39 protein-coding genes and 2 pseudogenes are annotated in these 43,873 nt (G+C 71.3%); 19 read left to right on the top strand and 22 right to left on the bottom strand.

Going from position 1 to position 43,873, the window contains the following annotated elements; genetic code table 11:
- A partial coding sequence (locus ACFP1Z_RS32175; RefSeq protein WP_390321325.1) for a multifunctional oxoglutarate decarboxylase/oxoglutarate dehydrogenase thiamine pyrophosphate-binding subunit/dihydrolipoyllysine-residue succinyltransferase subunit occupies positions 1–3,528 on the top strand: 3,528 nt, incomplete at its 5' end.
- 71 nt (positions 3,529–3,599) lie between these two features.
- Here the strand turns inward: ACFP1Z_RS32175 and fxsT are convergent.
- From fxsT to ACFP1Z_RS32130, 9 genes are all read right to left on the bottom strand, one after another.
- A complete protein-coding gene (gene fxsT, locus ACFP1Z_RS32170) occupies positions 3,600–6,659 on the bottom strand; it encodes an FxSxx-COOH system tetratricopeptide repeat protein (protein ID WP_390321323.1) in 3,060 nt (1,019 codons plus the stop codon).
- A gap of 13 nt (positions 6,660–6,672) precedes the next feature.
- Positions 6,673–7,944, bottom strand: a complete 1,272-nt coding sequence (locus ACFP1Z_RS32165; protein WP_390321321.1) for an aKG-HExxH-type peptide beta-hydroxylase — start codon at positions 7,942–7,944, stop codon at positions 6,673–6,675.
- Between the two features lie 125 nt (positions 7,945–8,069).
- On the bottom strand, positions 8,070–8,282 hold the full coding sequence (locus ACFP1Z_RS32160; protein WP_390321319.1) for a hypothetical protein: 213 nt from the start codon (positions 8,280–8,282) through the stop codon (positions 8,070–8,072).
- Positions 8,283–8,403: 121 nt separating this feature from the next.
- Positions 8,404–11,463 carry an SAV_2336 N-terminal domain-related protein gene (locus ACFP1Z_RS32155; RefSeq protein ID WP_390321317.1) on the bottom strand — a complete coding sequence of 1,020 codons (3,060 nt, stop codon included), beginning with the start codon at positions 11,461–11,463 and terminating at the stop codon, positions 8,404–8,406.
- A gap of 7 nt (positions 11,464–11,470) precedes the next feature.
- Positions 11,471–12,490 (bottom strand): AAA family ATPase, encoded by a 1,020-nt coding sequence (locus tag ACFP1Z_RS32150; RefSeq protein ID WP_390321314.1) that lies wholly within the window; start codon positions 12,488–12,490, stop codon positions 11,471–11,473.
- Positions 12,491–12,640: 150 nt separating this feature from the next.
- The gene (locus ACFP1Z_RS32145; protein ID WP_390321311.1) at positions 12,641–14,713 is read right to left on the bottom strand and encodes a VMAP-C domain-containing protein; all 2,073 of its coding nucleotides are present in this window, start codon (positions 14,711–14,713) and stop codon (positions 12,641–12,643) included.
- Positions 14,710–15,147 carry a CU044_2847 family protein gene (locus ACFP1Z_RS32140; protein ID WP_390321309.1) on the bottom strand — a complete coding sequence of 146 codons (438 nt, stop codon included), beginning with the start codon at positions 15,145–15,147 and terminating at the stop codon, positions 14,710–14,712. The genes ACFP1Z_RS32145 and ACFP1Z_RS32140 overlap by 4 nt, the downstream gene beginning before the upstream one ends.
- Positions 15,148–15,277: 130 nt before the next feature.
- Positions 15,278–15,457, bottom strand: coding sequence for a DUF6104 family protein (locus ACFP1Z_RS32135; protein WP_390321306.1), 180 nt, complete (start codon positions 15,455–15,457; stop codon positions 15,278–15,280).
- Between the two features lie 106 nt (positions 15,458–15,563).
- Positions 15,564–16,403, bottom strand: coding sequence for a hypothetical protein (locus tag ACFP1Z_RS32130; protein WP_390321304.1), 840 nt, complete (start codon positions 16,401–16,403; stop codon positions 15,564–15,566).
- Positions 16,404–16,511: 108 nt separating this feature from the next.
- Between ACFP1Z_RS32130 and ACFP1Z_RS32125 the strand changes: the two genes are divergently transcribed.
- Entirely contained in the window at positions 16,512–17,402 is an 891-nt protein-coding gene (locus tag ACFP1Z_RS32125; RefSeq protein ID WP_390321302.1) for a DUF4097 family beta strand repeat-containing protein, read from the top strand.
- Positions 17,403–18,314, top strand: coding sequence for a PadR family transcriptional regulator (locus tag ACFP1Z_RS32120; protein WP_390321300.1), 912 nt, complete (start codon positions 17,403–17,405; stop codon positions 18,312–18,314).
- 203 nt (positions 18,315–18,517) lie between these two features.
- Here ACFP1Z_RS32120 and ACFP1Z_RS32115 read toward each other — a convergent pair whose 3' ends face one another.
- Both ACFP1Z_RS32115 and ACFP1Z_RS32110 read right to left on the bottom strand, forming a co-directional pair.
- Complete coding sequence (locus ACFP1Z_RS32115; RefSeq protein WP_390321298.1) at positions 18,518–19,480, bottom strand: zinc-binding dehydrogenase; 963 nt, start codon at positions 19,478–19,480, stop codon at positions 18,518–18,520.
- Between the two features lie 160 nt (positions 19,481–19,640).
- On the bottom strand, positions 19,641–20,870 hold the full coding sequence (locus ACFP1Z_RS32110) for an NAD(P)-dependent malic enzyme (protein ID WP_390321297.1): 1,230 nt from the start codon (positions 20,868–20,870) through the stop codon (positions 19,641–19,643).
- A gap of 490 nt (positions 20,871–21,360) precedes the next feature.
- Here ACFP1Z_RS32110 and ACFP1Z_RS32105 point away from each other — a divergent pair, with 490 nt between their 5' ends.
- The 3 genes from ACFP1Z_RS32105 (at position 21,361) to ACFP1Z_RS32095 (ending at position 24,114) form a co-directional block, all read left to right on the top strand.
- On the top strand, positions 21,361–22,317 hold the full coding sequence (locus ACFP1Z_RS32105) for an ABC transporter substrate-binding protein (RefSeq protein ID WP_390321296.1): 957 nt from the start codon (positions 21,361–21,363) through the stop codon (positions 22,315–22,317).
- A 61-nt stretch (positions 22,318–22,378) separates the two neighbouring features.
- Positions 22,379–23,326, top strand: a complete 948-nt coding sequence (locus ACFP1Z_RS32100; RefSeq protein WP_390321295.1) for an amino acid ABC transporter permease — start codon at positions 22,379–22,381, stop codon at positions 23,324–23,326.
- Positions 23,327–23,361: 35 nt separating this feature from the next.
- On the top strand, positions 23,362–24,114 hold the full coding sequence (locus ACFP1Z_RS32095; RefSeq protein ID WP_390321330.1) for an amino acid ABC transporter ATP-binding protein: 753 nt from the start codon (positions 23,362–23,364) through the stop codon (positions 24,112–24,114).
- Here the strand turns inward: ACFP1Z_RS32095 and ACFP1Z_RS32090 are convergent.
- Positions 24,111–24,713, bottom strand: a complete 603-nt coding sequence (locus ACFP1Z_RS32090; protein ID WP_390321294.1) for a hypothetical protein — start codon at positions 24,711–24,713, stop codon at positions 24,111–24,113. The genes ACFP1Z_RS32095 and ACFP1Z_RS32090 overlap by 4 nt on opposite strands.
- A 180-nt stretch (positions 24,714–24,893) precedes the next feature.
- Between ACFP1Z_RS32090 and ACFP1Z_RS32085 the strand changes: the two genes are divergently transcribed.
- Entirely contained in the window at positions 24,894–25,541 is a 648-nt protein-coding gene (locus ACFP1Z_RS32085; protein ID WP_390321293.1) for a CGNR zinc finger domain-containing protein, read from the top strand.
- On the opposite strand, the gene sodX is transcribed toward ACFP1Z_RS32085, so the two are convergent.
- The gene (sodX, locus tag ACFP1Z_RS32080) at positions 25,427–25,897 is read right to left on the bottom strand and encodes a nickel-type superoxide dismutase maturation protease (protein ID WP_390321292.1); all 471 of its coding nucleotides are present in this window, start codon (positions 25,895–25,897) and stop codon (positions 25,427–25,429) included. The genes ACFP1Z_RS32085 and sodX overlap by 115 nt on opposite strands.
- Before the next feature lie 144 nt (positions 25,898–26,041).
- Between sodX and sodN the strand changes: the two genes are divergently transcribed.
- Positions 26,042–26,437 (top strand): superoxide dismutase, Ni, encoded by a 396-nt coding sequence (sodN, locus tag ACFP1Z_RS32075; protein WP_390321291.1) that lies wholly within the window; start codon positions 26,042–26,044, stop codon positions 26,435–26,437.
- Between the two features lie 136 nt (positions 26,438–26,573).
- On the opposite strand, the gene ACFP1Z_RS32070 is transcribed toward sodN, so the two are convergent.
- From ACFP1Z_RS32070 to ACFP1Z_RS32055, 4 genes and pseudogenes are all read right to left on the bottom strand, one after another.
- Entirely contained in the window at positions 26,574–28,121 is a 1,548-nt protein-coding gene (locus tag ACFP1Z_RS32070) for an RICIN domain-containing protein (protein WP_390321290.1), read from the bottom strand.
- Between the two features lie 361 nt (positions 28,122–28,482).
- A pseudogene (locus ACFP1Z_RS32065) lies at positions 28,483–28,733 on the bottom strand (hypothetical protein); the annotation flags it as partial.
- Between the two features lie 21 nt (positions 28,734–28,754).
- Entirely contained in the window at positions 28,755–30,002 is a 1,248-nt protein-coding gene (locus ACFP1Z_RS32060; protein WP_390321289.1) for a helix-turn-helix domain-containing protein, read from the bottom strand.
- On the bottom strand, positions 29,999–30,319 hold the full coding sequence (locus ACFP1Z_RS32055) for a putative quinol monooxygenase (protein ID WP_390321288.1): 321 nt from the start codon (positions 30,317–30,319) through the stop codon (positions 29,999–30,001). The genes ACFP1Z_RS32060 and ACFP1Z_RS32055 overlap by 4 nt, the downstream gene beginning before the upstream one ends.
- 387 nt (positions 30,320–30,706) lie before the next feature.
- Here ACFP1Z_RS32055 and ACFP1Z_RS32050 point away from each other — a divergent pair, with 387 nt between their 5' ends.
- The 4 genes from ACFP1Z_RS32050 to ACFP1Z_RS32035 are packed head-to-tail and all read left to right on the top strand — an operon-like array spanning position 30,707 to position 34,455.
- Positions 30,707–31,609, top strand: a complete 903-nt coding sequence (locus ACFP1Z_RS32050; RefSeq protein ID WP_390321286.1) for a phosphotransferase — start codon at positions 30,707–30,709, stop codon at positions 31,607–31,609.
- A gap of 34 nt (positions 31,610–31,643) precedes the next feature.
- Positions 31,644–32,639 carry a nucleotidyltransferase domain-containing protein gene (locus ACFP1Z_RS32045; RefSeq protein WP_390321285.1) on the top strand — a complete coding sequence of 332 codons (996 nt, stop codon included), beginning with the start codon at positions 31,644–31,646 and terminating at the stop codon, positions 32,637–32,639.
- A gap of 9 nt (positions 32,640–32,648) precedes the next feature.
- Complete coding sequence (locus ACFP1Z_RS32040) at positions 32,649–33,323, top strand: histidine phosphatase family protein (protein ID WP_390321284.1); 675 nt, start codon at positions 32,649–32,651, stop codon at positions 33,321–33,323.
- 10 nt (positions 33,324–33,333) lie between these two features.
- Positions 33,334–34,455, top strand: coding sequence for a hypothetical protein (locus ACFP1Z_RS32035; protein ID WP_390321282.1), 1,122 nt, complete (start codon positions 33,334–33,336; stop codon positions 34,453–34,455).
- 95 nt (positions 34,456–34,550) lie between these two features.
- On the opposite strand, the gene ACFP1Z_RS32030 is transcribed toward ACFP1Z_RS32035, so the two are convergent.
- Entirely contained in the window at positions 34,551–34,757 is a 207-nt protein-coding gene (locus ACFP1Z_RS32030) for a type II toxin-antitoxin system HicB family antitoxin (RefSeq protein WP_390321281.1), read from the bottom strand.
- Between the two features lie 414 nt (positions 34,758–35,171).
- Here ACFP1Z_RS32030 and ACFP1Z_RS32025 point away from each other — a divergent pair, with 414 nt between their 5' ends.
- The gene (locus tag ACFP1Z_RS32025; RefSeq protein ID WP_390321280.1) at positions 35,172–35,975 is read left to right on the top strand and encodes a hypothetical protein; all 804 of its coding nucleotides are present in this window, start codon (positions 35,172–35,174) and stop codon (positions 35,973–35,975) included.
- 62 nt (positions 35,976–36,037) lie between these two features.
- Here the strand turns inward: ACFP1Z_RS32025 and ACFP1Z_RS32020 are convergent, their stop codons facing one another.
- Positions 36,038–36,256, bottom strand: a complete 219-nt coding sequence (locus ACFP1Z_RS32020; RefSeq protein WP_390321279.1) for a DUF397 domain-containing protein — start codon at positions 36,254–36,256, stop codon at positions 36,038–36,040.
- Complete coding sequence (locus ACFP1Z_RS32015; protein WP_390321278.1) at positions 36,243–37,025, bottom strand: helix-turn-helix domain-containing protein; 783 nt, start codon at positions 37,023–37,025, stop codon at positions 36,243–36,245. Before ACFP1Z_RS32015 ends, ACFP1Z_RS32020 begins: the two co-directional genes overlap by 14 nt.
- Positions 37,026–37,265: 240 nt before the next feature.
- Here ACFP1Z_RS32015 and ACFP1Z_RS32010 point away from each other — a divergent pair, with 240 nt between their 5' ends.
- Positions 37,266–38,204 (top strand): DUF6415 family natural product biosynthesis protein, encoded by a 939-nt coding sequence (locus ACFP1Z_RS32010; protein ID WP_390321277.1) that lies wholly within the window; start codon positions 37,266–37,268, stop codon positions 38,202–38,204.
- A 20-nt stretch (positions 38,205–38,224) separates the two neighbouring features.
- Here ACFP1Z_RS32010 and ACFP1Z_RS32005 read toward each other — a convergent pair whose 3' ends face one another.
- Positions 38,225–39,124 (bottom strand): LysR family transcriptional regulator, encoded by a 900-nt coding sequence (locus ACFP1Z_RS32005; protein ID WP_390321276.1) that lies wholly within the window; start codon positions 39,122–39,124, stop codon positions 38,225–38,227.
- 95 nt (positions 39,125–39,219) lie between these two features.
- Here ACFP1Z_RS32005 and ACFP1Z_RS32000 point away from each other — a divergent pair, with 95 nt between their 5' ends.
- The 3 genes from ACFP1Z_RS32000 to ACFP1Z_RS31990 all read left to right on the top strand — a co-directional run bounded on the left by ACFP1Z_RS32000 (position 39,220) and on the right by ACFP1Z_RS31990 (position 41,287).
- The gene (locus tag ACFP1Z_RS32000; protein WP_390321274.1) at positions 39,220–40,395 is read left to right on the top strand and encodes an MFS transporter; all 1,176 of its coding nucleotides are present in this window, start codon (positions 39,220–39,222) and stop codon (positions 40,393–40,395) included.
- Between the two features lie 201 nt (positions 40,396–40,596).
- Positions 40,597–40,809, top strand: coding sequence for a DUF5133 domain-containing protein (locus tag ACFP1Z_RS31995; RefSeq protein WP_390321273.1), 213 nt, complete (start codon positions 40,597–40,599; stop codon positions 40,807–40,809).
- A gap of 70 nt (positions 40,810–40,879) precedes the next feature.
- On the top strand, positions 40,880–41,287 hold the full coding sequence (locus tag ACFP1Z_RS31990; RefSeq protein WP_390321271.1) for an ATP-binding protein: 408 nt from the start codon (positions 40,880–40,882) through the stop codon (positions 41,285–41,287).
- 266 nt (positions 41,288–41,553) lie between these two features.
- Here ACFP1Z_RS31990 and ACFP1Z_RS31985 read toward each other — a convergent pair whose 3' ends face one another.
- A complete protein-coding gene (locus ACFP1Z_RS31985; protein ID WP_390321327.1) occupies positions 41,554–42,411 on the bottom strand; it encodes an RNA polymerase sigma factor SigF in 858 nt (285 codons plus the stop codon).
- Positions 42,412–42,667: 256 nt separating this feature from the next.
- Between ACFP1Z_RS31985 and ACFP1Z_RS31980 the strand changes: the two are divergent.
- A pseudogene (locus ACFP1Z_RS31980) lies at positions 42,668–43,039 on the top strand (ArsR/SmtB family transcription factor); the annotation flags it as partial.
- A 115-nt stretch (positions 43,040–43,154) separates the two neighbouring features.
- A partial coding sequence (locus ACFP1Z_RS31975) for a P-type ATPase actuator domain-containing protein (RefSeq protein WP_390321269.1) occupies positions 43,155–43,873 on the top strand: 719 nt, incomplete at its 3' end.

Below are 43,873 nucleotides of genomic sequence, written 5' to 3'. Positions count from 1 at the left end.
GCCGCGCAGGCCCGCGCTGCCGCGCCCGCCGCTCCGGCGGCCCCCGCCGCGGCCAAGCCGGCGCCCGCCGCCCCGGCGAAGCCGGCCGCCGCCAAGCCCGCCGCAGGCGCGCCCGCCAAGCCGGCGGCTGCTGCCGGCAAGGCAGCTGAGCCGGCCGTCGGACCCGAGCTCGTCACCTTGCGCGGCCCGTCCGCCGCCGTCGCGAAGAACATGAACGCCTCGCTGGAGATGCCGACGGCCACGTCCGTCCGCGCCGTCCCGGTGAAGCTGCTCTTCGACAACCGCATCGTCATCAACAACCACCTCAAGCGCGCCCGGGGCGGGAAGGTCTCCTTCACCCACCTCATCGGCTTCGCCATGGTGCAGGCGATGAAGCTGATGCCGGCGATGAACCACTCCTTCACCGAGAAGGACGGCAAGCCGACCCTCGTCAAGCCCGAGCACGTCAACCTCGGCCTGGCGATCGACCTGGTCAAGCCGAACGGTGAGCGCCAGCTCGTGGTCGCGGGCATCAAGAAGGCCGAGACCATGAACTTCTTCGAGTTCTGGCAGGCCTACGAGGACATCGTCCGCCGCGCCCGCAACAACAAGCTCACGATGGACGACTTCACCGGGGTGACCTGCTCGCTCACCAACCCCGGCGGCATCGGCACCGTGCACTCCGTGCCGCGGCTGATGCCCGGCCAGAGCGTCATCATCGGCGTGGGCGCCATGGAGTACCCGGCCGAGTTCCAGGGCACCTCGCAGGACGCCCTGAACAAGCTGGGCATCTCCAAGGTCATGACCCTGACCTCCACCTACGACCACCGGGTGATCCAGGGCGCGGCCTCGGGCGAGTTCCTGCGCATCATGAGCCAGCTGCTGCTCGGCGAGAACGGCTTCTACGACGACATCTTCGAGGCGCTGCGCATCCCCTACGAGCCGGTGCGCTGGCTCAAGGACATCGACGCCTCGCACGACGACGACGTCACCAAGGCCGCCCGGGTCTTCGAGCTGATCCACTCCTACCGGGTGCGCGGCCATGTCATGGCCGACACCGACCCGCTGGAGTACCGCCAGCGCAAGCACCCCGACCTCGACATCACCGAGCACGGGCTGACGCTGTGGGACCTGGAGCGCGAGTTCGCGGTCGGCGGCTTCTCCGGCAAGTCGATGATGAGGCTGCGCGACATCCTGGGCGTGCTGCGCGACTCGTACTGCCGCACCACCGGCATCGAGTTCATGCACATCCAGGACCCCAAGCAGCGCAAGTGGATCCAGGACCGGGTCGAGCGCCCGCACGCCAAGCCGGAGCGCGAGGAGCAGCTGCGGATCCTGCGCCGGCTCAACGCGGCCGAGGCGTTCGAGACCTTCCTGCAGACCAAGTACGTGGGCCAGAAGCGGTTCTCGCTGGAGGGCGGCGAGTCCGTCATCCCGCTGCTGGACGCGGTGCTGGACGCGGCCGCCGAGGCCCGCCTCGACGAGTGCGTGATCGGCATGGCCCACCGCGGCCGGCTCAATGTGCTCGCCAACATCGTCGGCAAGTCCTACGCGCAGATCTTCCGCGAGTTCGAGGGCAACCTCGACCCGAAGTCGATGCACGGCTCCGGCGATGTGAAGTACCACCTGGGCGCCGAGGGCACCTTCACCGGTCTGGACGGCGAGCAGATCAAGGTCTCGCTGGCCGCGAACCCCTCGCACCTGGAGACCGTCGACCCGGTCGTCGAGGGCATCGCCCGCGCCAAGCAGGACATCATCGGCAAGGCGGGCACGGACTTCACCGTCCTGCCGGTCCAGCTGCACGGCGACGCGGCCTTCGCGGGCCAGGGCGTCGTGGCCGAGACCCTCAACATGTCGCAGTTGCGCGGCTACCGCACCGGCGGCACCGTGCACATCGTCATCAACAACCAGGTCGGCTTCACCGCGCCGCCGGAGTCCTCCCGCTCGTCGATGTACTGCACCGACGTCGCGCGGATGATCGAGGCGCCGATCTTCCATGTGAACGGTGACGACCCGGAGGCCGTGGTCCGTGTCGCGCGGCTCGCCTTCGAGTTCCGCCAGGCGTTCAACAAGGACGTCGTCATCGACCTGATCTGCTACCGCCGCCGGGGCCACAACGAGTCGGACAACCCCTCGTTCACCCAGCCGCTGATGTACGACCTGATCGACAAGAAGCGTTCGGTGCGCAAGCTGTACACCGAGTCGCTGATCGGCCGGGGCGACATCACGCTGGAGGAGGCCGAGCAGGCGCTGCAGGACTACCAGGGCCAGCTGGAGAAGGTCTTCGTCGAGGTCCGCGACGCCGACGCGGCCGCCCCCGCGGCCGAGACGGCCCCGCCCCGGGAGGACGACTTCCCGGTGACGGTGCCGACCGCGATCTCCCAGGAGGTCCTCAAGCGGATCGCCGAGTCGCAGGTCTCCGTCCCCGACCACGTCACGGTGCACCCGCGTCTGGTGCCGCAGTTGCAGCGCCGCGCCGCCAGCATCGAGGACGGCACCATCGACTGGGGCATGGGCGAGACCCTCGCCTTCGGCTCGCTGCTGATGGAGGGCACCCCGGTCCGGCTCGCCGGCCAGGACTCCCGCCGCGGCACCTTCGGCCAGCGGCACGCGGTGCTCGTCGACCGGGAGAGCGGCGAGGACTACACCCCGCTGCTGTACCTGTCCGACAACCAGGCGCGCTTCACCGTCTACGACTCGCTGCTGAGCGAGTACGCGGCGATGGGCTTCGAGTACGGCTACTCGCTGGCCCGCCCGGACGCGCTGGTGATGTGGGAGGCGCAGTTCGGCGACTTCGCCAACGGCGCGCAGAACATCGTCGACGAGTTCATCTCCTCGTCCGAGCAGAAGTGGGGCCAGACCTCCGGCGTCACGCTGCTGCTGCCGCACGGCTACGAGGGCCAGGGCCCGGACCACTCCTCGGCCCGTATCGAGCGCTACCTCCAGCTGTGCGCGCAGAACAACATGACGGTCGCGATGCCGACGCTGCCGTCGAACTACTTCCACCTGCTGCGCTGGCAGGTCCACAACCCGCACCACAAGCCGCTGATCGTCTTCACCCCGAAGTCGATGCTGCGGCTGAAGGCAGCGGCGTCGAAGGCGGAGGAGTTCACCTCGGGCGCCTTCCGTCCGGTCATCGGTGACGACACCGTGGACGCGGCCGCCGTGCGCAAGGTGGTCTTCTGCTCCGGCAAGGTCTACTACGACCTGGAGGCCGAGCGGCGGAAGCGGGGCGCCCTCGACACCGCCCTGGTCCGTATCGAGCGGCTGTACCCGCTGCCGGGTGCGGAACTCCAGGCGGAGATCGCGAAGTTCCCGAACGCCGAGAAGTACATCTGGGCGCAGGAGGAGCCGGCGAACCAGGGTGCGTGGCCGTTCATCGCGCTGAACCTGATCGACCACCTCGACCTGGCGGTCGGCGCGGACGTCCCGGCGCGGGAGCGGCTGCGGCGGGTGTCCCGTTCGCACTCGTCGTCGCCGGCGGTGGGGTCCGCGAAGCGGCATCAGGCGGAGCAGGCGGCGCTGGTCGCCGAGGTGTTCGACGCGTAGTCCGGAGCGCAGTTCGCCGAAGGGCCGGGCCCGTACCGCAGTTGCGGTACGGGCCCGGCCCTTCGGCGTGCTTACCCCAGATACGGCTCGAAGTCCCAGTACGGGCGGACGCGTTGGCGGGCGGAGAGGGTGTGGGGGTGCTGGGCGCCGAGGGTGCGGGTGAGGCGTTGGAGGGCGTCCTGTTCCACCTTGCCCGCCTCCTCGTCCTCGCGCTGGGCGCGCAGGTCCGCCGCGAGGGCCACCTCGCAGGAGAGGGTGAGGGGGTGGTCGGCGCCCAGGGCCCGGCGGGCACGGGTGAGGTTGTCGCGGCTGAGGGCGAGCGCGGAGTCGAGGCGGCCGGTGAAGTTCCGGCCGGTGGCGGCGTTGAGGGCGCAGCCGAGCACCGAGGGGTGGTCGGGGCCGAGGGTCGCGGCCAGGCCCGCGTACGCGGACTCGAACATGGTGAGGGCCTCGGCGCGTTCGCCGGCGGTCTGCAGGACGAGGCCCATGTTGGTGAGCATGCCGATGGTCAGCGGATGGGCCGGGCCGAGCAGCTTGCGGAAACCGGCCTCGCCCTCGGCGATCAGGTCCCTGGCGTGGCCGAGGTCGCCGTGTTCGCGGGCGTGGTTGCCGTAGTCGACGAGGATGCCGAGGGTCGCGTGGTGGCCGCGCCCGTGGACCTGTTCCATGTGCTCCAGCAGTCCGGCCATGACGGCGCCGATGTCCTGGGGGACGCCGGCCCGGCGTTCGCACAGGACGAGGTTGTGGCGGGCGCGCAGGGTCTGCGGGTGCTGGGGTCCGAGGACCTGTACGTGCAGGCGCGCGCAGAGTTCCTGGCGGGCGAGGGCGTCCTGGTAGCGGCCCATCAGCCGCAGGTCGCGGGCGCAGGAGATGCCGGAGACGAGGGTCGCGGGGTGCCGGGCGCGCAGCAGGGCCTCGCGGCGGCGGAGGGTCTCCAGGTCGCTGTCGTAGCCCTCGGCGTAGCGGCCCAGCAGGCGCAGGGCGACGCCGAGGTTGTGCCGGGCGTTGAGGGTGATGTGGTCGTCGGGGCCGAAGAGGCGCAGGGCGGTGTCGAGGACCTGGCGCTGGGCACGCAGGGCCTCCTCGTACTGGCCGAGGTAGCGCTGGTCGGCGGCCAGGCAGCTGGTGGCCGCGAGCAGGGTGGTGGCCGCGAAGGAGCCGCTGCTGTCGGGTCCGGGGGCCTGAAGCTGTTCCAGCATGGCGCGGTCGAGTTCGTAGGCGGTGCGGAAACTCCCGTACGAGCGCAGGATGTTGCCCTGCTGGGCGGTGAGGTCGAGCATGCGCCGGTGGCCGGGGGCGAAGAGTTCGGACCAGCGGGCGCGGACCTTCTCGGCGAGGGCGATGCCGGTGCGGAACTCGCCGCTGGCGTGGCAGAAGCGCAGACAGTTCAGGACGGTCTCCTGGACGCGCTCCTGGCGGCTGCCGAGGGCGCCGGAGGGCTCCAGGTGGGGCAGGAGTTCGGCGTAGCGGGGCCACAGGGTGGTGTCCTGGGGGTTGCCGGGGTCGGCGGCGGCGAGCATGCGGCGCACGACCTTGCGGTAGAGGCGGCGTTCCTCGGGCGCGGTCAGGCGGGTGACGATGTCGTGGACGAGCCGGTGCATGTGCACCGACTCCTGTCCGGGGCCGGGTTCACCCGGGATGGTGGCGCGGGTGTCGCGGCCGGTGAAGACGGAGTAGCTGACGAGGACGTCGAGGGAGCGGGTCCAGGTGGGCAGGTCGCCGGCGAGCCACGCGAGGTGCTCGGGCAGTTCGGCGGCCGGCAGGGTGTGGACGAGGCCGATGGGGATCCGGCCGGGCGCGAACGCCGTGCACAGGGACAGCAGTTCCACGGCGTGCGGCTGGTCGTTGCGGAGCCGGTTGATGAGGATCGACCAGGAGGTCAGGGAGGAGCGCGGCACGCCGTCGTGGCCGCCGTACCCGGTGGTCCCGTCGAGCCCGGCCGGGCCGGGGAGTTCGCCGCCGCGCACCATGCGCAGGTACTCGGCGGCCTCCATGCCCGACTCGCCGAGCCAGGCGGCGGCCTGCACGAGCGCGAGGGGGATGTCCCCGAGTTCGGCGGCGACCTCGTCGGCCTGTGCGGAAGTGACCTGCGGGGCGCGGCGCATGAGGTAGCCGGTGCTCTCGTGGCGCTGGAAGCCGGGGATGTCCAGCGGGGTGGCGCCGGCGGTGGACCAGGCCCGGTTGCGGGAGGTGATCAGGATGTGGCCGGGCCCCTCGGGCAGCAGCTCGCCGGCTCCCTCCAGGTCGTCCCAGCCGTCGAAGACCACCAGCCAGCGGCCGTACGGTTCACCGCGGCGCAGCGCGTCGCGGACGGCGCGGATGCGTTCGCCGGGCTCGGAGCCGACGGGCAGGCCGAGGGCGGGGGCGAGTTCGCCGAAGTGTTCGCGCTGGGTGCCGCGCAGGTCGGAGTTGACCCACCAGATCACGTCGTAGTCGGCGCCGAAGCGGTGCGCGTACTCGGCGGCGATCTGGGTCTTGCCGATGCCGGACATGCCGAGCAGCGCGCACACGGCGGCGCCGGGCTCGGCGTCGGTGAGCAGGTCCTGGATGTCGTTGAGCAGGTCGTCGCGGCCGGTGAAGCGGCTGTTGCGGCGCGGCACTTCGCCCCAGACGGCGGGCGGGTCGTTGGGGTAGCGGGAGCCGGGCCCGGGGGGCAGTTCCCGGGCGGGCCGGCCGGCGGGCAGCCCGAGGCGGGCCAGCAGCCGGCGCTCGGCCTCCTGGGCGCCGATGCCCCACAGGTCGACGGGTTCGAGGACGGCGGTGGCGGGCAGCAGGGCGCGGTTGGTGAGGTTGACGGCGGCGAAGCGGTCGGCGTTCTCGGCGACGACACCGCGCAGGACTTCGCTCCACTCCTCCTCGGGCCGGGGGCCCAGGGCGAAGAACCAGTCGCTGAGGACGAGCAGGATGCGGCCCGGAGCGAGCAGCAGGTCCCCTATGGCGCGTTCCAGGGGGACTTCGCGGGGCGGGTCCCAGCGCTGCAGGGCGGCCCGGTGGCCGCGGCTCTCCAGGCGGTGGGCGATCCAGGTCGCCCAGGGCCGCTGGTAGCCGGCGAAGACGACGGCGAAGCGTTCTTCGCGGTGTTCTTCGCGGTGTGCTCTGCTCTGCTGCTGATGACTGTTCCGCTCGCTCATCCGCGTCCCTCACTCACGCTCCGGCGGCCCCGTCCAGGGTCGCGAGGTGCCCCGCCATACCGAGGGCGAACTCCCGCCCGGCCGCTGTCAGTTCATTGGATTCAAGCAGGATGCGCAGGGCTTCCGCGACCTGTCGGCAGTATGAGTCGCGTCGCGTACGGGCGGCGTCACGGGCCCCTGCGGGCAGGGCGGGCCCGGTGGCGGCCCTGGCCCAGAAGTCGGCGAGCCCCAGGTGGGCGTACGTGCCCTGCAGGACGCCCTCGAAGGGGCGCGGGTCGGCCCGCCAGGCCACACGGTGGACGGCTTCCGGGCCGGCGGCGTGCAGCGGCAGCAGGTCGTGCAGCAGGGAGAGCTTGCTGTGCTGCGTCTCGTGGACGAGGACGGCCGCCAGGTCGGCGGCGGTCTCCGGGAGCGCGGCGAGCACGGCGCCGGGGGCGGCCCGGAAGGTCGCGCTGACCCGTGGCGCCCCCTGGGCCGGCTGGTCGAGCGGGACGAGGGCCCGCAGCAGCGCGGTGACCTCGTCGGCCCGCCGCGCGTCGACGCCCCGCAACAGCCCGACCGCCTCCCGCCAGCGCCCCACCCACGGCTCGCTCCGCACCCGCTCCCGGGGCGCGGCGGGCAGCGCGGCGGCGCCGACGCCGGTGGAGGGGGCGCGGTAGGGGTCGAGGTCGTCGAGGTACGCGCCGCTGCCGGGCAGGCGCCGCAGGGCGAGCCAATCGGTGCCGGTGCCGCGGGGGTTGCGTGCCCCGGGGGTTTGTTTCCCCTCCCCGCCCCTTCCCGAAATCGGGGGCTCCGCCCCCGAACCCCCGGCCTCGGCTGGGCCGGAGGGCCTGGGGCGGAGCCCCCACGCGGCGGAGCCGCAAATGGATGCTGCGGGAAGGGGCGGGTAGGGGAAAGAACCCACACGGGCCGGCCGAACCACACGCGGCCCCACCCGCAGCCGCACCGCACCCGCCCCCGTACGCACCGCCCCCACCCCCGGCAGCGTCAACCGCCCCCCAAACACAGGCAGCACCAGCTCGCACGGAAACCCCGCCCGCAAAACCGCCGCCCCCACCACCCCCCCGAAATGCTCCAGCCACCCCGCGAACTCCTCCCCCTCGCAAGCCGCCAGCGCCCCCGCCAGCCACACCCCCACGGACGGATAGTCCAAGGTCTCCCGGACGGCCCGCGCGTCGTGCGCCTCGGCCTGTTCCAGCAACTGCCAGTGCCGGCCGAAGCGTTCCCGCACCGGTTCCGCGACCGGTTCTCGTTCCACGCGGGTCAGCAGGGACTTCAGCAGCACGAGCCGCCGGCTGTGGAGTGCTCGCGCGAGCAGCGCGAGGTCGGCGGCGGCGGGCCGGGTGCGGGCCAGTCGCGCCAGGGTCTGCGGCCGTACGCGCTCCGTCGTGGCCGGGTGGGCGCCGCGGTTCAGGGGTGGCCGACCGATCCGTCGGAGTACCAGGTCTCCCCCAGTTCGCCCGGCTGTCGCAGCGCGCTGTCCACGGCGGCGGTCAGGCCGTCCTCGTCGAGGTCGAGCAGCCGCAGGGAGCGCAGGTCGAGCCCCGTGAGATCGGGGAGCGGCGGGTTCCGGTCGGTGGGCTGCGCGGGGCCGGTGTCCGCGGCTGTGCTGTGCTTCGGCACGCTCGTTCTCCTCCCTGGCCGTGCGCCGTGAGCGGCCCCCGCGGCGGCACGTTTCCTTCCCAACCGCCGTGAAGCGGAAACCTGTTCGGGTCTGGTCGGGTCCGGTCGGGTCGTCGTGGGGTCAGCTCCGTCGGCCGCCCTCCAGCCGGGCTACGGCTTCCCGGGTGGCGCGCGTCTCGGCCCCGGAGATGCGGCCGGGGCGGGCGGCGCAGGCCGCCCACTCGCGGGCGGCGGCGCGGTAGGCGTCCAGGGCGGCCCGGCGGCGGCCCAGACGCTCCAGGATCCGCCCCTTGTGGTGCAGGGCGCGGGCGAGTACGGCGGTGCCCGGTTCGGCCTCCTCGGCGGCCTTGCCGAAGGCGTCGGCCGCCGATTTCAGTGCCGCGTCGGAGAAGGCGGCGGCCGAGGGGAACGGCACGGTGGCCGAGCGCTCGTGGAGGGTGATCCGGGCGCTGCCCAGTTCCAGCCAGGCCTCGGCGCGGGCGGAGCGGTCCGGGGCGTGGCGGGCGGCCTGTTCGAGCAGGTGGACACTCTCGTACAGGTCGGGCAGGAAGCCATGCCCGGCGAACCGCTGCAACAGGGCGCGTGCGAGGAGCAGTTGGATGCGGGGGCGGGCGGGGTCGCGGCCGGGGACCACGACGTACGCCTCGCGCAGGACGGATTCGGCCGACGCGGTGCCGGTCTCTCCCGGTGGGCGGCCGAGGACGGACTCGCCCCACTGCGCGAGGAGTCCGGCGCGTTCGGCGCTGTTGCTGTCGGTGCGGGCGACGGCGGCCTCGTAGGCCTGGTCGGCGTCCGTCCAGGCGTGGGCGTCGGTGGCGACCCGGGCGCGTTCGAGGAGCCGCAGGAGCGGCAGCCGTGTGTCCTCGGGGAGTTCGGCGCGGTCGAGGACGGTGTGGATCTCCTCGGCGGGCGCGCCGGACAGCCGCATCGCTCTGGCGAGGTGCAGGAGGACGGTGCCCAGGAGGGTGGGTGCGGCGCCGTCCGCCTCGAACAGCCGGTGTGCGGAGCGCAGTTCGTGGGCGGCCAGTTCGGCCGAGGCGCGGTCGTAGGAGGTGGCTTCGGCGCGCGAGAGCAGGACGAGGCCCAGTTTCAGGCAGCGGACGGGGTCGTCCGCGGGCAGTGCGGTCAGGACCCGCTCCGCGGTGAGCAGTTGGCCGAGGTCCTGCTCGCGCTGCCAGCGGGTGGTGCACACGTCGGCGAGTTTCAGTCCGGCCCTGGTGTGCAGATCGGTGCCGGGTGCGGTCTGCTCGTGGACGTCGGTGAGCAGGGCTTCGGCCTCCAGCAGGGCCGTGTGTGCCGTCTGCGGGTCGTCGCGGTGCGCGTTCCAGGACCGGATCACCAGGACGCGGCCGAGGAGGAGCCGGGCCCGCTGCCCCGCCGGGCTCTCGTGGCCGTACGCGGCGGCCGCCGTGCGGGCCCGTTCCTGGGCGGCGTCGAGCGTCGCCGGATCCGGTTGCGACTCCCACAGGGCGAACAGCCGTTCCGCCTCGTCGGCCGGATCGCTCTCCTCGCGTGCTGTGACGGGCTGATACCACCGCACCACTCGCGCGGGCACCTCCGCGAACAGTTCCGGCCCGGCGGGGCCCGTACCGGGCTCGGTGTCCTCCGCCGTCCCCGCCGCCCCGGCTCCCGACAGCTGGGCGACCGCCATGGCCGGGAAGTTCCGTGCCCCTTTGCCGAAGTGCCGCTCCACGTAGTCGGAGCAGTGCTTGAGCACCAGGACGGCGGCACCCTGGTCCAGGGACTGCAGCAGCAACTCCCGCACGCCGTCGGCGAACTCGTACCAGTGGCCGGCCGGACCGGCCGTGGCCGTCCCGTCGGGTGCCGGCAGCTCCCACAGCAGCCCGCTCAGCAGGACCTCGGCGAGCTCCATGGGCCCGGTGTCGGGCAGCATCGCCCGTTGCACCAGCTGCATCACGGGCAGGGTGAGCGGTACGGCCGCGAGGTGCACGGCGAGCCGCAGCGCGCCCGGCGTGGCGCTCGCCCGGAAGGCCCGCAGCAGGTCCTCGGGGGGCGGGGCGGCGCCCGGGGCGCCCGGGGGTTCCGGCTGGGCGGGGTGGCGGGGCAGGACCCAGCCGGCGGCGCCGCGCACGGTGGTGCGGCCGGGGCCGGACAGCAGCCGCGCCCAGGCGCCGAGCGCGTCGCGGTGCGGCAGCAGGACGGGCACGGGCAGCGCGCCGCGCGGGGGCGGCGGCGCGTAGCCGGGGAAGTCCCCGGGCTCGAAGCGCAGCCGTCCGCCGGCGGCGGGATCGCGGACGAGGAGCCCGGCCTCGGCGGGCAGCGCGGTGCGCGGCCACAGGCGTGGCGGCAGGGGCTGGACGACGGCGAGCGGGGCGGTCTGCGACCAGTGGTGCAGCAGCCGTTGGGCGGTGCCCTCCCGCCACAGGGGGCCGACGCAGTCGCTGAGGACGAGGGTCAGACAGCGGCCGCTGGGGTCGCGGAACTGGTCGGCGGGGCGCGGCCGGCGGGCGCCGCCGGGCGTGGCGCCGGTGGCGATGACGGGGGCGCCGTCCTCGGAGCGGTGCAGATAGCGCACCTGTACGTCGCGGAAGACGCCCAACTGGGCGCAGGTCTGGCGCAGTTCCTCCAGGGTCCGCTCCCACACAGCCATGGACGGGGAGACGTCCATGAGCAGCTGCATGCTGGTGGCGCGGCGGCCGCCGGGCCGGTAGGCGGGCTGCACGACGCCCGTACGGGCGGCTCTGTCGGCGGTGACGCACTCGTCGAGGGGGCCGGGCGGGGGTGCGGCGAGCGGGCGGTAGCCGCGCAGCGGGCGCAGGGCGCGCTGGAGGTCGAGCAGTCCGGGCAGGGAGGCGGCGGTGGGCGCGCGGACGCCGAAGGCCCGCTCGGTGCGGGCGGGTTGCCGGGGGCCGTGCGCGTACAGGGCGACGGGGCCGGAGCGTTCCGCGCGTTCACCGCCGGCCGTACGGGCCGTACGCGGCGCCGGGTCCCGGGGTGCACGGCCGGACGTTCCGGGGGCGGCCGACGGCTCCGCCGGACGTAACACCGGTAAGTCGCCGTTGCCGGAGGGGACTTCGCCCGTACCCGGCGGTCCGGCGGCCGGTGTGACCCACTGGGCCAGCCACAGCGCGTCCGCGATCTCCTGCGGGGTCAGCTCCAGGCCGCCCTGCCGCAGGCGGGTGACCAGTTGCCCCAGCCGCTGGTCGGGGGGCGGGGTCATGGCCGCATCACCTCGGACGGTCCAGGGGCTGCATGAGCATGTCGGCGAGCCGGTCGCGGGTGACGCGTTCGGCGCGCGGCGCGTGCTGGGTGAGGAAGAGGGCGTTGAGGAGCTGGTCGGCGGCGATGACCTCGCCGGGCTCGCGGTCGAGGAAGCGCTGGATGAGTTCGCCGCCGTCGCGCACGGCGGCGTCCCCGAGGTGGGCGCGGACCATGGCGGTGAGCTGTTCCTCGCCGGGCGCTTCGAGGTCGAGCTGGATGCAGCGGCGCAACAGGGCGGCGGGGAACTCGCGTTCGCCGTTGGAGGTGAGGACGATCAGCGGGAAGGTGGTGCAGCGCACCCGCCCGCCGTGGATCACCGCGCGGGTGCCGTCGTCGGTGAGGACCTCGACCTCGGGTTCGCGGTCGGCGATGCGCTCCAGTTCGGGGAGGGTGAACTCGCCCTCCTCCAGGGCGCCGAGGAGGTCGTTGGGCAGGTCGAGGTCGCCCTTGTCGAGCTCGTCGACGAGCAGGACGCGCGGGGTGCCGGCGGGCAGCAGGGCGGTGCCGAGGGGGCCCAGGCGCACGTACGAGCCGATCGAGTGCCGGGCGGTGCCCTCGGCGTCGCCGCCGACGGCCCGCTCCAGCTGCACATCCTGGAGGCGGGCGATGGCGTCGTAGCGGTAGAGGCCGTCGCGCAGGGTGGTGCGGCTGACGATGGGCCAGCGCAGCACGCGGCCCAGCCCCAGTTCGTGGGCGACGGCGTGGGCGAGCGTGGACTTGCCGGTGCCGGGATTTCCGGTGACGAGCAGGGGGCGGCGCAGGTACAGGGCCGCGTTGACGGCCTCGACCTCCTCGGGGCGCGGGTGGTGGTTCTCCACGAGCCGGCGCTGGACGCCGAGTCTGCGGGCCGCGCTCGCGTCGACGTCGGCGCCCTCCTCGGCGTGCTGGCCGGAGGCGGCGAAGTCGCGCCAGGGCGGGGGCGGCGGCAGGCGCCGTATCCCGTCGTGCGGCAGACCGGCTCCGCGGTAGATGCGCCAATCGTTCACGCTGGGCTCCTCGCTGCTGGTCGCTGGCCGGTCGGCTCCCGGACCCCGTGGGGCTCCCACAGGTACCCGCTCGAAAATACCGGTCGGCGCGCGCGATGCCGAGCCCTCCCTCTGCCGACTGTCGGCTCTTTGCGGCGAATTGACGGATAGTCATCGCCCCGGCGCGGGCCTCGGGGAGGGGGCGCGCAACGGCCCCTCCGGCAGGCCCGTGCGCTCCGGCGGGTCGAGGAGCAGGGCGATCGAGCGGGCCCAGTGCGCCTCGGGGTCGGGCAGTTCGGGGTCGGCGCAGCGGATGCGCAGATTGCGGATGCGCCGGTGCAGGCCGTCGGCGGTCTTCGCCTCGGCCACCAGCCGGGCGACCTGCTCGTGGAATTCGGCGCAATCGTTGTGCTCCGGGGTGCGCCCGCGCCAGATCACCACCGGGTGGCCGGCGGTGAGCGCGACGGCCATGGCGGCGGCGCCGGGGCCGCTGGCGACGGGGCCGCAGTAGACGGGGACGGCGCTGTCCTCGGTGTCGGACAGCCGCGCGTACGCCGCGTGCGGCCCCTCCCTGGCGGGCCCGGAGTGGCCGCGCAGCGGGACCTCGCGGCGCAGCGGCACGGCGGTCATCGGGCCGCGCGCGGTGCCCTTCCAGCGGCGCCGCCACTCGGGGGTCGCGCCCAGGTCGTGGCGGCGGCGGTCGCGCAGTACGACGACGCGGCGGTGGCCGAGCGGCAGCGCGTGCGGGTCGAAGTCGTCCTCGGGGGCGCCGGGCGGGGAGAGCCGCCAGTCGTCGAAGGGGACGTCGAACAGCTCGCGCGGGACGGCCACTTCGAGGGCCGCGAGGTGTTCGCCGACGTCACTGCACCGCAGGGCGGCGGCGATCGGCTCGCGCAGGGCCTCGCTCAACTCCTCGCGCCGCGCGCCCTGTTCGTCGCCGTCGAAGTACTGCGGTCCGTCGGGGCGCAGGAGGATGACGCGCCAGGCGTGGCGGGAGCCGTAGACCGTGCCGTCGATCTCGACGCGGACGTCCGCCAGGGCGGCGTCCGCGGGCTGCCGGCCCTCCCGCGCGGAGCCGGCCGGGTGGCCGGAGAGCAGGGCCTGGATCTCGGCACGCAGCACGTCCGGGAGGCGTTCGGCGGCGGCGGTCACCCAGGCGCACAACTCGCGCAGGGGCGCGTCGTGTTCGGCGGAGCAGGCGCCCCGGACGGCGGCGGCGACGTGCGCCGCGTACAGCAGGACGGCCTCCAGCTCCAGGTCCCGGCCCGCTCCCGCCGCTCCCCCGTCGTGCAGTTCGTACAGCAGGCCCACGCCCTCGCGCCACAGGCGCGGGTCGTGGACGACGCCCGGCTGGTACAGGCTCTGGATGACGCGCTTGCGGGCCTCCTGGACCGGGGCTATCACCTCGCCTGCCGTGCGCGGGGGCGGCAGCGCGGCGAGCCGGGCGAACAGGTGCGCGCGCAGGTCGGGGGTGAGGCCGCCGGTGCCGGCGGGGTGCAGGGTCAGCTGGAGCCGGGCCAGTCCGCCGCCCTCGCCGACGGCCTGGTAGCGGCCCAGGTGGTACTCGTCGTGGGCGCGCAGCAGTTCGTGCAGCAGGGTCAGTCCGGGCCGGTCGTCGGCGAGTTGCCGCAGCGCGGTGATGGGCACGGCGAGCCCGGCGTCGCCCTGGCCGCGCCCCTTGCTGACCCCGATCACAGTGCCGCGCCGCATGTCCACGACGGGCCCGCCCGAGCAGCCGGCGACGGGGATCTCGCCGCGCAGCAGCATGCCGGCGCCGCGCGGTCCGTCCTCGCCGCGTGCCTCGCCCAGGCCGTGGCGCAGCGCCGGTTCGCCCAGCTCGCGGGACCAGCCGTACAGGCCGACGGGGGCGGGGACGACCACCGAGCGCTCGCTCAGCCACAGGCACTCGGTGCCCTCGGCGTGCTCGGCGCCCTCGGCCCGGACCAGGGCCAGGTCGGGCAACGGCCAGCTGCGGGGCGGGGCCTGGGGATCGCGGGGCGGCCGCAGCACGAGGGCGACGGTGCCCGGGGTCGTGTGCTCCCGCCAGTCGGTGACGTCGACGGGCGTACGGCCGGCGAGGACGTCGCCGCCGCCGTTGCCCACGACGTGGGCACAGGTGAGCAGCCAGCCGGGGGCGACGAAGAAGCCGCTGCCCCAGAAGCGCTCGCCGGTGGTGTCCTGCGCGCCGCCCGGCGCGGAGATCCGCACGACGGCCCGGCGGACGAGCGCGTCCAGCGCGTTCACGGGGCCGCCGGGGTGCCGGCGGCGGGGTGCGTGCCGCGTTCGGACCAGGTCAGGGAGACCTTGATGGACGCCTTGCCCTCCCCGTCCGCGAGGAGGCTGACGACCTTGCCGGCCTTGGCGGACAGCTCGATGCCGAACTCGACGGTGACCTCGTCGGGGGCGGCGCCGGTCAGGCCGCGGCGTACGGAGCCGACGACGCCGCGCACCACGTCACCGACGCCGTCGGCGAGGTCCGCGACGCGCTGCGCGGCGCTGGAGTCGGTGTAGGGGCCGTCGGCGGGTACGAACGAGGAGTCGGCGTAAGGGGATTGGCCGGAATCCGTGTCGCCCCGGCCCGGTGGCAGGAGTCCGTTCTCCTGCGCCTGTGAGACGCGTGCCCAGACGACCGTGCCGTCGTCGAGCCGCACTTGAGTGATCCCGCCGGCCACGCGCACCCCCGCGTTCCCCCGCTCCCCAAGAATTCGAGGGCAGCAGGCTAGTGCGCGCGCGAGGCCATGGCCAGAACCCGGGGAGCGGCCGGGGGTTGTTCCCGGCCGGTGCCGCCGTGCTCCTGCCGGCCCTCGCTTATTCGTCGTCCTCGTCGTCCAGCCGGGCCAGCCACGTCGCGAGCCGCTCGATCGGCACCTCGAAGTCCGGGTTGAGGTCGACGAACGTCCGCAGCTGCTCGGCGACCCAGCCGAGGGAGACCTCCTCCTCGCCGCGCCGGTTCTCCAGCTCCTCGATGCCGCGGTCGGTGAAGTACAACGTGCTCTCCGTCAGAGGTTCATGGGCCCGTGACCTGGGCCGGGGACTGTCGGTCCCAGGATAGGCGGGGCGTGCGGGACGGCACGGCCGGGTGGGGTCCGGGCGGTCAGCCGCGGCCGTCCTCCCGGGCCCGCCACCAGTCGTAGGCCAGGGTCAGCGCCCCGTCCGCGAGGAGGGCGCAGCCGGCCGCCGTCCAGGTGCGGCGGGCGCGGCGGGCCGGTTCGCGGGCCCACAGGGTCAGGGCCAGGCCGGCGGCGATCTCGGCGGCGCCCAGGGCGCGGGCACGCGGGCCGCGGGTCCAGGCGCCGAGCGGGGAGCGCTCGGCCGCGTCCAGCCCGGCGCGCACGGCCTCGCGCCAGCCCGGCCAGTCCACGGCCTCCGTGGCCGGCAGGGCACCCACGGCGGCGCGCAGCCCGGCCGCGTGCACCCCCGGGGCGAGGCCCGGCGGCAGGGTCAGGCCCGTACGGGAGAGGACGGCGATCAGGCCGAGGGAGCGGGCGTAGGCGTTCGCGTCCGGGTCGGGGCCGCAGAGCCGGTCGAGGGCGGCGCCGTCCAGCACGGGGTCGAGGCCGAGGCGGGCGCGCAGCGCGGTCATCGCCTCCTCCGGCCCGTCGGGGGTGCCGTCCGCGAGCCACGCGTAGCCGACGGTGCGGCGGAAGCCGGCGGCGACGGCGAAGCCCGCCCCCTCCTCGTCCCACCACAGGCCGACGACGGGCCAGGACTCGGCGACGGCCAGGGCGTGCGCCCAGCCGGCGGTGGCGGCGGCCAGGCCGTCGCTCCCGGCGCGCCAGGCGTCCTCGCCGGGGATCAGCACGCTCCAGCCGTCCCCGGCCGGGGCCAGGAGCAGCGGTTCGTTCAGGAGCTGCGCGGAGGGGCGCACGAGAGCGGGCTCTGCCCGGCACAGCAGCAGGACTCCGGCCGCGCGGCGGTGATCGGTTGCGGACATGCGTCAAAGCTAAAGCACCGGCCGCCCTTGACTTCACCCGACCGCGATATATCGTGTTTTCAGAAAGACGCGATAGGTTGCGTCGCCCGCCGCCAAGGAGGCCCGGAGATGCCGGTCCAGTCCCACCCGTCGTCATGGTCACTGCCCGCACCGCAGAAGATCGCCTTCGAGGAGCCGGTCACGGCCGTCGCCGTGCGTCTCGTCGGCGGCGCGGTCAATGTCGTCGGCACCGACTCCGCGCCCGCCGGCCTGGAGCTCACGCTGATCGACGGCCCGCCGCTGACCGCGACCCTCGACGGCGGCGTCCTCACCGTCACTTACGACGACCTGCCCTGGAGCTGGGAGTCGCTGAAGAAGATGGGCCTGCCCAAGGGGCTGCGTGCCAAGGACTGGCACCGCCGGGCCGAGCTGACCCTCACCGTCCCGAAGGCCGCCGGGGTCGACGTCTCCGTCGTCTCCGCGAGCACGGTCGTCTCCCACGTCGGCGGGGCCACGCGGCTGCGCGGCGTCTCCGGCGACAGCACGCTCCTGGGGCTCACCGGCGAGGTGAACGCCGACACCGTCTCGGGCCGGCTGGAGGCCCAGGCCCTCGCCGGCGACCTGCGCTTCAAGTCCGTCGGCGGCGGCCTCACGCTCGTCGAGAGCACGGGCGGCGCCGTCCACGCCGACTCCGTCAGCGGCGACTTCGTCATCGGCCTCGCCCCCACGGCCTCCGCCCCCGACCTCGACCTGACCACCGTCTCCGGCGAGATCGCCATCCGGCTGCCGCGGCCCGCCGACGCCGAGGTCGACGCGGGCACCACGAGCGGGGCGCTCTCGTGCACCTTCGACGAGCTGCGCGTGAGCAACCAGTTCATGGCCAAGCGGGTCACCGGCCGGCTGGGCGCGGGCCGGGGCCGGCTGAAGGCCACCACGGTCTCCGGCTCGGTGGCGCTGCTGCGCGGCCCGGGACCCGACGAGACCCCCGACGCGCCCGTCGCCCTGGGAAAGGTGCTGTAGATGCCCCCCGTCTTCGCGCACGGCCGGCTGCGGCTGTATCTGCTCAAACTGCTCGACGAGGCACCGCGCCACGGCTACGAGATCATCCGCCTGCTGGAGGAGCGCTTCCGCGGGCTGTACGCGCCCTCGGCCGGCACGGTCTACCCCCGGCTGGCCAAGCTGGAGGCCGAGGGCCTGGTCACGTACGCCACCGAGGGCGGCCGCAAGGTGTACTCCATCACCGAGGCCGGCCGGGCCGAACTCGCCGACCGGCAGGGCGAGCTGGCCGAGCTGGAGCTGGAGATCCACGAGTCCGTCGCCGCCCTCGCCGCCGACATCCGGGAGGACGTGCGCGGCGCGGCCGGTGATCTGCGCCGCGAGATGCAGGAGGAGGCACGCCGGGCCCGCGCGGGCGGCGGGGACGGGGGGGCCGACGCGTTCGAGGCGTGGAAGGAGGACCTCAAGCGCGCCAAGGAGCAGTGGCAGGAGCAGGCGCGCCGCGCCAAGGAGGAGTCCCGCCGCGCCCGCCAGGACGCGCAGGCGGCCCGGCGGGCCGCCCGGCAGGCCCGCGACCACGCCCGCGAGGAGGTGCGGCGCATCAGCGACCGCGTCCAGGAGCAGGTCAGGGAGCATGCCCGGCACGGCGACTGGCCGACCGCCGTCGTCGAGGGCATCAGCGCCTTCGCGCAGGAAATGGGGGCGATGGCGACACCGGCCGACCGCACGGCGGCTTCACCGATGCCCGCCTGGGCGGCGGCCGAGGACACCCGCTCCGGCGACCCGGCCCGCGACCTGGACCGCCTCCTGGACCGCTTCCGCGACGACATCCGCGACGCGGCGCGCGACCATGGGGTGACCGCCGGTCAACTGGCGGAGGCGCGGGAGCAGTTGGCTCAGGCGGCGGCACGGATCGGGGCACTGCTGCGGGGGTGAGCTTGGGGGCATATCCAGCCCGTCCGGCGTTTGAGGACGAGCGGCGCAGCCGCGATACGGGGTCCGGGGCGGAGCCCCCTGGGGGCACCTCCCAGCGGTAGCTGGGGGAGGGAAGGGGCGGGGCTGGGGAACAAGCCCGCCGCAGGCGCCACCCACCCGCACCCGGCAACGGCGCCCCCGTACCCCCCGCCCCGACCGGCAGGTCACACCGTCAGCACGACCTTCCCGAACAACCCCCCGCTCTCCATCCGTTCGAACCCCTCCCGCGCCCGCTCCAGCGGCAGGACCGAGTCGATGACCGGCCGCACCCCGGTGGCGGCGCAGAACGCGAGGAGGTCCGCCAGCTCCTCCTTCGTGCCCATGGTCGAGCCGACGATCTTCAGCTCCAGGAAGAAGATGCGGTTGAGTTCGGCGGAGGCCGGGGAGGGGCCGCTGGTCGCCCCGGAGATCACCAGAGTGCCGCCGGGCCGGAGGGACTTGACCGAGTGCGACCAGGTGGCCGCCCCGACCGTCTCGATGACCGCGTCCACCCGACGCGGCAGCCGCGCCCCGGGCTCGAACGCGGCCTCCGCGCCGAGTTCGACGGCGCGGCGCCGCTTGGCCTCGTCGCGGCTGGTCGCGAAGACCCGCAGCCCGGCCGCCGCGCCCAGGGCGATCGCGGCCGTGGCGACGCCGCCGCCGGCGCCCTGCACGAGCACGCTCTCGCCGGGGCGCACCCCGGCGTTGGTGAACAGCATGCGGTACGCGGTCAGCCAGGCGGTCGGCAGACAGGCTGCCTCCTCGAAGGAGAGCTCCTTCGGCTTGGGCAGCACGTTCCAGGCGGGCACGGCAACGCGTTCGGCGAAGGTGCCCTGGTAGCGCTCGGTGAGGATGGAGCGCGGCTCGCGCGGGCCGACGCCGTGGCCGGTCTGGCCGATGACGGAGTGGAGGACGACCTCGTTGCCGTCCTCGTCGACGCCGGCGGCGTCGCAGCCGAGGATCATCGGCAGGACCTCCTCACCGAGGCCGACCCCGCGCAGGGACCACAGGTCGTGGTGGTTGAGGGAGGCGGCCCTGACGTGGACGACCGTCCACCCGGGCGGCGCCTCGGGCTCGGGACGCTCCCCCAACTCCAGCCCGCGCAGGGGCTGCTCACGGTCGATATGTGCGGCATAGGCGGCGAACATGATCCGAACCTAGCCCTGTGGGCCGGTTCGGGAAACCGCCCGCGGGTGTGACCCGCACCGCTGATGCCTTCGGCGGCGCCGTTCGGGGGCGCTGCCCCCGAACCCCCGGTCCTCAAGCGCCGGACGGGCTTGTTTCAAGCCCGTCCGGCGCCGAGAGGCGTCAACGCCGCGCCACCCCGTCCCGCCGAGCCGCCGCGGCCACGGCCGCCGTCACCGCGGGAGCGACCCGCTCGTCGAACGGCGAGGGGATCACGCAGTCCGCGCTCAGCTCGTCCGCGACGACGGCCGCCAGCGCGTCGGCGGCGGCCAGCTTCATGCCCTCGGTGATGCGGGAGGCCCGCACCTGGAGGGCGCCCGCGAAGATGCCGGGGAAGGCGAGCACGTTGTTGATCTGGTTCGGGTAGTCGCTGCGGCCGGTGGCGACGACGGCCGCGTGCCTGCGGGCGACGTCGGGGTGGATCTCCGGCGTCGGGTTCGCCATGGCGAAGATCAGCGCGTCCTTGGCCATCGTGGCGACGGCCGTTTCCGGCACGGTGCCGCCGGAGACGCCGATGAACACGTCGGCCCCGTCGAGCGCGGACTCCAACGACCCGCTGCGGCCCGCCTTGTTGGTGAAGCCGGCGAGTTCGCGCTTGACGTCGGTGAGGTCCGTACGGTCGGCGGAGACGATGCCCTTGCGGTCGCACACGACGACGTCGCCGATGCCGGCCTCGGTGAGGATCCGGGCGATGGCCACCCCGGCCGCGCCCGCGCCGGAGATGACGGCGCGCAGCTCGCCGAGCGTACGGCCGGTGAGCCGGGCGGCGTTGCGCAGCGCGGCGAGGGTGACGACGGCGGTGCCGTGCTGGTCGTCGTGGAAGACGGGGATGTCCACGCGCTCCTGGAGCCGCCGCTCGACCTCGAAGCAGCGGGGCGCGGAGATGTCCTCCAGGTTGATGCCGCCGAAGGACGGCGCGAGGCGGGCGATCGTCTCGACGAGCTCGTCGACCTCCCGGCAGTCCAGGGCGATCGGCACCGCGTCCACGCCGCCGAACTGCTTGAAGAGGATGGCCTTGCCCTCCATGACGGGCAGGGAGGCCTCCGGGCCGATGTCCCCGAGGCCGAGCACCGCGCTGCCGTCCGTGACCACGGCCACGACCTGGGACTTCCAGGTGTAGTCGTGGACGAGCCCGGGCTGCTCGGCGATGGCGCTGCACACCTTGGCGACGCCCGGCGTGTAGGCGAGGGACAGGTCGTCCTTGTCGCGCACGGGCACGGTCGCCCGGATCGCCATCTTGCCGCCCCGGTGCAGGGCGAAGGCCGGGTCGAAGAACCCGTCCTGGGCCCCTTCGGGACCACTGCCGCCCTCGTTGACGCTCTCGCTCCGAGGATTCACGATCTCCGCTGCCACTTTGTTTGACCCCTTTGTCGATTTCTGTCGAGGGTAGCCGCCCCGGGGTGCGGGTCGGTGGGGCACGGTGCCCGGGCTCCGGTCTACGCGGCGGTAACAACCAGGAAGCTACGCACGGGTAACAGCATGCGCGCAAAGACGGCGGGCGGGGAACTCGACGAAGGGGGTGGGCGATTCGCCTTCCGCCCGGTATCCGCGCCGGCTTCTCGGCGGCCGCGGACCGGCCCGGTACCGCACGGGGATCGCCCGTTATCCGATTTTGACACGGAGAGCCCCCCGAACGGTGCGGTCCGGGTGGCAAGATGCCCAGACCACACGGGGTCGCGGCACCCGATGCCAGGTGCCCCACGCCCCCGTGTGCGCACGGCGCGCGCCACCGTGCGCCGGGTTGTGGGCAGTTGTGCCCGTTGCGTAGTTGTGCAGTTGCAGTGCAGTGCTGAACGCAGAGTCGAAGAGTCGGCCGTCCCCTCACCCGCGGGAGGAACCAGCAATGACCGCAAGCACCATCCATCGCCCGGCCGCTGCCGCCAGGAGCCGGCTGGCTGCCGCCGGCGCGATCGCGGTCGCCGGCGCCCTGCTGCTGTCGGCCTGTGGCGACCAGACGAAGAAGTCCGGCGGGAAGGAGCCGGGGTCCGCGGCCTCCGCCGCCCCGCTGTTCGACAAGCTGCCGCAGGCGGTCAAGGACGCCAAGGTGATCAAGGTGGGTTCGGACATCGCCTACCCGCCGGTGGAGTTCCGCAAGGAGGGCAAGGTCATCGGCCTGGACCCGGACCTCGCCGACGCGATGGGCAAGCAGCTGGGCGTGCGCTTCGAGTTCAACAACTCGACCTTCGACAGCCTGCTGGCGGGCCTGCGTTCCAAGCGCTACGACGTCGCGATGTCGGCGATGACCGACAACAAGGACCGCCAGAACGGCGTCGACCCGTCCACCAACAAGAAGGTCGGCGAGGGCGTCGACTTCGTCGACTACTTCCAGGCCGGTGTCTCCATCTACACCGTCAAGGGCAAGTCCGAGGGCATCAAGGGCTGGCCGGACCTGTGCGGCAAGAAGGTCGTGGTGCAGCGCGGCACCGTCTCCGACGACCTGACCAAGAAGCAGTCCGAGAAGTGCGGCGACAACAAGATCTCCATCGAGGCGTTCGAGGACGACATCCAGGCGCAGACCCGGCTGCGCGGCGGCGGCGCCGACGCGGGCGCCTCCGACTTCCCCGTCGCCGCGTACGCGGTCAAGACCTCCGGCGGCGGCAACGACTTCGAGCTCGTCGGCGACCAGGTGCAGGCGGCCCCGTACGGGATCGCGCTGCCCAAGGAACAGACGCAGCTGCGCGACGCACTCAAGGAAGCCCTCGACGCGATCATCAAGAACGGCGAGTACCAGAAGATCCTGAACAAGTGGGGAGTGGCCGACGGGGCGCTCAAGGAGGCCCGGGTCAACGGCGGTTCGTGACGGTGCCGCAGCCGCCGCGCACCGCCGTGTACCGCCGCCAGCAGCTCGAAAGGCCACACCCGTGACGACAGACAACGACAAGGCGGAGCCCCCCGCCGAGCAACCGCCACCGCCCGCCGCCGCCCGCGCCGGGACGATCAAGGCGATTCCCGTGCGCCACTACGGACGGTGGGTCTCCGCCGCCGTGGCGCTCGCCGTCCTGGCCCTGCTGATCAACGCGTTCGCGCAGGGCAGGCTCAACTGGGGTGCCGTCCCCGACTACTTCTTCGACGCCGACATCCTCAAGGGCGTCCGCAACACCATCTGGATCACCGTCGCCTCCATGGTCGTGGGCGTCGCCCTCGGCATCGTGCTCGCCGTGATGCGGCTGTCGAAGAACCCGGTGACCTCGTCGGTGGCGTGGGCGTACATCTGGTTCTTCCGCGGGACGCCCGTCTACGTACAGCTGCTCGTCTGGTTCAACCTGGGCCTGGTCTTCGAGTACGTCAACCTCGGCCCCATCTACAAGGACTACTGGTCCTCGTTCATGACGCCCTTCCTCGCGGCGCTCCTCGGCCTCGGCCTGAACGAGGCCGCGTACATGGCGGAGATCTGCCGGGCCGGCATCCAGTCCGTCGACGAGGGGCAGACCGAGGCCGCGCACGCGCTGGGCATGAGCCACGCGAAGACGCTGCGGCGCGTGGTGCTGCCGCAGGCGATGCGGGTCATCGTGCCGCCGACGGGCAACGAGTTCATCAACATGCTCAAGACCACCTCGCTGGTCATCGCCGTGCAGTACTACGACCTGCTGCAGGCGGCCACCAACGTCGGCCGGGTCTCCGGCGCGACCGTCGAGATGCTCTTCCTCGCCGCCGCCTGGTACCTGGTCCTCACCAGCGTGCTCAGCGTCGGCCAGTACTACCTGGAGCGGCGGTTCGCGCGCGGTGCGCAGCGCCAGCTCCCGCCCACCCCGTGGCAGAAGGTGCGGGCCAACCTGCTCTCCCTGCGCCGCCCCCAGGAGGTGCGATGACCACCGCGACATCCGCCGCGAAGAAGGCCACGGCCATGGTGAAGGCCGAGGGCGTGCGCAAGTCCTTCGGCGCCGTCGAGGTCCTCAAGGGCATCGACCTGGAGGTCGCCCCGCGCGAGGTGTTCTGCGTCATCGGCCCCTCCGGCTCCGGCAAGTCCACCTTCCTGCGGTGCATCAACCACCTGGAGAAGATCAACGCCGGGCGGCTGTACGTCGACGGGCAGCTCGTCGGCTACCGCCAGCAGGGCAACAGGCTCCACGAGCTGAAGGACCGCGAGGTCGCCGAGCAGCGCCGCGACATCGGCATGGTCTTCCAGCGCTTCAATCTCTTCCCGCACATGACGGCGCTGGAGAACGTCATGGAGGCGCCGGTCCAGGTCAAGGGCGAGACGAAGTCCGTCGCCCGCGAACGGGCGGTGCGCCTGCTGGACCGGGTGGGCCTGGCGGACAAGGCCGCCGGCTATCCCTCCCAGCTCTCCGGCGGCCAGCAGCAGCGCGTGGCCATCGCCCGGGCCCTGGCCATGGAGCCGAAGCTCATGCTCTTCGACGAGCCGACCTCCGCCCTGGACCCCGAGCTCGTCGGCGACGTCCTCGACGTCATGCGTTCCCTCGCCGAGGACGGCATGACGATGATCGTGGTCACGCACGAGATGGGCTTCGCCCGCGAGGTCGGGGACTCGCTGGTGTTCATGGACGACGGGGTCGTGGTCGAGTCGGGCGACCCGCGCCAGGTGCTGACGCGCCCGCGGCACGAGCGGACGAAGTCGTTCCTGTCGAAGGTGCTTTAGGGAACCCGCGGCGGAGCGGTACGCCGCCGCCGGCGCCCCGCGACGAGGACGGTCCCCACCGCCAGCGCGGCGGCCCCGCCGCAGCCGGCGGCCCAGGGCACCCACGCGTCGGAGCCGGCGCCGGTGCCGCCGTGGACCGTCAACTGCGCGGTGCTGGTGTGCTGTCCGTGATGGCTGACGACGGTCACGGTGTACGTACCGGACGCGGTGCCGTAGGGCACGGTGACGTGGCCGACGTACACCGTGGCCCCGTCGTCGCACTTGCAGCCGGGGTCGTCCGGGCTGCCGGGCGGGGTGAGCCGCATCCGCGAACTCGCCGCGAAGCGGGGCGACTTCAGGGGGAGGGTGTCCTCGTCCGGTGCGGCGCGGTCGTCCGAGAGGATCACCGTCACCTTCTCACCGGGCCGCACCCGCGCGGGCTCCAGGGCGAACCGGCGGATCTGCGCGGGCCCGCCGTCCTCACCCCGGGGCCCGGCCGGCGGACCGGGGGCGGAGGGCCAGGGCGAGGGCGAGGGGGCGACGAGCGCGAGGAGGGCGGCGAGCACGGCCCACAGGACCAGGGCACGCGACGACGGCTTGCCTGAAGTCTGCGACGGCACCGGTTCACGATATTCTCCGCATGAACATGATCAGCAGGGCGCGAGGGGCGCCCTCCCGCGAATCCACCGCGCCGTAATACCCTCGTCTCACGACCGTCCATTACCAGGGCGCAGAACGCCGGGCACAGGACCCAGAACACAGGACACAGGACGCAAGGACCGGCCGGAGAAGGACCCCACGTGGAACTCGCCTACTACTCGGACTACGCCGTGCGGCTGGTCAACAGCGAGGAGCCCCGGCGCGGCACCGACGCGCTCACCTCCGTCGAGGCCGTACGCGCCCTGTTCGGCGAGAACCGGCAGACCGCCCGCCGGGCCACCGACGCCGACGTGACCCGGCTGCGCGCGGTACGGGCCCGGCTGCGCGCGGTCTTCGAGGCCGCCGACGAGGGCGACGAGGTACGGGCCGTGGACCTGCTCAACGCGCTGATGATGGAGTTCCCGGTCAGCCCGCGCATCTCCGGGCACGAGTACCGCGACGAGGACGGCCGCCCCAAGTGGCACATGCACATCGCCGACCACGCGGCCAACGCCGGGGCCGGCTACGCGGCGACGGCCTGCATGGGGCTCGCCTTCCACCTCACCGAGCTCGGCATCGACCGGCTCGGCATCTGCCAGGCGCCACCCTGCCGCAACGCCTACGTCGACACCTCCACCAACCGCTCGCGCCGCTACTGCTCCGACCGCTGCGCGACCCGCGCCAACGTCGCCGCCTACCGGGCCCGCAAACGCCGCGAGAGCCGCGAGAGCGTGTCCGTCGGCGAGCCCGAGCGCACCGGACGCAGCGCCGAGACCAGCCAGGACAGCAGCGTGCCCACAGAGCGCTGACCCGCCTCCGGCGGCCTGCGCAGCCGCACCCACGCACGGGCCACCACGAAGTCCTCGGGCACCGCGCCGAACTCCCGGCTGTCGTTCTCCACCAGCGGGTTGTCCCCCATCACCCACCAGCCGCCCGCCCGCCGCTCGACGGCACGCTTGACGATCAGCAGGTCCTGCCGGAACGGGTGCCGCAGCACCACCACGTCCCCGGGCCGCACCGCCGCCCCGTACTGCACGACCAGCTGGTCCCCCGGGTTCAACGTCGGCACCATCGACGGGTTGTAGACCTCGGCCAGCCCGATCCGCAGCAGTCCGCGACGCTCGCGGTCCAGCTCCTGCCCGCGTTCGTCCACTTGCTCCTGCACTGCGGCACCTCCTGGTCCCTTTCCTCCACACGTCCCAGCCTGACACCGGACTTTTGTCCTAAGCACCCCGGGGCACCCGGGAAAAGCCTTCCCACACCGAGTAATCTCGCACCTGAGAAGACGATCACGAGGAAGGACAGCTTCATGCTCTCCCGTCTGTTCGCGCCCAAGGTGCGGGTCAGCGCCCACTGCGACCTGCCCTGCGGCGTCTACGACCCGGCCCAGGCCCGGATCGAGGCCGAGTCGGTCAAGGCCGTCCAGGAGAAGTACCAGGCCAACGAGGACACCGACTTCCGCACCCGCGCCCTGATCATCAAGGAGCAGCGCGCGGAGCTGGCCAAGCACCACGTCTCGGTGCTGTGGAGCGACTACTTCAAGGCCCCGCACTTCGAGAAGTACCCGCAGCTGCACCAGCTGGTCAACGACACCCTCAAGGCCCTGAGCGCCGCGAAGGCGTCCAACGACCCGAAGACGGGCGAGAAGGCGCTGGAGCTCATCGCCGAGATCGACCGCATCTTCTGGGAGACGAAGAAGGCGTAAGCCCTTCTTCCGGGCCCTTCAGGCTTTCCGGTCTTTCCGGGTAACGCCGCACCCGGTACCGCGTCGTTCGCGGTACCGGGTGCGGCTTTTCTACTGCTGCAACGGTCTCGTCAAAGCTTCTCCAAGCCCAGGCCCATCACCACAGCAACCACAGCGAGGCCTCCTCGCGCGGCACCGTCCTCAGCGGTTGCGCGGGGCCATCGGTCCGCAGGCATCCGCCGTTGACGGCGCAGATCGTGAAGGCACTGGAGCTGTACCTGCTCGGCGTGAAGGTCCAGCGCTGGTTGTCCGCACCGTTGGATCCGCTGACGTGCCAGAGGTTGACCGAGTGGTTGCCGAGGTCGGTGTCCAGGACCTGGCCGCCGCGCTGCGGGTCCTTCTCGATGAGGTACTGGCCGTTGCCCTTGTCCCAGAGAACCCACTGCTGGTTCTGATTCCCCTGGACGTAGTCGGAGGAGTAGACACGGCTGCCGTTCGCGGTGTTGCCACCCCACTGGTCGACGGCCTCCCGCATGCCGAAGGCATAGACGAAGCGCACGGTCTTGCCGTGGCCGGGCTGTCCGTCGGAATTTCCGCCGTTGTTGCCGCCGTTGCTTTCGCCGCCATTGTTGGAGCCACCGCCGGTGACCCCGATCGGGAGATCTCGGCTGGTCATCGAGGGGACGAGCGTTGCCGGCGGTTCCTCGTTGCAGTTGAACGCCTTGTACCTGATCTCACCCGCGTCGTCACTGTCCTCCATGTGAACCCTCGTACTGACATTGTGCTGGTTCACACCAGAGACGGGGTACTTCAGGACGATCTTGTAGTAGCCGTCCGTATTCATGTACCGGGCGCCGACGTGGTAGGCGGCCAGCTTCATGTGCTTGTTGATGTTCAGAGGAACGGACCCGCCATAGGTGTGCGACTGGGTCCACTTGTGCCCATAGGACGACTCAAGCTTGACGGAAACCTTCGCGAAGAGGCTCGCCACGGCTCCCGTCTCCGCCGTCAGACCGGTGGTGACGGAGACACTGTCCTCCCCCGTACGCGAATTGGACCACGTGTACGTCGGAGTTTGCGGCAACGGGGTGTCCGCGTCACAGGTGTTGCCGACGAACACCCGGGTGGCCGGGTACGAGTCGGGCTGGTAGGACGTGTTGACGTACTCACAGGTAGCCGTATTGTCACTGTTGCCCGGGTAGTACCCCTGGGCGCAGGCCCTCAGCCATTCCTTGTCGTCAACGGTCTTGGGCCAGTCGGCGTTCCACTTCTGGGCGTCAGTTCCGTTGCAGTTGTACGCCTGAAGCTCCTTCCCGTCCTTGAAATCCGAGGACGGGACGTCTACGCAAACCTTCTCGGAGTCATAGTTGTCAATGGTGGTTCCCTTGTAGTTGTGGTACCACCACCGCTGCGATTCACTGATGCGTCTCGTTTGGCAGAGCTCGGCCACGAGAGGTTTTTCACCGGCCACCGATCCGCCCTCGATGCCCAGGCATTGCCTCGTGGCCTTGTTGATGATCTGGAAGGTTCCGCCGTTCCAGTACCAGACCTGCGGATCCGTTCCGTTGCAGGTCCGCAGCCGGACTTTGGAGCCCTCGGCGGTCATGCACAGATCAGGGGAGCTGTCCGATGTGAAACTCAGCCATGATGAATCGGCATCGGCCTGCGCTGAGGGCGCTCCGAGTGCGACGAGGCCGAACGACATGCAGAGCGCCAGAAATGCGCCCAGATGTCTCCGGAAGGAACTTCTTGCGTTCACGGTTCTCCGTGGGATTCGTGCGAAATTGCGACGGAGGCGAGCCGGTCCGTACGAGCGGCGTGCTCGATCACCGCGTTCGCCAAGCGGCCGGCGTCGGCCTCCCGCCCTGCCGTGACGATCACGCCGCACAGCGGTTGCGGCGAAGGCCGCCGCAGTGATGACGGCAGCGGCGATGCGCCTGAGCACGGCGCCTCCGTGATCTCGGTCGGGTGGATGGCCCGCAGTACAGCACCCGGCGATCTACAAACGATCAACATGCGCCTTGCGGCAAGGCACCGAGACCTCCGTGACTACCGAAGGCAGCGGGTCAGTCGCGCGTCGCCCCTTCGGGCCAGAGGACGCGCACCGGTACGCCCTTGTTCTCGGCGTAGGCGACGACGTCGGCCGTCCCGCCGTAACCGCGGGCGGGCCGGCCGTCCCAGACGGCCAGGAGTCCAGGCCCGTGCGGTGCACGGCCGATGCCCGGCACAGCAGCTCGTCGTACGTCGGGTGGTGCCAGTCGGGCAGATCGGCGCGGTACTGCTCTGCGGGGAGCACGACCTCGCCCTCGTTCCCAGAGTCTGTGCAGATCAGGAGTGGTCACGGCAGAGCGTCAGCGCGCTCTGCCAGAGCCTTCAGCTCCGGGCCGGCGGCGCGTCCCGCGACCAGGACGAGTTCCCTGATCGCGTTCCGCGCGGCGACGTGTGTGTGGATCAACTCGGGGGACAGCGCCTCGGCTTGGAGCAGATACGCAAGAGCTTCACCGCTCTGACGCCGTTGCGCGTAGGCCCGTCCCATGTCCATGGCCAGTCGTGCTCGTCGCTCGACGGACAGAGCCGATGCGTCGATCTGCTGACCGACCTCGATGGCCTCACCGGCGTCACCGAGATCCACGGCGATGGACACGGCCTGGATCTCGGTGTTGGTGGGGCCGAACTCAAGGTTGAAGTCGTTCCGGTCGGCTGCGACCCGTTGCGCCGTTTCACGAGCGCGACCGATCTCCCCTCGCGCTTCGGCACGGTTACCGGCTCGGGCGTGGACGAGTGCCAGGACCAGATGCAGGGAGCCCAGGAGCGACAGCGCCTCGGCGCTGGGAACGGCGCTGTCGTCGGTGTGCTGACGCAGGGCGTTCACAGCCGTGGTGGCCGCGTGTTCTGCCTGGTCCAGACGCCGCAGGCGCACGAAGGCCTGCACGAGGCGGAAGATACTCGCGAAGACCTGCAAGGGCTCGCCGGACTTCTCTGCCGCCTGAATGGCGCGATCCGCGGCGATCCAGGCCGCGTCGGGCTCGTCCTGGCGGACGAATGCGGCAGACAGCGCTTGGTACGTCCGGCTCAGGAGCAACGAAAGTTCCGGACGCTCACGGTCAGGAGCGGTACGGACTACTCGCTCAAGGCGCGGGACCAGGGGACCGAGGGCAGCGCTGAGTTCGGCAAACCGATTCCCGTGCGTCAGCTCCCACGCCCGGTCGACAGCCGTTCGCAGTTCTGGAAGGTCGGCAGGCCTGCTCGCCGCCGTGTCGACGAGCAGCACCTCAGGCACCGGATGCCCAGAGATCACAAGTCGTGCCTGGTCGAGGTCGCTTGCATGCTCCGCCGACTCCGACCGAGGCGTGGGCAGCTCCGCCGGCGCATCCGGCCGTAACGTCCGGAGCGGGACGCCAAGCCCGTCTGCCAGCAGTCGCAGCACATCGAGGCGGTTCACCGGCTGGACGCCGCGCTCGACTTGGGACATCCAACTGGACGTACGGCCGATGGCCGCCGCCAACTCGTCCTGCTTCACCCCACGTTGCTTGCGCAGCTCGGCAACTCGGCTTCCGAACGCCTTGCGCTCCTCGGGGGTGCTCACATCGGCACCGGCCCCTTCCCCGCCTCGGCGGCGAGGAAGGTGACCTCAAGTCCGCTGAGGTACTGCTCCCGCTCGGCCAGAAATCGCTTGGTGTGCGGCTGCTGTTCGTGGGCGTCGAAGGCCGCCCGATCAGCGTACAGCTCGTAGAACACCCGGACGTTCGGCTGGTCCGGGACAGAGTGGACGACGTAGGCGAGCGTGCCCGCTTCACGCTCCCGGATCTCCGGCAGCGTGCGAGCGACCAGCTCGTCGAACCCGGCCGCTGCGGCCTCATCACGCAACTCGAAGCGGACAACCAGCCCAAAACCGCTGCTCATTGGGGCCTCCCCTTGGACTCGCACTCAGCTTGGCAGAAACACAGAGGTACTACTACTCACAGAATCAGTGGACTCGTAATTTTTCTGCGAGTACGGTCGTAGCGGGGCTGCTGTCCGGGCCTCGGAGGGTGCGTCTGCCAGAGACGCCGCCCCGCCCCATCTCTTGGAGAAGAGGTGCGATGGCCAGGTTCAAGGTCGACCCGTCGACGGCGTTCTCAGGCAACGCGGTCCCGCCCGCGCGGACACCGATGAGCGATCAGATCCCACCAGCCGGACAGTGACGGGGCTGGCCGCTCTTTCCCCCGGGAGCGGCCGACCCACCGCAGCACGTCCCGCCCACGGTCCCGCATGCACCGCGTGAACTCGGCAGTGCGAAAGGATGAGTGAATGAGCGACTGGGAATTCGTGAAGAACAGAACGGCCGCCCAAGGAGCAGTCTGGCGGTCTGCCGACGGCCTGCTCTACAAGCGGACCGGCGGAGTCGAACTGCGCGAGGAGGCCGACTTTCAGCGACTGGTCGCCGGCCTTGGCTACCCGGTGCCGGAGATCGTCGAGAGCGGACCCGAGGACAGCAACTACTACGTGGTCGAGCGCTCCCTCGGCACCGTGTCACTGCACGAGGAAGCACTCGCTGACGCCCAGCAGGACGGCCAGGTCAGCCACCAAGTGATCACTACTGCTGCAACGGTCTCGTCAAGGCTTCTCCAAGCCCAGGCCCGCCACCCCGTGCCCGCCTCGCCCTGGTTCGAGAAGGCGGCGTTCGCCGAGAACGTCTTCGAGGAGAACCCGGATTTCGACACTCCCCGAGTACACGACACGGTCAAGCAGGCCCTCGACAGACTGGCCCAGCTTCCCCTGGTACGCGGCCACTTGGACTACGGCCTGCCCAACCTCTTGGACGCCGGAGTCATCGATTGGCAGCACCACGGCCCGATCCCTCTCGGCTACGACGTCTACCCGGCCCTCGACATCGTGGCCTTCAAGGGCGGCGGCAAGGGCTACACCATCAGCGCCGAGCAGCGTTCCGCCTACACCGCTGCACTCGACGAGACCACCGCGTCCCTCATCGGACAAAGGGTGAGCGAGCACCTGGGCGACTTCCTGCTCGTCAAGTGCTTCTTCTTTCTCGCCCTCATGCGTCCGACGGACACCGCACGGCACGACAAGCACGTCAAGTGGCAGTACCGCCGCACCATCTTCACGATGGGACTTGATCAGTATGAGTCGTCCAACACGATCGACACCGGTACCTTCCCCACTCTGGAACGGTTCGCCGCTGAACACGGGTAGGCCCGTTCCCACCGTTCGTGACCGCGACTATCTGATGGACCACCACGGAATCGTCTTCAAGGTCATCGGTGACAGTCACCCTGGCAGCCACTTCCTCGGCTATGTGAAGTACCACCCCGACGTGAAGGGCGACCGACGGCTGTTCGGCCGGACCTACCGGCAGAACAGCGTGGTGTCCAAGTCCTTCGGCATCCTTGCCGACAGGCCGGAGTGCTACGTGTACTCCGACACTCTCGGCTGCGTCATCACCGGCATCCCGCGCGAGGATGTCTCAGTCCACTACTCCTGCCGCCAAGCTCTCATAGCCATACACGAAGAACCCGGCACCGTGGCCGACAACCAGGCAGGAAAGGACCTTCTGGCGATCACCGAGTGGATCACCGTGAACGGCGCGCAGGGCCTGATCGGGATCACGGGGTCTTTCCTTGTCGGCTGCTTCAACGAACGCTCGGACATCGACCTCGTCTGCTACGGCCCGGAGGGTTACGAGGCCGCCCAGGAACTGTTCAAGCAGACCGGTCTGATCCGGCCCTACGACGGAGACGACCTGACCCGGCTGTACATCCGGCGAGCCAAGTACATGGAGGGCAGCTCTTTCGACGCCCTCATCAAGCAGGAGCGCCGTAAGCTCCAGGGACTCACCGCGAGCGCCGGCGCGCACATCAACTGCGAGCCCATCCGCTCCGACCGCGACAAGACCTTCGCCCGTGTCTCCTCCAAGGAGATCGGAGAGGTCTCGCTCCTCGCGAGGATCACCGACCATGCCGAGGGCCTCACCACTCCGGCGGTGTACGGGATCAAGGTGAAGACCATCCTCAGCTCGACGATCGACGAGCCCGACTCCTTCGCCCGCAGGATCACCCACATGCGCTCGTACCTCGGCGCCTACACGGGCGCGTTCCGATCTGGAGACACCGTGCACCTGTCCGGCAAGCTCGTCCACACGCAGGACGGCGAACGCAGCGGCTTCGGCATCGAACTCACGCCGTGGACCGTCAGCAGTTCGTACGTCGCCAACTTGGCCGGGTAGAAACGCGCCATGGCCCTGCTCGTCATCCGCCATGCCGAGTCCATCGAGAACGCCGACAAGTACAACGGCTTTTACCAGGACCCCCGCCCCTACAGCGGAGCCGCCGCCCACTTCATCTCCCGCAGCATCGTCGGGCTGACGCCGCGAGGATTCCGGCAGGCGCTCTGGCTCGCTGGGGCTCTCCCAGCGGTAGCCGGGGCCGAGCCGCACGTCTACACCTCGACCTACCGAAGGGCGATCGACACCGCAGCGATCGCCCTGCCCAATCCTCCAGACGGCTGGCCCCGGCAGACCCCGCTCCTCGACGAACAGCACTACGGTGACGCCACATACATGACGAAGCGTGAGCTGTTCCATACCTATCCCGATCTCGCCGAGGATCGTCGCCTGCGGAAGCACATCTGGACTGCGCCGGGCGGTGGCGAGTCGCTGGCTGAGGGCGTTCGCACACGTGCTGCCGAGTTCGCCGAGCTGGCACGGGTTGAACTCCAGGCAGCGCGCACGGTCATCGCCTTCACCCACCAGACCACTGCCGTGGCACTCCGCTCCCTGCTCGAAGACAGAACACTTCCGGAAATCCTCGCCGAGGAACGGAAGGGCAAGATGCCCAATGCCGCGATCCTTCACTACGCATTACGAGACGGCCGGTTCACACGGACAGGAACGACCACCCCACCGATCTAGGAGGCAGCCGTTGCGGTACCTGTTCCTCAACGGACCTGTCCAAAACGGGCCGTTCACCCTCGAAGGCCGACCGGGCAAGGCTGTCGGCATCCGCCTCGCCGCTGCCCTGAACACCATCATCGGCTCGCCGCCCGCCCCCCACCTCTGGAACACCGTCACGCTCGCAGGAGACCTGCGCCATCGCGAAGGTCGCGATCATCGGGTCGCCCGCGAGAGGTTCGAGGCTGACCTCATAGCGGACAAGTACCCGGATCGTCGGTTACCACCGGCGGGCATCATGACCGACGCCGACCCAGAAGTGGCCGGCCTCGCGCTGGACATGATCGAAGAGAATCTTCGCGCGGGCGTGCTGGTGATCAGCGAGGAGACCGTTCCCACCTGCCAGACCTGCGGTCATCTAACAGGCGGGGGCAGCCACCCCTGCAACTCCTGCGGTGGCACCGACATCAGGGATCGTCGGCGGCTCCACCTCGTCGCCGAGCTCGCGAAGGACCGCCCCGTCCTCGACCGCGACGACATCCATGCCAGCCACCACCAGCAGCCCAAGCATCTGCGGAACACCGCGAGCAATGTCCCGCGGCGGCTGATTCTTTCCCGGACTCGCGACCACGGTGTTGATCTCTCGCCGTTCGGTCTCAGTGGGCTGGTCCTCGACCCCCGCGCCGGAATCCACGCCACGGTCATCACTGCCGCCCGAAGGCTTCAGGCGGACAGGGCCGTCATAACCATCACCCAGAACGCGGCCAGCCACATCGCTGCACACGGTCAGCACTTCCGCGCGCACCGGGGGGTAAAGCTCCAGTACGCCCTGCATGGCCATCTCCCCTACGACCAGGCAGGGAGCCTCGGCGCGACATATGACGCCTTCAGAGCCACCGAGTTGATGAGGGAGAGGTTCGAGACATGGTTCCTCCCGCTCTTCTCCCTCAAGGCAAAGGGCCGAACAGAGCCTGAGCAGCTACCCGCGCTCTTCAAGTACTTCCGACGAGCAGCCCTCGCTCTCCCCTCCACGCCGGACATAGGCACCATCCACGCGGTACGGCAAGCCGTCCTCGTCGGCAATACCGAGTGGATCACCAGCAAGCCGCGTCTGGCTGCTGTGATGGCCACGCAGCACAGTCCACTCGGCTGATGGGGTGGGCGCCAAAGCACAGGGCCTTGATGAAGTCACTACTGCTGATCTGGGAAAGTGGCGGCCTCACAAGACCTTCACGCTGACCGAACCGGTCACGGCATGGGCTGCGGCGTCGATGCGTGGCGCGCGTCCGCATCATCCGCGACTTCGGCGAAGTACAGTTCCAGCGCTTCCGTGATCATTTCCCGGGCTTGGTCGAGCGTCTGTCCCCAACTTGTTGTGCCGCTTACCGGTTCCAGTGCGTTGTAGCCACCTTCGTCAGGCGTGTAGACGATCTGGAAGCACACCCCGTCACTCATGGCAACGAGCCTACGCGCGGGCGTCCCACAGGCCCTTGAACCTCCATTAGCCGCGCCCGACCCATGTGCCGTAGCAGGTCTTGCAGTTGGCGCAATCCGTGGCGGTGCGGACCCTGCCGCTCCTCACATGGCAGTCGGCGCCCCAGCCACGACTGGAACACCTGTCGGTAACGAGGGCGCGACCGTGCGCCACGGACGGCCGTGACAGGACGTCAGAATTCAGCGGCAGACAGCCCAACTTGATCCGTATATTACTTTTGCTTTGTCGGAACTTTATGGCAGAGTGTCCGGCCAAGGCGGCCGAATCGGCTTCACAAGCCGCTGAAGCTGCTGAGTGTGCGAGTGCGGCCACTCATGGGGATGCTGTGGCCGCACTCGCTAGTGAACATCAAATTCAACTAGTAGGAGTGTGACATGCTCCGTCGTCATAACGCAAGGTTGCTCGCCGCCGTCGGTGGTGGTGCGTTCGTTCTGCCGCTGCTGGCGAGTTCTCCGGCCGCCGCGGCGTCGCCGACCATCGTGTTCAACGCGCAGGCACCGCAGTACGCCGCCAAGATCAGCGAGCTCATGAAGTCCTTCTGCGACCCCTCGGGTGCACTCGACATCCGCCCTCGTGAGACCTGGGGCAGGAAGACACTGGAAATCACGCCGAACCCGCGGAAGTTCGACACGAACGTGTTCCCGATGCGCAGCGCCGTCTGCGAGGTCGAAGTGCTCGGGAACAAGAAGCTCAATCCGCTCGTGGTCAAGGACCAGTGGCGGAAGCTCTTCGAGCAGACCAACCGGGGTTCCACCGAGTCCACCGTGGTGAGCAACGAATCCGTGATGAACTCCAGGACGCTCGGTTTCACCTTCGGTCTGTCGGGCGACAAGACCTGGCCCGGGACTCCCGTCGACGCCGTGACGAGCCCTGTCAAGGCCGCGCTGACCGCCGCCTTCAACTACCAGGAGGTCACGCAGACCACCAAGACGAAGGAAGTCCGCCATCCCGTCGCCCCCGGCACCCGTTCCACTGTGTATCAGGTGCCGGATGTCACCGAGTACGCGCTTCAGGTCAGGATCGTCGCCACGCCCATGAAGGGAGTCGTGGGGCCGGGCAACCTCGACGTCAACTCCGACGGCAATTTCCGGTACCGCGTCGACAACCTGATAACACGGGACATCAAGTTCGACGCGAACAGTCCCGTCTATGAGGTGATCGAGCAGAAGCTGAGGTAATCGGCCGACGGACTGCCGGTGGTCAAGGAATTCGTGGTGCGGCCACCGGCAGTTCGCGCCGTTCACGCAGGCAGACGGCCGTCGGTGGCGGCAACAGCCGTGACGAACGTGGTCCAGGCTCGGCGCGGTACGACGACCGGTATGCGGTCGTGGGCCTTGGAGTCGCGGACCGGTATGCGGTCGGGGTACTCCTCCGTGATCTCGACGCAGCCGCCGCTGCTCTGGCTGTAGGTGCTCTTGCGCCAGGAGGCCCTGGACAGATCAGGCTCAGTGGTGAGCATCGGGGTACATCTCCCTAATGGCCTTGCGAATCAGGACCCTTGACGCCTCAGCATCCAACGCTCTGGCGTGCAGCAGATCATAGATGGTGACGTACTCGTCCACGGCCGGCGGCTTGGTGACAAGAATGCCGCGAACCCCGGCGGACACGTACACAGCAGGACCCTCTCCCCGGCGATCCATGAGACTGAACTCGCCGAGTTGTTGGATGAGTTGAGCATCCCTGGAGAAGGGTGCGATCCGAAGGTCGATCCCCGGCCTTCGCGAAGCATCGATCAAATCCAGCAGCTGGCTCCTCATGACCGCCAGGCCACCGATCACAGCGTGGAGGGCGGCCTCGCCGAGAACCACGGACAAGGAAGGCGGATCCGGCCGCTTCAGGATTTCGTGTCGCAGCGCTCGATACTTGAGCTTCTCCTCGACGTCCCCTCCGAGGTACGAAATGTTCTGCTCGATGATCGCGCGTTCATACGCGGGATTCTGTAGGAGGGCAGGAACGAGTCCGCCAACGTGGCGAATCCGTACCGCCCGTTGCTCAATCTTGAATACGCGCTGGATCAACCGGGCGTCAGGGTTGTCGTCCAGCTCCTCCCGCATCCTCCGGATCCGCCCCCCCGCCCCCAGCGCACCGTCGATGAGAGCAGCGGTCTCCCGCAAAGGAATATGCGCCCCACTCTCGAAATGGGAGATCGCGAATTTCGTCAGAGCAACCGCCTTGCCCAGCTGGCCCTGCGTCCACCGCTTGCGGACCCGGTACTCCTTGATGGTCAACCCGAGCTTGGCTACACGCGCCTGGTAGGGGTCATTCGGCTTTGGGGCAGGCATGGTTGTATCCCCCAGTTGACTCTGTGGTCCCGCAACCTTTCGGTGGGGCTGAGCATAGGGGTGTTGTCAGATACTGGTTGCCGGAACGAGAAGCGTCAACTCCGCTCGGGTGACGCTACGTTCGAACATTCCGTTTGATGCCCGATCCGCGGCGCTCCACACCTGCCCCAAGGAGACCGACCCACCATGCCCGTCCTCTGCCCCGGCACCGCCATGACCTTTGGAGGAGGCCCCATCCCGCCGCCGCACGCCCGCTCTCCCGAGGACGAGCCCGCGTTCCTGGAGTCCGTAAAGGCCGTCCTCATGGCCCATCCGGCGCCGACGGCGGAGCAGTTGACCGAGTCGACGAACGCTCTCCGCCGGTATATCAGAAGGTACGCGCCCGCGCTGAAAGCCCTCGCAGTAACCCTGCGCGCGGACGATCCGCGTCGCGCGCTCGCCGGACGCGTCGCCGACGGAGGGTTCTACCGGGCGGCGCAGCAGGACGGCCCGGGCAGTGGGCTGATGAGTGCGCGGGACTACTGCCGGCTGCTGCTCCGGGCCGCGTACGACATCCGCGATCACTACGAGAAGCTGCACCTGGGAAAGGAAGCACCGTTGGACGTCGACCCCATCAATCCCCCACCGCTGCGCGCCACCGCCCTGGCGCTGATCCTGCGCCCCGCCGAAGGCGACGGCACCCACGAACCGCACGTGCTCATGGTGGGCCCCGACTGCGCGGGGGAGACCGGCCGGAACTTCCGGCTGCCCGGCGGGGCGATGCGCGAGGGAGAGGCCCCGTCGCACGCGATGGTGCGGGAAGTCCGGGAGGAGACGGGGCTGGACGTGGCTCCGGCGCGGATGCTCGTACACGACTGGGTACCGGCCACCGGGACCGCGCCCGCCGGTATCAGCCTGGTGTACGCGGTCGCCCCGCTCCCCGGCGAACCGGAGGTCAAGCTGCCGCTCCCGGCCCCGGAGCGGAATGCGGAACTCCTCAGTTACAAATGGGTTGTTGTCGACGAACTCGACGACTACTGCATGCCGCACCAGGCGAGACGAGTCCGCGCCGCGCTCGCGGCCCTGCGCAACGGTGACGTCGCCGAGCTGCACCACGGAGTGTCGGCGTACGCGGCGGCCGCGTAGCGAACGGACCGGCCCGGGCCTCACACCACCACGGCCTCCCCCACCACCCGGGCGAACTCCCGTACCCGCTCCGTCTCCCCCGCCCTCCGCCACACCAGCCCCAGCGCGGAGTCCGGCAGTCCGGTCACCGGGACGAACGCGACGTCCCGGCGGGCGGCGTGGTAGTCGGCCGTCGAACGGCACAGCAGCATGGCCGCCCGGTTCGCGGCGGTGGCGGTGATGCCTTCTTGCAGGGTGGTCACCACCGGGCCGGGCGGGACCGGGCGGCCGGCCGGGGTGCGGGTCGGGGCTTGGGCCTCGCGCCAGTAGGGCGGGGCTTCCACGGACGGTGCGACCAGGGGACAGGAAGCCAGCTCCTCGGCGCTCAACTCCGCCCGCCTGGCGAGGACATGGCGTACGGACACCGCCAGCGTCTGCCGCTGCCGTGAGAAGACCGGCCCCAGGACCAGGTCCGGCTCGCGGACCGGCAGCAGCACCACCGCCGCGTCCACTTCACCACCTCGCACCGCGCCGAACGGATCCCCCAGCGGGATCTCCACGAGGTCCACGGCACACGCGGGATGCGCACTCTGAAACGTGTCGACGGCGCGCATCAGGGCCCCGTTCGCCGTGCCCTGGAAGCCGACGCGCAGCACGCCTTCGACGCCCCGGGCCGCGTCCCGCGCGTCCGCCACCGCCTGCGCCAACGCCGCGTAGGACGGCCGTAGTTGCGTCAGGAAACGTTCGCCGAGCGGGGTCAGGGCCACCCGGCGGCTCGTACGGTCGACCAGCCGTGCCCCGATCCGGCCCTCCAGCGAGCGCAGCAGCTGGCTGACCCGGCTCTGCGACACGTACAGCCGGTCCCCGGTGCGGCCGAAGTGCAGTTCCTCGGCCAGGGCCAGGAAGCATTCCAGCTCCCGCAGGTCGAGTCCCCCGTCCACGCTGCTCTTCCCTCCCACTGATCGATGAGTCCTGCTTATCGAATGCTGAGTGATCCGTCGTTGTTCCCGGGCGCGAAGCCCCGAAGGCTGGGGTCATGACGAAATCGGAGTGGGACAGCAGGGGTTGGGGCGCGGTGGTCGCCGTCGCGGCCGGGACGTTCTCCGTCGTGACGACGGAAATGATGCCGGTGGGACTGCTCACGCCCATCGGGGCCGACCTCGGGGCCTCCGACGGGACGGCCGGGCTGACGATGACCGTACCGGGCGTGGTGGCGGCCGTCGCGGCGCCCGTCGTCACCGCGGCGGCCCGGCGGCTGGACCGGCGGAAGCTGCTCGTGGGGCTGATGGTGCTGCTCGCGGCGGCCAACGCGGGGGCTGCGGCCGCGACGGACATCGGGGTGCTCGTGGGGCTGCGGGTGCTGGTGGGGGTGTGCATCGGTGGGGTGTGGGCGGTCGCGGCCGGGCTGGCCGTACGGCTCGTGGCGGCGCGGTCCGTCGGGGCCGCCACGTCGCTGATCTTCAGCGGGGTCGCGGTGGCCTCCGTCGTGGGCGTACCCGCCGGAACGCTCCTGGGCGGGCTGGGCAGTTGGCGCACCGCGTTCGTGGCGATGAGCGCGGTCGCGCTCGCCGTGGCGGTGGCGCTCGCGCTCCTGCTGCCGCCGCTGCGGGCCGAGCACGCCGTGCGCCTGGCCGACCTCGGCTCGTTGCTGCGCGGGTCGCGGATACGGGTGGGGCTGGTGGTGATCGCGTTGCTGGTGACCGGGCACTTCACGGGCTACACGTTCGTACGGCCCGTACTGGAGCAGGTGCCCGGCCTGGGCGCGGGCGCGATCAGCGCGCTGCTGCTCGGGTACGGGGCCGCGGGCGTCGCCGGCAACTTCCTCGCGGGCAGCGCCGCCGCGCGCGACCCGCGCCGCACGCTGCTGGTGATCTGCGCGGCACTGGCCGTGATCATCCCGGCGGCACCGCTGCTCGCGGGCGGCCCGACGGGGGCGGTGGTGCTGCTGCTCGCGTGGGGGCTCGCGTACGGGGGTGTGTCGGTCAGTACGCAGAACTGGCTGATGGCAGCGGCCCCGCAGGCCCGCGAGGCGGCGTCGGCGCTGTACGTCTCGGCGTTCAACGCCGCGATCTCCCTGGGCTCGCTGCTGGGCGGGCGCGCGGTGGACTCGGTGTCGCTGGAGGGCGCGATGTGGCTGGGCGGGGCGCTCGCACTGGGCGCACTGGTGGCGCTCGCGGCGGGCCGTGGGGGGCGGGGGCGCGGGCTGGCGTGAGCGGGTGCGCGTGCCGCCGCGCGTAGCGCCCCCCGAGCCGTACGGCCTACACACCCTCACCCCCACACGTGACGAACTCCCCCAGCAACCCCGTCAGTTCGCCCACTCCGGCTCCCGGTCGTGGTCCCATGGGGCAGCCCCCCGCACGGTACCGCCCGAACCACCCCTCACGCCTCACCTCATCCCACCGAGGAGCCTTCGATGCTCATGCCCCACCCCTCCGTGCTGCGTTCCCTGCTGGAGCGGTACACCGAGCTCGCCGCCGCCGATCCTTCCGACGCCCTCGTGCGGCGGCAGACCGAGGACACCGCGTACACGCTGTGCGTGACGACCGGCACCCGGGACATCGCCGAAGCGCTCGTCGCCGCGCACCGGCAGCTCGGCCGGGTCCGGGAGATGACGACGGCCGCCTGAGCGCGCCGCCGTTCACGGCTCACCGGGATTTTCCGGACATGAGCCGTCGGACGCTGGGTATGCGCGCGGCATGGTCGTCATCGAATCCCCCGACGGGGACGCCGCCCGGGCCCGCCGGGCGACGGCGGAGTTCCTGGCCCGGCACTGCCCGTGGGCCGATCTCGACGCCGTCGTGCTCGTGGTCTCCGAGCTGGTCACCAATGCCGTCCGGCATACGGGCGGCTGGTGGCGGCTGTGCGTACGCGCCGCGCGGGGGCGGCTCGTCGTGGAGATCGCGGACGCCAGCCCCCGGCCGCCCGCCCCACGCGAACCGGACCTCACCGGGGGCGGCGGGCTCGGCTGGCACATGGTCGAACGGCTCGCGGGCCGGCTGGAGGTCGACCGGCGGCCGGGCGGCAAGACGGTACGCGCCACGTGGCTGCGACCGCCGGCAGCGGAGGCAACGGGCCCGGGCCCGGCGTTCGTACCGACGAGCTGACGGTCCGGTCACCGGCCGGAACCGCCGGAACGCCGCGCGGCAGCGCATCCGCGCCGGGCAGCCGGGGAGGGCGGACCAGCCGCACGGCTCCGCCGGCACCGGCTTCCCGCAACCGCGCCACCCGGACGAGCCTCGCCGCGACCAGCGACCGAGGACGCCGGAGCAGCCGTACGGCTCCCGCCGGCACCGGCCGCGTCACCGCGTAACACCGCGCACGCGCGCACCCCTGTCGCTCCTGTCGTGAACGTCCCGGTGACCGCCCTCCCTCATGAGTGCCCCAGCAGCCCCGCCCGCAGTCGCGCGATGATCCTGGCCAGCAGGCGTGACACATGCATCTGCGAGACCCCCAGCGCCGCCCCGATCTCCGACTGTGTCATCTCGCCCCCGAAGCGCATCCGCAGGATCTGCCGGTCGCGTTCGCTGAGTTCGGCGACCAGGGGGCGCAGCGCGTGCAGGTTCTCCACGCCTTCCAGGGCCGGGTCGAGTTCGCCGATGCGCTCGGCGTAGCTCGCGCCGCCCGACTCGTCGCCCTCGTCGACGGGCACGTCGAGCGAGCCGGCGGTGTAGCCGTTGCCCGCGACGATGCCCTCCATCACTTCCTCCCGGCTGATGCCGAGGTACTCGGCGAGCTCGGCGGGGGTGGGCGCGTGGTCGAGGCGCTGCGAGAGTTCGGCGGTGGCCTTGGCGAGTTCGACGCGCAGCTCCTGCAGCCGCCGGGGCACGTGCACCGCCCAGCTGGTGTCCCGGAAGTGCCGTTTGATCTCGCCGACGATGTACGGCACGGCGAAGGTCGTGAACTCGACCTCGCGCGAGAGGTCGAACCGGTCGATGGCCTTGATCAGCCCGATCGTGCCGACCTGGACGATGTCCTCCATCTGTTCGGCGCGGCCCCGGAAGCGGCCGGCCGCGAACCGCACGAGTGAGAGGTTGATCTCGATGAGGGTGTTGCGCGCGTACTGGTACTCGTGCGTGCCCTCCTCCAGGTCCCGGAGCCGGTCGAAGAAGAGCCGGGACAGTTCGCGGGCGTCGCGCGGTGCCACGGCGGAGGCGTCCTCGATGTGCGGCAGGCCGGGACCGGCCTCCACCTCCCCTACGGTCTCATATATATCGGCAATACCCGACATTTCAGTCATATCGACCATATCGACCGCATCAGCGGTAGCCGCACCCCTCACGCTCGTCACGTCGTCCTCCCCAGGTCGTGGTGGCCTCCGCGCGCGCCTACCCGGGGATCCGGTGGGCATGCCTCCGCTTCCACTCCGCGCAAGGACCGGCCACGAGCCGTTCGCCCCGTGCATGTCAGCCCGGGGCCGCCCGGCGGGCGTTGCCTAGACTGGTCGTGCCGGGCGCACGCAAGCCCGAGCGGGACAGGAGAGCGCAGTGGCCGCAGGTGTCGAGAACGCGGAGAAACTCGCCGGCTTCGCAGGGAGCTTCGGCGAGGACTTCGACGACCCCTCGGCCGAGGTACTGGCCGAGGCGGCCGCCGCCTTCGGACTGCTCGCCTCCCCGGCCCGGCTCCATCTGATGTGGGCGCTCGCACAGGGCGAGAGCGATGTCAGCGGACTCGCCGAGCGGGTCGGCGGAGCGCTGCCCGCGATCAGCCAGCACCTGGCCAAGCTGAAACTCGCGGGGCTGGTGCGGTCCCGGCGCGAAGGGCGCCGCATGGTGTACCTGGTGGACGACCCCGACGTGGTCACGATCGTCCGGCTGATGGTCGGTCAGCTCGCGGACCGCGCGGCCGGGGGCGCCCCGGAGGCCCGTACGGCCACGGTCGCCGCCGGCGGCTCCGGCGTCGGCAGCTCCGGCCCCGGCACGCGTGCCGGGGCACGGACCCGTTCCCGTACGGCCGCCGCGCCCGGACGCCTCCGTGGTCTGGGCGCCTGAGGGCCCCGCCCCGCGCCAGGAGACGCCGCGCACGGCCCTGGAGGTCCTGCGCGCCCTGGAGTGCGGGCCGGGCGGGCTGACCGAAACCGAGGCCGAGGAGCGGCTCGCGCGCTGCGGCGAGAACGTCCTGCCGCAGCGGCGGCCCACGCCCTGGCCGCGCCGCTTCGCGCGCAGCCTGCGGGATCCGTTCACCGTGGTACTCACCGGACTCGGCCTGGTCTCCGCCGGACTGGCCTCCTGGGGCACGGCCGCCGTGATCGCCGTACTGGTCGTCGTCAGCTGCGTACTGCGCTCGACGGGCGAGCACCGGGCGGACCGGGCCGTGGCCGCTTTGCGGGAGTTGATTCCGGCTACGGCCACGGTGCGGCGGCGGCCGGCGCCGGGCGGCTCGGCGACTCCCCGGGAGGTTCCGGTGGAGGAGCTCGTTCCCGGTGACGTTGTGCTGCTTGCGCCGGGGGATCTTGTGCCGGCTGATGTGCGGTTGTTGCGGGCGCGGGGGTTGACGGTGCGGGAGGCTTCGCTGACGGGGGAGTCGGTTCCCGTGGCGAAGCGGGTGGCGGGGGCAGGGGGCGGTGTCGGGTGCGGGTCCGTGGCGCCTGCGGCGGGCTTGTCCCCCAGCCCCGCCCCTTCCCGAAACTGGGGCTCCGCCCCAGACCCCGGTCCTCAATCGCCGGACGGGCTTGATTTTCAAGCCCGTCCGGC

Origin of the sequence: Streptomyces gamaensis (assembly GCF_042656465.1) — a bacterium.
GTDB lineage: Bacteria > Actinomycetota > Actinomycetes > Streptomycetales > Streptomycetaceae > Streptomyces > Streptomyces gamaensis.
Note: the sequence above shows the minus strand (reverse complement) of the source record. Positions and strands in the feature narration are given on the sequence as shown.

What these genes read in the sequence shown, in the direction of transcription:
- ACFP1Z_RS31985 (WP_390321327.1), bottom strand. Translation starts at nt 42,411, where the DNA reads ATGTCGGGTATTGCCGATATATATGAGACCGTAGGGGAGGTGGAGGCC.
- ACFP1Z_RS32105 (WP_390321296.1), top strand. Translation starts at nt 21,361, where the DNA reads ATGACCGCAAGCACCATCCATCGCCCGGCCGCTGCCGCCAGGAGCCGG.
- ACFP1Z_RS32000 (WP_390321274.1), top strand. Translation starts at nt 39,220, where the DNA reads ATGACGAAATCGGAGTGGGACAGCAGGGGTTGGGGCGCGGTGGTCGCC.
- ACFP1Z_RS32010 (WP_390321277.1), top strand. Translation starts at nt 37,266, where the DNA reads ATGCCCGTCCTCTGCCCCGGCACCGCCATGACCTTTGGAGGAGGCCCC.
- ACFP1Z_RS32070 (WP_390321290.1), bottom strand. Translation starts at nt 28,121, where the DNA reads ATGTCGTTCGGCCTCGTCGCACTCGGAGCGCCCTCAGCGCAGGCCGAT.
- ACFP1Z_RS32055 (WP_390321288.1), bottom strand. Translation starts at nt 30,319, where the DNA reads ATGAGCAGCGGTTTTGGGCTGGTTGTCCGCTTCGAGTTGCGTGATGAG.
- ACFP1Z_RS31990 (WP_390321271.1), top strand. Translation starts at nt 40,880, where the DNA reads ATGGTCGTCATCGAATCCCCCGACGGGGACGCCGCCCGGGCCCGCCGG.
- ACFP1Z_RS32025 (WP_390321280.1), top strand. Translation starts at nt 35,172, where the DNA reads ATGCTCCGTCGTCATAACGCAAGGTTGCTCGCCGCCGTCGGTGGTGGT.
- ACFP1Z_RS32120 (WP_390321300.1), top strand. Translation starts at nt 17,403, where the DNA reads ATGCCCCCCGTCTTCGCGCACGGCCGGCTGCGGCTGTATCTGCTCAAA.
- ACFP1Z_RS32040 (WP_390321284.1), top strand. Translation starts at nt 32,649, where the DNA reads ATGGCCCTGCTCGTCATCCGCCATGCCGAGTCCATCGAGAACGCCGAC.
- ACFP1Z_RS31995 (WP_390321273.1), top strand. Translation starts at nt 40,597, where the DNA reads ATGCTCATGCCCCACCCCTCCGTGCTGCGTTCCCTGCTGGAGCGGTAC.
- ACFP1Z_RS32155 (WP_390321317.1), bottom strand. Translation starts at nt 11,463, where the DNA reads ATGACCCCGCCCCCCGACCAGCGGCTGGGGCAACTGGTCACCCGCCTG.
- ACFP1Z_RS32130 (WP_390321304.1), bottom strand. Translation starts at nt 16,403, where the DNA reads ATGTCCGCAACCGATCACCGCCGCGCGGCCGGAGTCCTGCTGCTGTGC.
- fxsT (WP_390321323.1), bottom strand. Translation starts at nt 6,659, where the DNA reads ATGAGCGAGCGGAACAGTCATCAGCAGCAGAGCAGAGCACACCGCGAA.
- ACFP1Z_RS32115 (WP_390321298.1), bottom strand. Translation starts at nt 19,480, where the DNA reads ATGTTCGCCGCCTATGCCGCACATATCGACCGTGAGCAGCCCCTGCGC.
- ACFP1Z_RS32020 (WP_390321279.1), bottom strand. Translation starts at nt 36,256, where the DNA reads ATGCTCACCACTGAGCCTGATCTGTCCAGGGCCTCCTGGCGCAAGAGC.
- ACFP1Z_RS32050 (WP_390321286.1), top strand. Translation starts at nt 30,707, where the DNA reads ATGAGCGACTGGGAATTCGTGAAGAACAGAACGGCCGCCCAAGGAGCA.
- ACFP1Z_RS32125 (WP_390321302.1), top strand. Translation starts at nt 16,512, where the DNA reads ATGCCGGTCCAGTCCCACCCGTCGTCATGGTCACTGCCCGCACCGCAG.
- ACFP1Z_RS32095 (WP_390321330.1), top strand. Translation starts at nt 23,362, where the DNA reads ATGGTGAAGGCCGAGGGCGTGCGCAAGTCCTTCGGCGCCGTCGAGGTC.
- ACFP1Z_RS32045 (WP_390321285.1), top strand. Translation starts at nt 31,644, where the DNA reads ATGGACCACCACGGAATCGTCTTCAAGGTCATCGGTGACAGTCACCCT.
- ACFP1Z_RS32030 (WP_390321281.1), bottom strand. Translation starts at nt 34,757, where the DNA reads ATGAGTGACGGGGTGTGCTTCCAGATCGTCTACACGCCTGACGAAGGT.
- sodN (WP_390321291.1), top strand. Translation starts at nt 26,042, where the DNA reads ATGCTCTCCCGTCTGTTCGCGCCCAAGGTGCGGGTCAGCGCCCACTGC.